Raw genomic sequence first — 57,127 nt, forward strand, 5'->3', positions numbered from 1 at the left:
AGCTGCCATTTATCAGCAAATTGACCGCGGGACCGTCGACGAAGCTGATGAGCGAATTTGAGGCCGAACTTCGCAGCCCATTCCGAGACGGTCTGGAACGAGACCTCAATGCCGCGCTCGGCCATCAGATCTTCGACGTCTCGAAAGCTGAGCGGAAACCGGTAATAGAGCCAGACCGCATAGGCGATGATCTCGGCGGGAAAACGGTGGCGTCTGAAGTGAGCAGGAGAGATTTCGGTCATTGCCACCAATACCAACCCGTTTACCACAGAGACGTTAACCCGACGCTACCGCTCATAGGCATATGCGGTTGGAGCGACCGTCTGCAGCTAAAGCAAGCCGTTGGAAAGCCATCACAGTTTCGACGACGTAGAAATCAAGAACTTTTGTTATTGACATCCTGCCTACTAGAAGGTAGGTGCTCGTTATGAGCAATCTTTCAACCACCTCCGACGATATCCTGGCTTCCGCCCGAAACCTGATCGTGAGTGGAGGCTACAATGGCTTCAGCTATGCCGACATCTCGGAAGTGGTCGGAATCCGGAAGGCCAGTATCCACCACCATTTCCCCAGTAAGGTCGATCTGGTGCGTGAGCTGGTCAAGCGCTATCGCGAAGACGGCCACGCGAGTGTGGCGGCCCTTGAGCAGAACGTCCCAGATGCACTGGACATTCTCAAGGTCTATGCAAACCACTGGGCCAAATGCATCGAGGATGCGAGCAGACCGTATTGCGTGTGCGCTCTGCTTGCCAGTGAACTGCCATCCCTTCCGCCGGAAGTCGCAACGGAGGTGACGAATTTCTTTCGCTTCATTTCATCGTGGCTGGCTTCGGTGATGGAACGTGGGTCCAGGCAAGGCTCGCTAAACCTCACGAGCGAGCCGCATGTTGAAGCGGAGGCATTTCTGGCGACGGTGTACGGGGCGATTCTCTCCGCGAGAGCCTATGGGAAACCGGAGGTGTTCGGGACGATAATGACACCAGCTCTTAACCGACTGACTCCAATCGTCGCTCACTAATCCTGCGGTGGCTAGTGCTACTCAGATAAATTCGCATCACGCGAAACTACCAACTAGTAGGAAGAGTGGTGACAATTCATGAGCAAACGCAAAGTTCAGAAAGTAATGCCGATTTCAGCGACCGCGTCTTCCCGACAGGTTGAGATCAGCCAAACCAATTCGATCCTTTCCGATCCTGATGGCCGATGGGTCGCTAAGCGGCAAGGGGCGATCAACGAGGCGTTCGAGAAACGCATGCGCTTGGAGAGCAATGAGGCCGGTGGGTTAGAGGTTCAGTCTCGCGACAGCTCAAAGGACATCGAGATTTCCGACGAGCCGGTCGGGAAGCTCTCCGGCGAAAGCGATCGGATCGGCCGAAATGAGTGGGACGAGAACACCCCATTCGGCAAGCATGTGGGCTTCTTGTGACAGAACCCGCGTGAACAATTTCATCAATCCAGAAAGTGGAAGAAACAATGTCGAACAATCAGACCTCCCGTGTTGCGAGCGGCAACGACCAATGGCTAAAGCAGTACTATTTTACCCGAGCGGTGTTCTCGGTGCTCTGGGTAGCGGCTGCATTCACTCTCGGACAGCATTCGTTTGCGGTGGCTGCCACTCTTTTGGTCATCTATCCGGCTTGGGATGCCGTCGCCAACGTCGTTGACGCTAGCAGGAGCGGTGGTTTTGCCGTCAACCGGAGCCAGGCGATCAACGTCATGGCGAGCTCGGTTATGACGATTGTCGTGATTTTGGCGCTGACAATGAGCATGAACTGGGTTCTCGGAGCCTTCGGTCTATGGGCGATTTTCTCAGGGCTGCTGCAGCTAGGGACTGCCGTCCGGCGTTGGAAAACGAGCGGCGGTCAATGGGTAATGGTTTTGAGCGGCGGCCAATCCGCCGTGGCGGGCGCGCTCTTTATCTTTCAAGCGCAAATGCCTCAGGAGCCTTCTATCTCCACGGTCGCCGGATACGCTGGCGTCGGGGCATTTTATTTTCTGGTTTCGGCAATATGGCTGACTGTGGCGCTCTCGCGTCGCAGCCTGCGCGGAGCAGAGCTTTGAGGTGCCGGCGCCCCGTAAAGCATGAGTATGAAGCTGCCCTTTTTTGAAAGTCGGTGCCATTGAGAGCGCAGCTTTGCCCTTGTCCCGTTTCTTCACGCCCACATGGTGCGTGTGAAAGCAGTTTGGAAGATAATTAGATGAATACCCAGAATACGTCAGAGCAACTTGCGTCCTATCGAAAGACCATCGACAACCTGGACTCGGCTCTCCTCCATATATTGGCCGAACGCTTTCGTTGTACCGAGCAAGTCGGCAACTTAAAAGCGGAGCAGGCTATGCCAGCAACCGATAGTGAGCGGGAGCGACGCCAAATGGATCGGCTGAGGAATATTGCCAATGAGCTCGGCCTTGATCAACAATTCGTCGACAGCCTTATGAAGCTCATCGTCGGTACCGTGGTGAAGCGGCACAAGGAGATTGCGGCCCAAAGATAGACATCTCGGAGATTTTCCGCAGGCATGATGAGCTCGGTCCGCTCATCATGCGGCCGCGTTCACGAGATGGTCCGATACGGTCGCAATAAACGCGCGAAGCCGCTGAAGACGTCGTAGATCCCGGTGATATCCCATCCAGATGTCTCGGGCCGGCGGCGGCGTCGGCAGTTGCAGTCGGCGGATACCCGCGATCTGACTGCCGACCACGCGGGGAAGGACGGCGATCCCGACGCCTTGCCGACACATGCGCCCCTGGACGTTGCGGTTGTTCGATCGCAGGACGGGCCTCGCGTTGGGGAAACTCTCGATGAGCCAGGCGATATCGGGGAACTGCCCTGTCGACGTATCGTGGGTGATCAAGCGGAAACCAGTCCCGTCGCCATATTTGGGATCAGGCGACTCCTCGGCGATGTAGGCACCGTATTCGAGCTTGAAAAGCCGCCGCTGAACCACATCGGCGGTGTTGAACGGAACGATACGAAAAGCGATGTCGGCCTCGCGCTGAGCGAGGTTGAACAGGCGCGTGCCGGTCAGGATCTCGACGTCGACATTGGGGTAGGCGTTGGAAAAATCCGCCAGGATGGGAGGCAGTACGTAGGCCCCGAACCAGTCCGCTGATGAAATGCGCAGACTGCCTTTGAGATTCTGCTCCTGCCCCGCAAGCCGGCGCTCCATGGCCAGCGCGCCTTCTTCCATCTGCTCCGCCAGCGCGATGATCCCGTGGCCCTCTTCCGTCAGAACAAGACCGTCCGCAGTCCGCTGGAAGAGCGTGTGGCCGATCGCCTGCTCAAGTGCGCGCAGGCGCCTGCCGACGGTCGGATGGCTTGTCTGAAGAGAACGCGCGGCGCCGCCGAGCGTGCCGGATCGCGCGACAGCAAGAAAGATTCTGACATCACTCCATTCCATCGTCATGCCCCTACAAAACTGAACGCCGAGAATACAGTTCTGTCACTTAAAGAACAAATCTAAGCACTTAGATTTTTATCATCGTCTAGGCGTCCCTCCTGCAGATTCGACGATTTTCATGAGGTCGCTCGTGTGAGGGAAACGCGTCATTGGCGTCGTCTACAAGCAATCGGAGAAAGCTAATGAAAACTTGGCTCATCACAGGCTGCTCGAGCGGCTTTGGCCAGCGGCTCGCGCTTGCTGCAGCACAGCGCGGCGATCGGGTCATCGCGACGGCCCGCAATGTCAAAGCGATCGAGGAAATGGCTGAGCCTTTCGGCGGCCGCATGATCACCTTGCCGCTCGACGTGACCGATCCGGCGGCAGCTCAGGCAGCGGTCGCAAAGGCGGTCGAGACATTCGGCGGGTTTGACGTACTCGTGAACAATGCCGGCTACGGACTGTTCGGCGCGATCGAGGAAGGCACGCCCGAAGAATATCGGCCGATGTTCGAGGTGAACGTGTTCGGTCTGATCGAAACCACCAGAGCCGCCCTTCCCGTCCTGCGACGTTCGGGCGGAACGATCGTCAACATGTCGTCCGGCGCAGGCATCGCGGGCGGCGGCGGGGGAGGTTATTACAACGCCGCCAAATTCGCTGTGGAAGGGATTTCCGAAGCACTCGCCGGCGAGCTGAAGCCGTTCGGCATCCGCGTGCTGATCGTCGAGCCTGGGCCGTTTCGCACCGATTTCCTTGGACGTTCGATTACGGTTGCGGCCAACGAGATGCCGGAATACGCCGCGACCTCACGCAAGCACTATCGCGAAACCAACAACGGCAGTCAGGCAGGCGATCCCGACAAGGCGATCGCGGTGATCCTGCAGGCAGTCGATGCCGATGCCGCCCCGCTTCATCTGCCGCTCGGCCCGATCGCGCATTCGATCGCCGAGCGAAAGCTTTCTTCCTTCCGCAGCGATATCGACGCCTGGCGCGACATCACGATCGCCACCGATTTCGACCAGCCCTGAGCGCTGGCCGCAAGCTCTGTTTGAATGTCAACATCGACTGGAAAGTAATCATGATCGCAACTTTGAAGGGGTTTACCCAGCAGCTGGTGCCGGTGAATGGCATCAAGATCAACGCTGTCACGGGGGGCTCAGGTCCGCCGATCCTTCTGCTTCACGGCTGGCCGGAAATATGGTGGGAATGGCACCATGTGATGCCGCTGCTCGCCGCGCATTTCAGCGTGGTGGCCATGGATCTGCGCGGCGCGGGTTTTTCCGACTGCCCGCTTGACGGCTATGACAAGGCCACGATGGCGCACGACGCGCACGAGGTCATGGTTGCCCTTGGGCATGAACGCTACGCCGTGTGCGGCCATGACATCGGCGGAATGGTGGCGTTGCCGCAGGCCGCCATCTATCGGGAGGCTGTTACTCACCTGGCCGTGCTCGACGTTCCGCTTCCCGGCTGGACGCAATGGGAGGCGACGACTGCAAGGATCTGGCACTTCAGCTTCCATATGAACCGGGATCTACCGGAGCGCCTGATTCATGGCCGTGAATATGATTATGTTTCGGCCTTCATGGCGGAGCGGTTCTACGATCACAGCACCTTCGATCCGACGGACATCGAGATCTACGCGAAGGCGATGGCCCTTCCTGGCCGCACGCGCGGCGGCCTGGAATGGTATCGCACCCTCACTGCCGACCATGCGGCTGCACTCGAGTACAAAAGGCAACCGCTCGAGATACCGGTGCTAGGTCTCGGCGGGGATCAGCGGTTCGGTGCGCATATGGTCCCGATGCTCAAGGAGTTCGCCAGCAAGGTGACGGGTGGGTCGATTGAGCGGTGCAGCCATTATGTTGCCGACGAGCGGCCGGACGAAGTCGCGGCCGCTCTGATCGATTTTCTCAAGCCCAATTGAAATTCTGCGACCGCCCCGTCGTGGGCCTGATCGCGACATTGCGGGCGAGTTGCGCCCGCACCCATCGCATTCGATCGATTCAATATGAAAGGAAAAGTGTCATGACCGCACCTCAAATTCGCGGCGTCAATCACATCGGCATCACGGTGCCCGACATCGAAGCCGCAAAATCGTTTCTGGTGGACGCTTTCGGCGGCCAGGTAATCTATCAATCGTTCGGACCACAGGATCCGCCGCGGCAGGGACCCGAATTCGAGCGGGCCACGGGTGCTTTCCCCGGAACGGTCGTGCGCGCGCAGGCGATGGTCAAAATCGGCAACGGGCCTGACATCGAGCTCTTTGAAATGCACGGCTCCGAACAAGCCCAGCCGGTTCGAGCGAGCGACTTCGGCATTACCCACTTCGGGGTCTACACCGACGACATCGACGCATCGGTAGAGCGCTTCGAAAGGGCCGGAGGAACGTCTCTCACTGCGCCGCGCGCTATTCCCTATGCAACCGAGAAAGGTCCTGGAAACAAGGTTTGCTACTGCCGCATGCCATGGGGCACGACGATTGAGTTTATCACAACGCCCGACCGCATGGCCTATCACGACCAGACGGATCTGCGCAGGTGGCAGGACGAGGAATAAGTGTGAGCTTTGAGAGCATAACCTCTCGCCGCAGCTTTCTGTCGGGATGGCTGCGGCCTCGGTGCTGGCAGGTTGCGCGTCCATCTCCGACACCGGATCAAGACCGATTTCGCAACACGAATATGAAGGAATCACCGACCATGTCGATTTTCAACAAAGCAGCCGTTGGCCTTACGGCCGTACTTTTGTCTTCTGCTGCGGCGACAGCGCCCGCCTTATCCGGCCCGCGAAATATCGTGCTCGTCCACGGAGCGCTCGTGGATGGCTCCGGTTGGCGCGGCGTTTATGACATCCTGACCCGGGACGGCTATAATGTCAGCATTGTCCAGCAGCCGCTGACAAGCTTGGACCAGGACGTTGCTGCCACGAAAAGTGTGCTTGATCAGCAGGACGGAGACGTCGTTCTCGTCGGTCACAGCTACGGGGGTACGATCATCACGGCGGCAGGAGATGATCCTAAGGTGAAGGCCCTTGTCTATGTCGCGGCGCTGCAGCCCGAAAAAGGCGAAAGCACTGCACAGTTGCTCCAATCGATGCCTGCGCCGACGAATGATATCAGACCAACCAAGGATGGCTTCCTGCTTATCGACCGAGAGAAGTTCGCCGCAGATTTCGGGGCAGATCTACCCAAGGATCAGGCGGAGTTCATGGCCCGGTCTCAGATGCCTGTCGCCGTCGCGGCCACCAATTCGCAGGTTCCAGTTGCGGCTTGGCACGACAAGCCTAGCTATGGAATTGTCGCCAGGAATGACAAGACCATCAACCCAGACTTGGAGCGTTGGATGTACAAACGTGCCGGCTCAACGGTGACAGAGGTGGAGGGCAGCCACGCTATCTACATCTCACAGGCGGCTGCAGTGGCAAAGATTATCGAGGAAGCAGTCAAGGCTACCAAATAGCTGCGGTATGCCGTCTGCATAAGGCGCTTATGTCGATCAACTTGCTCACTGTGTCAGATCTCGGAACGTGACGCAGCGATTTTGAGACAAGTGCCTTAACTCGGTAAAAAGCCTTCCTAAACACAGCTGTCTATGGCTCAACGATAAAGAGCGTCATCGGCTGAGTTACCCTGACACCTTGTGAGGTCCGTCACCGTTTGTGCCACATGATGAACCTCTTCGACTTCAACTGAAAACACACAGATGCATTCCGGCGGTCGACGTGAAAAGATAACTGTACCGTTGGTCATTCGTACTGGCTGACCCAGCGGCTCCTAAGATTTTCGCGACACATGTTCCAGCGCCGCTGGCAACCACACCAGAGATTGCGAGGACCACTATGGATCGAGAGATCATCATACCCGATGAGATGCGGGAGATCGTCAGCCGCGCAGGCTATGCTCCTGCGGTTAAAGTCGGAGACACAATTTACGTCGTTGGCCAAGTAGGACGGACAAAGGATCTAAAGATTATTCACGATCCGTCAGAACAATTCAGAGCTATGTGGGACAACTTAGGGATTGTTCTGGAAGCCGCGCATTGCACGTTCGATGACATCGTGGAAATGACAAGCTATCACGTCGAAATGTCCAAGCACATGGACGTGTTCCGGACTGTTAAAAACGAGGTATTTCCGAAGGGAACCTATGCGTGGACCCGAATAGGTGTCTCCGAACTCGCCCACCCGGGACTCCTCGCTGAGGTGAAATGTGTTGCCGTTAAGCGATAATGGAAACTATTTTGTCGCGAGCGATCCCTTTACGCTGAAGCATAAAGTTTACAACCGCTTAGAGAATCTGAGGCGACTGACTATGGCTCGACCGGAGCGCAAGGGAAGCGGCGGATCGCAAAGGCCTATCAGGAGGCATGCGCACTCGTGGTGACGATCGATCGCGATTGTGGGTCAGCGCGCCCACGCATCGAAGCATGTCTAGCCCGTTTCAACATTCACAAGAACGCCGACGATGAAGCTGCCGCCGGCTGGATGCTGGCCGCGATCCAGGAACGGGTGAGCGAACGGAACCTCTGCGGTTGGCGTCGGCTCAAGGGGATCGTCGATACAGCAGTGCACGAACTCCTTTTGTCCGAACAGCTATCCGTTCATTGAACGGCCACAACGAGGCTCGCTATGGTAAGCCTGATCGACTGACCAGCTCGCCTTCCTTGGTGACGATGGCCGAGCCATAGGGCTCACGTCCCGCGACGATCAACGCATCATCCGGCAATGGCCGCGCGAGGTCCTTCGCCTCCTCCCATGGCGCTCTCATCCAGACATCTGTCTCTTCCTTAGTCAGCAGGAGCACCGGCATAGCCTTGTCGTGGATCGGCTTGACGAGATCGTTCGCGTCGGTCGTCAGGAACCCGTAGAGATCGTCGGTCGTGAAGCCGTCCTTGACCTTGCGCACGGATATCCATTGCGGAACATGGATACCGGCAAAGAACATCAGCGGCTTGCTTTCATCGCGGGCGAACCAAGCATTCGGCACATTGCCGCCATCCTGCTGGCTTGCCGGATCCGGCTCGGCGAAGCTGGTGACAGGGACCAGACAGCGGTTCTCGACACCGAACCAGCGCCTCCAATGCGGTAACTTCAGATTGCGGACGTTGGTGACGCCACGGTCGACCTGCTCGCGCACCAGCTGCTCGAAGTGGAACTCCTTGCCCTTGGCCCGCAGTTTCTCGGCCTTGGCCTGGGCTAGCTTCTCAAGGGCGAAGCGCGGGGAGGGAAGCCCCCAGCGCGCATGGATGAGCTGTTTCTTGCCGTCGATGGTGTTGCGGACGATCGGCCCCATCTGGTCGGGGTTCATCTGATAGGCCGGCATCAGGTTGATCAGGCTCTCGGCGTCCTGAGCCCACTTGTTTACCCAGTCCTTATCTTCCATGCGGTACAGGTTGCACATAGACGCTCCATCTCCCCTTGAAGCTGGGCACATGGTAGCCGACGAGGCGCCGGAATGCCAACTGGCAGCTGTTGGCGGATTGGCGCCGAAAATTTCTCCTCAAGCTTCATCACCGCCCGTTCGAAGTCATGTCCATGATTCCCAACGCGAATCTTAAAGTCGACTAAAATAGGGGGATAATATTCCTATTTCGGGTTGCTTGACACGTAAAACGACTTGGAACATTTAGTGAACAAATACACTTGACCGACATTAGGTCGATACCAACACGACCTTGCAGGGGCCCGTGAATGATGACCGCTGCCCGTAACAGGGTGATATCCGATCTGAAGGATCGCATTGCGTTACTGGAAGGAAACGCAGACAGGAGGAGCGGCTGTCTCGCTTTCGGCGTGCCTGAGATCGATGCCGTATTGCCGGACGGTGGCCTCGCCTATGGCGCGGTGCACGAGTTCGCGGGCGGCGGGGCAGGGGTGGTCGATGGCGCGGCCGCGGCCCTGTTTGCCGCCGGTATTGCCGCCCGGACCAAAGGAAAGATCGTCTGGTGCCTGACGCGGCCGGACCTGTTCTTTCCAGCATTGGCGCAGGCTGGTCTTCATCCCGATCGGGTCATCTTCGTCGAGGCCGACGCGCAAGAGGACGTTCTCGCCTCGATGGAAGAGGCCCTGGCCTTTGGCGGGCTTGGCGCCGTCGTCGGCGAGATCGTCCGGCTGCCGATGGTGGCGTCGCGCCGCCTGCAGCTGGCGGCGGAAAAGACCGGAACTATGGGCTTGGTGGTCCGGCGTTGGCGCCGGCAGGGGGAGGCCTCGGATTTCGGGCAGCCGACGGCGTCGACGACGCGGTGGCGGGTGAGCGTGCTGCCATCGGAGGAATTGCCGGTTCCGGGCGTCGGGCGGCCGCGATGGCTGCTTGAATTAATGAGAGTGAAGGCGGGTGAGTGCGCTGAGTTTGTCGTGGGAGCGTGCGATGCCACGGGTCGTATCCATCTATCTGCCGGACCTGCCAATCGAGCGGATCAGGCGCATGGATCAAAAAGCAGAATTATCGCCTGACAGGCCGCTGGTGCTGATCGCGAGCAGCGGCTCCAAGCGTTGGATATCGGCGGCCGATGCAAAGGCCAGGGAAGCGGGCATCCGCTTGGGCATGCCGGCCGCCAAGGCACAGGCGATGGTGCAGGGTCTGCAGTTCGTCGATGCGGATCCGGCAGCCGATGCGCAAGCGCTCGAGCGGATCGCGCTCTGGTCCCTCACGCAATATTCTCCGATCGTCTCCGTCGACGGCACGGATGGCATCGTCATGGATACGGAAGGCGCCGATCACCTGCAGGGCGGCGAGCTGCCTATGCTGACTGGGATCGTCAACCGCTTCCGGGCGAGGGGGCTCACTGTCCATGCGGCGATCGCCGACACCTGGGGTACGGCGCATGCCTGTGCCCGGGCCACCCATCGCGAGACCGTCATCATCCCACCGGGAGAGACCGCCCGCGCCGTCGAACACCTGCCGATCTCGCATCTGCGGCTATCTCCAGAGATCGTCGCCAGTCTTCGCACACTCGGCTTCAAAACCATCGGCGAACTGTCGGCGACGCCGCGCGCGCCATTGGCGCTGCGCTTCGGACCGGAGATCGGAAGGCGTCTCGACCAGATGTTCGGCCGCATAGCCGAGCCGATCGATCCCATCCGGGCGCCGGAATGGATCGAAGTTGGCCGTGCTTTTGCCGAACCGATCGGTGCCGCCGAGACGATCGACAAATATGTCGGCCGTCTCATCATCAGGCTGGTGGCCGAACTGCAGCGTAGAGGTCTCGGTGTCCGCCGCACCGACCTGATTGTCGAAAAGGTCGATGGCAGCAGGCAGGCAATCCGCGCCGGCACGGCCAAACCAGCGCGCGACGTCGCCTGGCTGAGCAAACTGTTTCGCGATCGAACGGAAAAAATCGAGCCCGGCTTTGGCATCGAGAAACTGACGCTCATCGCCGTCATGACCGAACCGCTCGGCGAGGAGCAGCGGTCGTCGCTCGTCGACGAAGGAGATCAGGACATCACGCCGCTGATCGACACCTTCGGCAATCGCGGACAGCGCGTCTATCGCATCGCGCCCGTCGCATCCGACGTGCCCGAACGCAGCATCCGGCGGATCGCGGCGGCAGCCGAAGACGTCGCGGAAACCTGGGTGCATCATTGGCCGCGGCCGGTGCGGCTGTTGGCACGGCCGGAACTGATCGACGTCATCGCGCTGCTGCCGGATCATCCGCCCGTCTCCGTCACCTGGCGCGGCAAGCGTCGGCGGGTCAGGCGCGCCGATGGGCCGGAGCGCATCTTCGGGGAGTGGTGGACCAGGAGTTCCGAATTCGATGCGGTCCGGGATTATTTCGTGATCGAGGACGAGAGTGGCGAGCGGCTCTGGATCTTCCGATCCGGCGATGGCGTCGATGCCGCTACGGGCTCGCATCGCTGGTTTTGCCACGGGATCTTCGCATGAGCTACGCCGAGCTGCAGGTCACCACCCATTTCTCCTTCCTGCGCGGCGCGTCGTCGGTCGACGAGCTGTTCCGGACGGCCAAGGATTTGGGCATCAGCGCACTTGGGATCGTCGACCGCAATTCGCTCGCCGGTATCGTCCGGGCATTGGAGGCGTCGCGGGCGACCGGCCTGCGCCTCGTCGTCGGCTGCCGTCTCGATCTTGCCGACGGCATGTCGATCCTCGTCTATCCAACGGATCGCGCCGCCTATTCCCGCCTGACCCGGCTGCTGACGCTGGGCAAGGGCAGGGGCGGCAAGGCGAACTGTATCCTGCATCTCGAGGACGTCGCTCTTTATGCCGAGGGCCTGATCGGCATTCTCGTGCCCGATCTTGCCGACGAGACCTGTGCCCTTCAGCTCCGGAAGCTTTCCGAGATCTTCGGCGATCGTGCCTATCTGTTGCTCTGCCTGCGCCGGCGGCCCAATGATCAGCTGCGACTGCATGAGCTCTCCAATCTCGCGGCGCGCTTCAAGGTGAAGACGGTCGTCACCAATGACGTCCTTTTCCATGAACCGTCGCGCCGGCAGCTGCAGGATATCGTCACCTGCATTCGCAACACCTCCACCATCGACGATATCGGCTTCGAGCGCGAAAGACATGCCGACCGCTATCTCAAACCTCCGGAAGAAATGGAGCGGCTCTTTCCGCGTTATCCCGAAGCGCTCGCCCGGACGCTCGAGATCGTCGAGCGCTGCACGTTCTCGCTGGACGAGCTCACCTATCAATATCCGGAGGAGGCGATCGTTCCCGGCAAAAACGCCCAGGAATCCCTCGAGCATTATGTCTGGGAGTGCATTCCGAACCGCTATCCCGAGGGTCTGCCGCCATCGGTGTTAAAAGTGATCCGGCATGAGCTCGATCTCATCCGCACCATGAGCTACGCCCCCTATTTCCTGACGGTGTTTTCCATCGTCCGCTATGCCCGCAGCCAGGGCATCTTATGCCAGGGGCGGGGATCGGCGGCCAATTCCGCCGTCTGCTATATCCTCGGCATCACTTCCATCGATCCCGAGACCAACAATCTGCTGTTCGAGCGCTTCGTCAGCCAGGAGCGCGACGAGCCACCTGACATCGATGTCGACTTCGAGCATGAGCGGCGCGAGGAGGTGATCCAGTGGATCTACAGGACCTATGGTCATGACAAGGCGGCACTCTGTGCGACCGTCACGCGCTACCGTGCCAAGGGCGCGATCCGTGATGTCGGCAAGGCGCTGGGCTTGCCGGAGGACGTGATCAAGTCGCTGTCATCGGGCATGTGGTCGTGGTCCGAAGAGTTGGTGACCGAACGTAGCCTGCGCGAGCTCAACCTCAATCCGGATGATCGCAGGCTGGCTCTAACCCTAAAACTGGCACAGCAGCTGATGGGTGCGCCGCGCCATCTTGGCCAGCATCCCGGCGGCTTCGTGCTGACCCATGACCGGCTCGACGATCTCGTGCCGATCGAGCCCGCGACGATGGCTGACCGGCAGGTGATCGAATGGGACAAGGACGACGTCGAAGCGCTAAAATTCATGAAGGTCGATGTGCTGGCGCTCGGCATGCTCACCTGCATGAGCAAGGCCTTTGCCTTGATCCAGAACCACAAGCATCTGGATCTCGATTTGGCTCAAATCCCCCAGGAGGATCCGGCGACCTATGCGATGATCCGCAAGGCCGATACGCTCGGCACCTTCCAGATCGAAAGCCGGGCGCAGATGTCGATGCTGCCGCGCATGAAGCCGCGGACCTTCTATGATCTCGTCATCCAGGTGGCGATCGTCCGGCCCGGCCCGATCCAGGGCGACATGGTCCATCCCTATCTGCGCCGCCGCGAGGGCAAGGAAAAGGTCGAGTATCCCACACCGGAATTGGAGGCCGTTCTCGGTAAGACACTCGGGGTGCCGCTCTTTCAGGAGAGCGCCATGAAGGTGGCGATGGTCTGCGCCGGCTTTACCGGCGGCGAGGCCGATCAGCTGCGCAAGTCGATGGCGACCTTCAAGTTCACCGGCGGTGTGTCGAAGTTCAAGGACAAGCTCGTCTCCGGCATGGTCCGGAACGGCTATACGCCCGAATTCGCCGAAAAGACCTTCTCGCAGCTCGAAGGCTTCGGCTCCTATGGCTTTCCCGAGAGCCATGCCGCAAGTTTCGCGCTCATCGCCTATGCCTCAGCTTATGTGAAACGCCACTATCCCGACGCCTTCTGCGCGAGCCTTCTGAACTCGCAGCCGATGGGCTTTTACGCCCCGGCCCAGATCGTCGGCGATGCCCGCAAGCATGGTGTCGAGGTCCGGCCGGTCTGCGTCAATCGCTCACGCTGGGACTGCACGCTGGAACCGGTCGAGGGCAGCGATCGCCATGCCGTTCGTCTCGGCATGCGCATGGTCCATGGTTTGGCTGAGATCGATGCGGCCCGCATCATTGCCGCCCGCGCTGACCAGACGTTCGACAGCGTCGATGATCTCTGGCGGCGATCCGGCGTGCCGGCCGCATCCCTGGTCGAGCTTGCCGAGGCGGACGCCTTTCTGCCGTCGCTCAATCTGCAGCGCCGCGATGCGCTCTGGGCCATCAAGGCACTGAGGGATGAACCCTTGCCGCTGTTTGCCGCGGCGGCCGAGCGCGAGCAGAAGACGATCGCCGAGCAGCGGGAGCCAGAGGTCAGCCTTCGCCAGATGACGGAAGGCCATAACGTCATCCAGGACTATAGCCATACCGGTCTCACCCTACGCCAGCATCCGCTCGCCTTCTTGCGCAGGGATCTCACCGCCCGCGACATCGTCACCTGCGAGGAGGCGATGTCGGCCCGTGACGGGCGCTGGCTGATGACGGCTGGCCTCGTGCTCGTGCGGCAGAAGCCGGGCTCGGCCAAGGGCGTCATGTTCCTCACCGTCGAGGATGAGACCGGGCCGGCCAATGTCGTTGTCTGGCCCAGCCTCTTCGAGCGGCGCCGGCGCATCGTGCTCGGATCCTCGATGATGGCGATCAATGGCCGCATCCAGCGGGAAGGCGAGGTCGTGCATCTCGTTGCCCAGCAGCTCTTTGATCTCACATCCGATCTGTCCGGCCTTGCCGATCGCGATGAGGCCTTCAGGCTACCGACCGGGCGCGGCGATGAGTTCGCTCATGGGACGCCTGGCAGTCCGGATCCGCGGGAGCGGTCGGTAATGAAGGCGCGGGAGATTTATGAGCCGGATCGGCTTATTGAGAGGTTGAAGGTGAGGAGCCGGAATTTTCAGTAGGAGGGGCTGCTCTTGGCCCAAGACGACATTCAACAGTAATCCCACTTAAATGCGCTCTTGTCCCGCGGCGCTAAAATAGACCCGTTCCGCTTCGACGTGTCGATCAGACACAAGCATCGTGATGGCAAGCGACCGCCGCGGCTCACAGGTAAAACTGATCTTTGCGACACATTCCTTGTCGATCAATACAAGCCAATGAGTCCGAGATGCCTGCACGCAAGGCAGATAGTCGATGATTGGCCCGGTTTCGTGCAAGATTTCAGTTATGCGAGGCCTTGCTGGAAAGGTCACAGCTCTAGCATTTGGCGCCAGAACATCATCACCAGCACATACGCTATCACGCTCAAACGTGATCTGCATCTGTCTCTCCCTTAGAGCAAATGAGCGAAGTGCAAGCCGGGCAGGCCATCGCACTCATCCGTCACAACCCGGTGCTGAGCGTGATCGATAATCTGCGAGCATCTTCCTCAGCAGATATGACGACATCCCCGGAATCCCGGCAAGTTTCCATGCTTCGAAGTAGTCAGGGTAGGTGCTATGTATGATTTTTCCGATGGTAATGTGGCGCGTCTCCGAACCGGTATAGTTGAAGGTAACGGCGAACTGCAGATGCAAGAGCGCCATCGACCGCAATCGCCTGGAGTGATGATCCAGGTCCTCGAAGAAACGAGCATCAAAATACTGGGAGCTCCCATCGAGCATCCCTAGCAGTTCGGCCTGAAGCCCCAAACTCATCGCTTCGTCGATTAGTACCCCTTCGGACATTTGCTCGCTCTTGTCTTGAGATCGATTGATTTCATGCCAGATTGCCCCTCCCGTGGGAATACCTTTAAGATGATACTGGCTTAAAGGCTCCCGTCGGGCCAAAGCGGTCATCGGTAATGATGCCTCCCTGAGCAATCTGAGCTTTGGCTAAAAAGCGAGAGTGCACACTGGTAGCGCGTCGTAAACGGCAGGTCGGTAGTGTGGCCATTCCGGCATTGGTTGAGACCTATTTAACCGAATTATTGCAAGACATTGTGAGAACAAAACAATCCGTGGGAGAGGTCGTTTGAAAAGCGCAATTTTGGTTTTCGCTGGATTGTCGATCAGTTGTTCGATGGCAGGGGCCCAAGAACCGCAGCCCCATCCAATATTGAATAGGGAACGGTTTCTGTCCTACTCCGCTGGCGCGGTCGTTGCAGGCATGTACTGCGGGAAACTCGAGTTAAACGCCGATTTCTTGTTGGGATACGAATACGCTACCGGAGTTTATCCGCCCCTCGATCCCAATTTCCAGCCTGAGATGGCGCGGGCTGAGAAGGACGCCAAAAGCGATCTTGATAGCTACTGCAAGTTGGCGCGACTGATGTTCTACAAGGGCAACAAACCCAAACCATTGGCAGCCCCTCTTCTCGTCGACAAGCAGTGACAACACCTTTCCTTGACTAGCTCTGATGGCCGCAATTAGCGTGAAGCACGCCGTGCGTTCATGACGTCAATCTTTCAAATGCCTAAAGCATCTTCGTCGAGGTGCGACCGGATCACTGTTTACCCAGAAGCGCAGGGGGGAAGGAGTTCGCCTTTCGGGGAATGAGGCCTCAGCCGGGCGATATGCTGACGGCCTTGCCGCAGTCTTGAGCACCTTAAGTCATGTCAGCATAGGCACTGTATTCACCCGATTGCCTGTCCCTGAAAAGATAAACGGCCGGCTGGCCTCCTCGGGTGATTTCGGCGAAGTTGAAATCTTTAGGAAAGTGCCATTCGTCGAGCGCCCTCCGACAGGCGGCTATTTTCGCGTCGTCCGCCTCAGCCAATAGAGTGGCTCCCTCAATTTCGCCAACGAACACCATGGCGTCCGTCTTGGAAAAAAGCCAATGATTGCCCTGCCAGCTTTCAAAGCCCGGTGTCCTGGTGCAGACCGTGTCAATTATCTGCTTCGGGACGCCCTTCGGTATGGAAAAGACGTCGTTGAAAGAGGCATCCCATCTCCGTTGGGCTTCGCCGCCTTGGATGCACCACGGGCATACGTGCGGAATGTTCTCTTTGCAGTATATTGGGCCGCGGTACATAAAGCCGCGGTCTTTCCCGCAGCATGGGCATGTCGCATGCATGGCCACAACGCAGCCGTTTGCGATTGGGTCGGGAAAATACTCGAAGTGAGGAAGATCCTCTTCAGCTATTGCCATTGGTGAGTCCGAGGTCCTATTTCAAAGAAGACGGGTCGAGCGCGAGCTCTCTTGTCAGGGCAACTTCTATTCGATCAATGGCAAGGCCCTGGTCTTGTTGCAAGACTCAGAATTGCAAGACCATCCGCAATATCTGGCGGCGGTGGGATACTTCTATAATCCGTGAGGGCTCGCGCAGAGGATGATTTGCCGCCTGCCACATCGTTTACCGCAGGCCGACCGGACATGCACCTTGGCCGATGCAGCATCGCTGCCGGATCACGCGACTTTCGCCGCGAGCATTTCGTTGATGCAATCTTCGTTGCGCACATCCAGCTGCTGCATCGGAAAGGCTCTGATGAACATGCGAATTGTCTCGTCGAGATCGGCACCGGACTGGACCCAGCCGGGACCGCAATTGACCTGTTGGCCGGCGACATCCTCGACTTGGAACAGACCGCAGGTTTCGCCGGTCTCGTCATCGACCGCAAGGCCGAGCGTACCAAAACTTCGGTGTTCGTCGTTCCAGTAAACCGAAATCTTCAAAAACCGGATGCCCGACCGATTTCCGACCTCCGTCAGTAGCAAGCCATGAACCTCGTCCGTCGCGAGCGGCTTCGGCTCATCCCAGCAAAGTTCCTCGTCCAGCGTCGGATAGTCCATGACGTTTTCCAGCAGGTCACGCATCCTGCCGAGATGGTGCAGCATGTCTGGCGACTTGCCACGGAAGCCGGGTCGGTCGTCTCTGAACGTATCGAAGGCGTGCCGGCCCAAGTAGCCGACGAAATCATAGAGCGCCTGCGCTTCGTCCTGGCTTATGGTGAGGGCACCATCTCTGGGCCGCGGATCTCTCGAATATTCAAACATTGCTACCTCCTCCGCTGTCGAAACTCGGAACCCACCCGCGCGTAAAGCCGACGCTCATTCCGGCTTCACTAAGTGCCAGCTGTCCTCGAACGAACTGCAGCTCGGCGAGCAGAGCGCCGATTGCCGCATGAGCATTGCCTTCGAAGAGCTCGAGCACGGAAGCGACCTGATCGAATTGCGATTCATCTGTTTGAGCGGCTGCGGCTGTCATGAGGCAATACGTCTCCCGCCCCCTAAAATCATAGGGGGTCAAACTGCTGATTTATCGATATGGAAATTGCGCGGCCGGTTTTCGCTCCGGCAATTTGTTCTTATTATGTTCTCATTTTAGAGAGAGTCAAGAGCACCTCCTGTTTGATCGAAATCTAACCGCCGGGCGGCCCGAGGTCGAAAGTCTTGAATCGAAATATGACCGAAATTATTTTATTCGCGTCCGAGATTGTCGATACGCGAAAGGAGGAAAACGACGATGACCGAGCGGTTTGTCAGCAGGCATGATGAGCCATTGACCTCGAATGATCTCGAAATCTGCCAACGGGCCTTGGACGGAATTTTGGCAAGGCTAAAGGTTGGCAAGGATACAGAGGAAGCGCAACGTGCGGCAGCCATCATCATAGAGCTCTACCGACAAGGCGTGCATCAAGATAAGCAATTGGTTGAACTGGCGGCAGTAGCGCGAGGAGTAGGCAATCCGGATTGATTGCCGGGAGGAAAGACTCGACTCCTTAAGCTTTCTCTGTTGCAGTGTTTTTCATGACGAAGTCCCCGCGTAAGTCATCAAAACCACTTCTCTCCTCTTCGGAAATACCGCTGCGAAGCCAGCCGCGCAAAGCCCCCGACCCGGACCAGCCGCGGTTGCCGCTCGATCCAATGCCGGAGCGGATCGAGCCGGCGCTAGCGCTTTTGAAATCCGAAGTCCCCAAAGGATCGCAATGGCTCTATGAGATAAAATGGGACGGCTATCGCCTCGCCGTCCATGTTGAACCGGGCCGTGTCCGGATACTCACACGTGGAGGGCACGATTGGACCCATCGCTTTCCGACGATCGCCAAGGAAGCAGCCGAATTCGGCACGACGATGATCCTCGACGGCGAGGCTGTCGTTCTGGACGAGAAGGGGAAATCGAACTTTGGCGCTCTCCAGCGTGCCCTTGGCGGAAGAGGAGGGCACCGCCAGGCAAATGAGGCGATCTTCTATGCTTTCGATCTCCTGTATTTCGATGGACACGACCTTACGAAGCTGGATCTCACTGAACGTTGGCAGATCCTGGATGGCCTTCTTGCCGATCATGCAGGCATCATAAAGCTATCGGAGGAAGTCGAAGCCGACGGCGACGAGCTGCTGACTGCCGCATGCGCCCACGGGCTCGAGGGTATCATCGCGAAGAACCGGGAGCAGCCTTATCGCTCCGGCCGCACCGGCGATTGGATCAAGGTGAAATGCGTCCGGAGCGACAGCTTTTTCATCGTCGGCTATGAACCGTCCGCCGTCGCGCGCGGTGGCATCGGCAATTTGTTTCTCGCCGCTTATCGAGGTCACGATCTCATTTACGTCGGCAACGTCGGAACGGGCTTCAACGTGCGCGATGCGGCTAGGCTTCGCAGGGATCTGGATAAGCTCAAGACCTCGCGGGCGCCGATTGCCTTGAAACAGCGCGGCGTCGTTTGGGTTCAGCCAACGCTCATCGCCGAAATCGAATATCGTGCCTGGACCGACGACGGCAAGCTACGGCATGCTTCCTATAAAGGTCTCCGGGAGCGGCAGGACAACGCCGAAGTCTACCATCTAACGCAATGAGGCTTAGAACTATCCTCTGAGCGCGGCCGGTTTCGAGGCGATCGCGTTTCGGACATCGCGTGGTTGACCGCGGGTCGGTGAACGCGTCGATCCCCTCCTTGGCCGGCGCGAAATCAGTCCTCATACTCGCAGAGGGCAAAAGCTCCTGTTGAGCGCGCAACCCGAAACGGCGCCGGGTGTGGTCCGGAGACAACATTTCAACAGGTTGGCAATGAATCCAGGATCGGATCAGGTTTGAAAATCTCCGGTCCAAAACGGAGGCGGCCGTCAAAAGGCTGGATGTCCCGTAGATCCAGACCGTCGAGCGCAAATGAAACGTGGGGTGTGTAGTCTCGATAAAACCACGTCATCCCCGCCCGGCGAAACTCAGCATGACGGCGTACAAGCTTGGCGGAACTAAAGGCCAGTACGACGATGCCTCCAAAGTTCAGGACAGCTCTTCGTTGGCTCGCGCGGACCGTCAAATCGCTCGCGGCGGGAACCAACTGCCGCCCGACGTTCGGGTCGTGGAATTTTCCGATCGTGACATGTAACGCGGTCGCCGGTATGATCTCCCGGAAGCCTTCGGTGATCGCCCATTCAATTAAGTCGTTTCGATTAAGAAGTTCCCTGATGACGAACACTCGTTTGTTTCTCAGGAGTTTCAGGGGGGGGGGCGCTTATCTCTCGGTCTCTAAATGATTACAAAAATTCATGGAATCGGGGACAGGATCTTTGGTTCTATTCAAGAGCATTAAAGGTATCCCCTCCAGCGGGCATTGAGCTAATGGTACTCGATAATGGCGACCGAGTTTCAAAGTTTACGAGGAAAACGAGCAGCACTTTTGGCAAATGCTTCCTCATCGCTGATCAGTTGATCGATTATGATATATACAATCCATGATTGATTTCACGTTTCTCGTAGGGGTCAGAACAAGATTAGTGCGAAATCGTACGCCAAGCGAATTTGTCCATATTTTCAGCAGTCGCCGTCTGTGCTGAATAGGAAGTTTTAGGGTGGAATACTGTTTAGGAACCCATTTTTAGAACGAAAACCGATCTCAAGCATCACTTTCTCGGCTAAACGTATGATTTCGCACTAATATCGCGGTAGGGATGCCCATTACTGAGCACCCCCCGCACAGATCCGGACGAGCGGAATTCCCGCATCCGGCTCCTACCTCGGGTGCTTGACGGCAAAGCGTACTCGCGGCCAAGGGTGAAGAATGCGCGGTCTCGGGAGCCAGTCATTGGCCAGCCGTATCATTCGTTCCCAGATCAAGCGATGCCTCTGACTCCGACGCCGAAGCGTCTGGGCCCAGAGACGGATGATGTGGTCGCGAAAGGCACCGAGCGACCGGAAGTTGGTCGGTACGGCGTGATACGCATAATAGCCGGTAAGCACCTGCTTTAGCCATCGTCCCTGCTCGGGAATGGGCCAATGCATGCGCCGTCGCAACTCGTTCTTGATTTCCTTCAGTTTCGCCACCCTGCGGTCCCTCCGGCTTTTCCGAAGGATTTGGAACCGGCCCTGCCGGGTCCTCCCGCAAATGTGGGTGAAAACAAGGAAGTTGAACGTTTCCGGCTTGCCAAGTCCCTTCCTGCGGCGGGCTTGGGCCGCATAGCGGCCAAACTCGATCAGTCGGGTCTTGTCCGGATGGAGTTGCAACGCAAACTCCTGCAGCCGTTCCCGCATCATGTCCCAGAATCGCCGGGCATCGGCTTCGTATTGGAAGCCAACCACGATATCGTCCGCGTAACGCACGATGATCATGTCGCCGGTGGCCTCGCGTCGTCGCCAACGATCGGCCCAAAGATCGAATACGTAGTGCAGGTAAATATTGGCAAGCAGCGGCGAAATCACTGAACCCTGCCCGGTTCCCCTTTCACTAACCGTGACGATCCCCTCTTCCAGGATACCCGCCCTGAGCCATTTGCGGATCAGGCGGAGGATGCGCTTGTCGCCGATGCGATGCTCCACGAAACGGATGAGCCAATCCTGGCTGACCCCGTCGAAAAAGCTCGCAATGTCGGCGTCTAGAATGTAGCTCACCTTCCGCGTTTCGATCCCGACAAACAGGGCGTCCAGCGCATCATGCTGGCCGCGCTCCGGTCGAAACCCATAGCTGAACCCGAGGAAGTCCTCCTCGTAGATTTGGTTCAGCACCGCCGCCGTCGCCCTCTGGACGATCTTGTCTTCAAGAGCGGCAATCGCGAGCGGCCGCTGCCGTCCGTCTGGCTTCGGTATATACGTCCGCCGTGACGGTAGGGCACGATATGTTCCCCCTTGAACCCGACCGTGCAGGTCCGCGATCCGTTGATCGAGGTCTGCTTCATAGGTTCGCCGAGTCTGCCCATCTACGCCGGGGGCCGCGTCACGCTTGAGTGCGTAGAATGCCGTCCTCAGCATCTCTGGATTGATCTGGTGGAAGAGCGCGGTGAACTTCTCCTTCTTCCTTTGCCTTGCGGCCTGCCGTATGCGGTCCAGCGCATGTGACACACTTTCCCGGTCCTGTGCCCGGCGCGTGCTTTGCTGATCCGCATTTCCCTCGGTTCCTACCCTTCGCTCCCCCTGCTCCGCCACCGGTAAGCCGGCTTTGTTCGTAGGGTTCTTCGCTACTATGGCAGGATCTGACTCCTCAGGATCGTTCATCATCGGCTTCGGCTCCTCGCCTTCCCGATGCGGACCAGCCGTGGCACGCCACTCTGGCCAATCCCGAGGCCTCCCGGTTCCCGCGCAAGGAGCGTCCGTGCATGCCAGGGTCTCAGACCACGTCGGGTTGAGCCGGCACTCGCGCTGTCGGGCCGGTTCATGTTGCCTTCCGCACACAAGATGAGCGTCGGCACCCGAGAAGCGTCAATTTCGTGGCTCAATGGCTGGCCTACACGCTCCCCTGTCAACGCTTCACGGGCGGCCTCACGACCGACCGCGCATGACTCGGGGCCAATGTGGGTCGCTACTCCTTCATTGCAATGGACTTTCACCATCTACTCCTTGCCGGTCTCCCGGCGCACCTTGTTCTGACCCCAATGCCGTGGCAACTCGCCTAGCATTAAACGGCAGGCCTGGGACCGGAGGCGTGTCTGTAAACATCGAACCGGGCCGCTTCAAACGCACGGGTCGCGGCCCGTGCGCTTCCCGCGCTGACATACTGGCGCCTGCTTGAGGCCGTGCGGAATGGCGCTCGCAATGCGTCCGCCAAATCAAAACAGGACATGTAGATGACGACCAACCTATCCCGACGGACAATCATCCAGGCATTTACCGCCTCGATCGTGACGGGCGCGCTGGCCGGCCGCGCGCTAGCGCAGCAGGGCCACTTCCACAAGGCGCCGTTCTCCACGCTCCGCGGAACCACCGTCGAGGAATTGGCGCCGCATCAGATCGGACAGCGGCAATTGGAGAGCCCGGCGCCGAAGGGGCCTCAGGGAAGATGGGAGGCGCGGGCCGCGCTGCCGCTGCCCAGATCCGAAATGGCCTGGGCGACGGCGCTCAACGGGCGCATGCATGTGGTGGGCGGCTAGCGCCTACCATCATGTCTGCGACCCGCAAGAGGACCGGTGGAGCATGCTTGCGCCTTTGCCGCGCGGCGCCAATCACATCGCCGTCGTCGCCGACGGTGACCGTCTCTATGCGTTGGGTGGATTTCTGGAGCAGAACCGGACGCCCGACGACAACGCCTTCGTTTACGATCTCAAGGCCGATAGCTGGCGCTCGATCGCCCGCCTGTCGCGCGAGCATCGGCTGGCATGAGGTCTATGATCAGGCCACCGACCGTTGGGAGACGCGCAAGTCGCTTCCCGCCGCCCGTGATCACGCCGGCGTGGTCGCTCATGACGGGCGGATCCATGTGATCGGCGGTCGCTTCAACACCTTCGAATACAACACCGATCGTCACGACGTGTACTATCCAGACAGGGACAGTTGGGCGTCGGCCGCCCCGATCCCGACCGGGCGATCCGGACACGGCCTCGTCATCTATCGTGGACGTTTCTTTGCGATGGGCGGCGAGCAGCGTGACTTCGACCGGAACTGGCAGCCGCATGACAAAGTCTTCGGTCAGCTCGAGAGCTACGATCCGACGAGCGATACGTGGCAGAGCCACGCGCCGATGATGACGCCACGGCATGGCCTCGGCGCCGTTGCGCTGGGAGACTGGATACGTGTCGCCGGTGGCGAGCCGGCGGTCGGAGGCGGCATGCAGTCGTCGATCCACGAGGCGTTTACCCTGGGCTGAGCTCGGAGATGCGGCGCACCGTTCGAACCTGATTTGCGACGCCGATGGTCTTCATTTCCACCGGCTACCGTTCGCGCCCGTCCGCTCGCAGCAAGTCTAGGCCGGCGATCATCAGGTCCAGCCCGAACGCGAACTCCTCCTCGAGTGGCACCGGCAGTTCATTCGCTAAGGCCAAAGTGGCCGGGAAGGCGGTCCGGTCCAACTGATGGAAGGCGGCGGATTGTGCTGCGTCCTCGCCGGCAGCGGCGCTCTGCTCACCGATCTGGATTGCGAATCCGAGGACAAAGCGTGCGAGGGTCGCATAGGTGCGCGCTGCGAGCGGGGGCGCAAACCCGTTGTCCAGCATCATGGCGAGGGCGCGTTCACGCAGAGCCATCGCATGGGGTCCGTTTGGTGTCGCCTCGAGCAGAAGCTGAGCCACTCCGCGGTGCTGGCCTAAAACAGCGAACATACGTCGCGCCAGCGAGCGGCATGCCTGCCGCCAGTCCGTTTGCGGCAAGGGCGAATTAGAAAGCTCCGCTTCCTTGAACACGTAGTCAACGATCTGCAGGACCAGATCCGCCCGGCTCTCAAAGTGCCGGTAGAGCATGGCTGTACTGGAATTGAGTTCACTGGCGAGGCGCCGCATCGTGAGGGCTTGCGTACCCTCCTCGTCTGCGATCCTTAGCGCTGCGCTCAATATGCGATCGAGCGGAATGGCGGGGCGGCCTGAAGGCAATTTGATCCTTACTCCGGATATCAAGAAAGAGTCGGCACTAGATGCGACTATGCTTCTTGAGCATCCTGTGCACAACGCGCAAGATTACCTGTTCGCGTATCCGTCCCAGGATTCCGCTCGCCTCGATCTTGCCAAGCAGGCGTTGTCCGGACTCGGACAGTCTGTCCAGTACCGTTCCGAGATCAACGTCGACCAGCGCGTGATCACGCTTGCGCCATTGGCCCGCTATCATCACCGCTTCGATATTCGCTATGCTCGCCTGCAGCGCGGCAGCGGTCGGGTCGTGCGCAGGCCAAAGATTGAGAGCGCGGGTGTCGATGGCGATCAGATCTGCCAGCATGCCCGGCGCCAGCTGGCCGATGCGATCGGCGAGGCCGAGGGCGCGCGCGCCCTCGATCGTCGACCACGTCAATGCCTGCTTGCTGGTGATTGTTGGGGTGGGAGAAAACAGGCCGGTCGAGCGCCGCTGCTGCTCGTGATCGTAGCCGCGCTGCTGAGCGATCGCTATCCGCGCCGCGATCAATACCTCGCCGCACACGGCCGTATCGATGTCGGTGCCAAGCGAGGGAGCTGCGCCAAGGCGCATTAGCCGCCCGGTGACGGGAAAGCCGTGGCCCTGGCCGAGTTCGTTCTCGGGCGTGACCGTGAACGTCGCGCCAGCATCGACGAATGACTTGAGCCATTCATCAGGAATGTCATTGCCATGCACAATGTTGGTTAGAGGCCCGATCAGGCCCGCATCCCGCACCGCTTCCCAGGACGGGCCCGGCCGACCGCCGCTTTGGTGCATGGAGACGAGTAGGTCGCGATCCCGCGCGGTCAGGAAATCGGCGATCGCGATCTTTGCGCTCGACAGTTGCGGTCCCGGAATGGCCATGCCGAGGTCCAGCAGATCGTGACGCGCGATAGGGCCTGCCAGCAGGCGATCGATCTCTGCCGCGGGATGCGCCTGCTCGCGAAGCCTGTGCGACATTCCGTGAAAAAAGACGGCGCGAATGCCGGATTCGGCGAGGCCCTGGAGGGTTGCATCGGCATGCTCTGGGGTTCGCGCATTATGCGACCAGTCACCGAGCGTCGTGGTTCCGCAGTTGATCTGGTTGAGCGCGCACGCCAGAGCGGCGATATGCATGTCTTCGGGCTGGTAATGCGAGGCAAGGCCGCCATGCGTCTTGGCGAGGTACTCGAGCAGGGTCCAGTCGCTGCCGATACACCGCAAGGCGGCCTGCCAACTGTGCAGATGCGCGTTGACCAGGCCGGGCATGAGGATACGCCCGGAGAAATCGATGGTCTCCGCGTCCGTCTCTTCCAGATTCTCGGCCATGGCCGCGATGCGTCCATTCTCCACTAGAATGTCCAGCCGCTCGGCATCGGGCCGGTCCATGGCCATGGTGATGACTGTTCCGCCGTGGAGCAAAATGCGAGTCATGGCGCCCGCCCGGCATAGCCCGTGGGATCGGAGGCGAACGATCGGCTCGAAGGTGTCAGCAAGGCGACTGCCGCTTGCAGCCTGGTTCGCGCCGCTGGGGGAGCGATCTGGCTGACATAGCCGTCGGGTCGGATGAGGAACACGGTATCCTCGGCCACGCCATAAGCCAGGCGGAACGTCCTGGCGGGATCGGTGAAGCTCTCCTGCGCATACCGGGGATGGGAGACCTCGACGAGGATGCGCTGCAACCCCGCGCCCACTACGGGCCAAACAAGGTCTTCGAGCGCAATGGCGGCGTTATCGCCATAGGCGATCGCCGTGAAGTGCGGACCAACAAAGGCTTCGTGCAGACGGGAGGGGCGTCCATCTGGCGTGACCAGTTCGGCATCCGGCGCACGATCGCCCGCCTGGAGGCGCGCGGTCCTCGCCGCGGGATCCTGCGCGAGGGGACCATCGCGATAACTCAGCGCGAGCTGGCGCTCATCCTTGCCGCGCCGCACGCTCGACGGATCGAGTTTGGCGATACCCTCGTATTTCTTGGTCGATAGCGACAGCGCTGCCGCCGCGATCGGCCGGCGCTCCTGCTCGTAGCTGTCGAGCAGTCCTTCGTCGGCACCAGCCAGCACTTGGCCGAGCTTCCAGCCGAGATTGTAGGCATCCTGAATCCCGGTATTGAGCCCTTGAGCGCCGGCCGGCGGGTGCACATGGGCAGCATCTCCGGCAAGGAATACGCGGCCGCGGCGATAATGCTCGGCGAGGCGAATGTTGGGCCGGAACACCGATTTCCACTGGATGTCATGCAGCACGACGCGCGGCGTGCCAATCCGCGCCTGAACGCGCCGGTTGATCGCCGCAAGGTCGAGTTCCGGCTTTTCATCGGGTGGCAGCCGGATCATCCACTGGAAAAGTTCGCCATGCGGGAGCGGACAGGCACCGATGAACCGTCCCGCCCGGCCTGGCCAGATATGCCAGCGGTTGCGCGGCAGTCCGCTCGTCACCGCGTCGACGATGATCATCCGGTCGTCTTCGTGCGTCGATCCCTCGAACCCTAAACCCAGATTCTGGCGCACGGCGCTGCCGCCGCCATCAGCGCCGACGATATAGCGGGCGGCGATCTCGCGCGTTTCGCCGAGGGCCGAGACGCGCGCGGTCGCGCTCCGCGCGTCCTGGGCAAGGCCGGTGAGTTCGCTGCCGAATTCGACACTGTGGCCGAAGGCCGCCAGGCGCGCGTGCAGCGCGGCGTCGGTCCGGAACTGCGGTATCAACCAGGTGCTCGGAAACGGGATGTCTGGCTGGCGCGGCTTTCTGGCGATCATCCGCCATGGGATCGTCAGCGGTCCCAGATGAAACCCGAGCAAGGGATAATCACTACCGCCCGCCATGACCTCGTCAATCGCGCCCAAGTCCTGCAGCACTTCCAGCGTCCGGGGCTGCAGGCCCTTGGCGCGCGAACCCGGAAAGCTCGTGATTGCCTTGTCGATGATGCGGATGTCGAGCCCGCGGCGGGCGAGGTCGATCGCCAGCGTCGTGCCGGTGGGCCCCGCGCCGACGATGAGTACGTCGATGATTTTGGTGCTCATGAAGGCCCCCTGTGGGCGTTGACGAAGGAAGTGAAAAGCTCGGCAACCTCGCTTGGGCGCTCAAACGGCGTCATGTGCCCGCATGCGAGGACATGGCAGCGTTCCGGTCGCAGCAAGGCACGGGCGGCGTCGAGCTTGTCGATCGGCGTGACCTGATCGTCGCGCCCCCAGATCAACAATTTTGGCAAGGCGAGATCGCCGACACGCCGGTAGAGTTCAGCCCGGCCAAACAGGCCGAAATGCAACAGCGTGTCGAAGAGCGCATGAAGCGAACCCTCATAGCGATAGGCATCATTGATCATGGCCGAGAGATCCGCCGCGTGCGTGCGATCGCCGAGATTGTGCGCTTGATGATTGTCGAGCCACTGGCGCCCGAACCGGCGTGCGACGAAGCGCGCGAGTGGTTCGGCGGATTGCAGCAGGCGCAACGCGGCAGGCATGTTGCCGAGCCCGGCGGGGCCTGCCACCGTCAACGTGGCGACCGAAGCTGGGTGTTCGACGAGGTAGCCCATCGCCACCAATGCGCCCATGGATGAGCCGATGATGTGGTGACGGCCGCCAAGGGCGAGGGCGCGAACGAGTTCGGTGATCTGACGCACGAACAAGGCGTCGTCATAGGGTTTGCGCAGCCGCTCGGAATAGCCGCGCGCGTAGCCGCTGTAGGCTAGTGTCCGAAAGCCGGCGGCGTGCAACTCGGGGACGAAGTGGTCCCAATAGAACAGCGGGATGGTGAGGCCGCCGGCCAGGATCACGACGTCCCCGCTCAGTGGCCCGGAGAGTTCGTAGTGGGTGACGCCATCGGGCAATTCGATGAAGTTGCCGCGAAGGCCTGCGCGTGCCGTTGCATCGAGCTGTCGATCCTCGCCCCTTGCCACGAAATATTTCATAGGGTCGTCCTGGTCGGTCGCAAGCTGTCACGAAGCGCGTTCAGGAAATCTGCGATGGCGTTCGCGACCCAGACCGGGTCCTCCTCGGGAAGAAGGTGTCCGGCCACCGGGTGGATCCGCTCCTGCGCCGCCGAAATATCGCGCGCGAAATATTGGCCGTCGATGCCGGCGCTGCGCAGCACCAGAGTAGGCGCCACGATGCGCGGGATCTCCGCGCTGCGATCCGCCTGATTGGTATTGGCGAGATCCACGAAGGCCGAGCGGTTGCCAGGCAGCGACATCAGGCCGTGTACGCGATCGACCATCGCGTCATCGACGATCGTCGATCTTTGGCCGACAATGGATCGTAGATTGGCCAGGGTCGCCTTGCGTGGCAGCCAGTGTCGCAGCAAGGGCCGCAGCAGTGGATTGCGCGCCAGGCGCAATCCGGCGGGCAGGGATTTCTCGGGATAGCCGGTGGCGTTGATCAGGACAAGAGCGTCAAGCCGTTCTGGGTGCCTCAGGGCAAGGTTCCACGCGATGTTGCCGCCCAGCGAATTGCCGGCAACGCTGTACCTTTCGATATTGAGCGCTGCCATGAATGCAGCCATCGTCGCGACATAGGTCTCGATCCGGTAATCGCGATCCGACCGCGGGCCTGTCAGGCCGAACCCGGGAAAGTCGGGTCGGACCACCGTGTACGAGCGCGATAGCAGAGCGGCTACACGCTCGAAACCCTCCATAGATGAACCGCTACCATGGAGCAGCAGAATCGCCGGTCCGGAACCCGCGCGTTTGAAATGCACCCGGACTCCGCCGAGCTGGACGAAACATGAGTCTGCCGAGGCTTTGCTCCAATCGATCATATCGGTAACAATGTATCCGAAATTGTGTGATGTCAACCGACGGGGCAGCAGTCGAGTGAGCCGGTGGCCGATTTGTAGGAGTGGACATAATGAAAACTCTCGATTGTCGCCTCCTTAGGATCGCCGTCACCGCGGACGCGAGGCCCGATCGGACCATGGCGCCCATGATCGGCGTGGAGGTGACGATCGAATTCTGCGGTGCCGGCCCGTGCGGGCGACTGGTGTTCGGCCCCCGCATCGTCGCCGGTCCCGACGTGCTTGATATCCGAAACCGAGATCAGAGTATGCGTCAGTGAAAGCTGAAAGGCCTGCCGATCCTCACCGGACCTGCCGGAGATTCGAAGCGCTGGGCCGATGCACGAATCTACAATCCGAAGCATGGCCGGACCAATCAAGTAGCCTCACCCAGACCTGGAAGTGCGCGCTGACGCGCGTACGCGCAGCCCTTTGGCTTCGCGAGGTTCTGCGTAGGACCGCAGCTGAACGAGTTTCGCACAGCGCCGTCGACTAGGCTCGGGACCCATTGGTTGAGCTAGAGCGCGACGCTGGCTGCGATTCAGACAGTTGAGAAGAAGGTGTGGGCGCATCGATCCTGGTCGTCGCCACCAATGCCGCCGGCGCCGGCATTACTGTAACAGTTAACGGCGGCGGTCTCATCGCCTAAGACGCTACCTACCCACTCAAGCTCTGAGAACGTCACCACTTCATCAACACGTCCCGGCGGCTTCGTAAGTTCATTTCCCCATGAGATCGAGCTCGGTCGCGACAAGGTGATTTCGCATCGCCTCGGCCGCTCCGGCCCGGTCCCTGCTTTCTATCGCGGCAACAATCGCTTCATGCTCGTCAAAGGAATGATAGTCGGCCGGGGGGCCGTAGCTGCGCTTGTCCAGACCGCCCCAAACCACCCTTCGACGTACCTCGTTGACGATATCGAAGATCTCAGCGAGAAGATTGTTGCCCGCCGCCGCGGCGATTGAGGCATGAAACTCGCAGTCCAGCCGCTGATAGTCGGGCCAAGCCGGGGCCTTTCGCATCTCCGCGCATAGAGCCTTCATGCGTGCGATCTGTAGGCCGGTGGCCGTCCGTGCCGCAAGCGCGGCGATCTCGGGCTCAAGAACGCGCCTGACCTGCATAGCTTCCGGCGGGCTGACGCGCTCCGCCATTGCCGAGGCATCCGGGCGACGACGCTCGGCCGGCGCTGACACGAACGTGCCCTTGCCGACACGGCGCCATAGCAGTCCTTCGGCTTCCAGCAAGGCGAGACCCTTGCGCAATTCGGCTCGCGAAAGGCCAAGGGTCACGGCAAGCTCCCGTTCGGGCGGCAGGCGGCCGTCCGGCCGGATTTGGGCTGTTTCGAGCCATTGTCTCAGTTGGTCTGTCACGTCGATGCATCATCCTTTTGCATGCAGGGGGGCATATGACATGGCGCCTGATTGGTCAACCAATATGTAGGGTTGCGCGAATATTGGTTGACACACATCAGTAAGATTATGTATGGTTGACCAAGTACAACCAATAATCATAAATGTGCCGGATTGGTTGAAGCGGACAGCAAGGGAGCGCCTCGGATGCAAGACCTCGAAAAGCCCACCGGCCCCGTCAGCGACGACATTCCAGAGGTGATGCGGGCCTGGGTGCTAGGCGGCCCGGGCGAGCTTCGCCAGACCACGAAAGCCGTGCCAGCGCCGGGAAAGGCCGAAGTGCTGGTGCGGGTCGATGCCGTCGCGATCTGCGCAACCGATCTCGAAATTATTCAATACGGCACTCCGGCCAGGATCGGGGGCGGAGAGCCGTTCAACAAGAACTTCACGCCTGGTCATGAATACATGGGAACAGTGGCCGCGCTCGGCCCTGGTGTCGATGAGTTCAAAGTCGGCGAACGCGTCTCCGTGGAGATTCACGCGGGCTGCGGCCAATGCAAACGATGCCGCCAGGGCATGTACACCTCGTGTCTCAATTACGGGAACAACTTCGGCGACGTAAACAAGGGCCATCGAGCGAACGGTTTCACAACGGATGGCGGGTTCGCAGAATACGCGGTGAACAATGTCAATACGCTGGTGCGCGTTCCTGACGGCATGACGGACGCTGAGGCGACGCTGGTGGTCACGGCTGGGACGTCAATGTACGCGCTCACCGAGCTCGGCGGCCTCGTGGCTGGCGAGAGCGTCGTCGTCATCGGGCCCGGACCGATCGGTTTGCTAGGCGCGGCTGTCGCGAAGGCCCTCGGCGCCGAACCTGTGATCCTAGTCGGAACGCGAGACAACCGCTTGGAAAAAGGCCGGCGGCTCGGCGCGAACGTGACCGTCAACGCCAGGCACGAAGATGCAGTTGCGCGGGTGAGAGATCTCACCGCCGATGGTGGGGTAGACTACGTGCTCGATTGCGCCGGCAGTCAAGAGTCTGTCGATATGGCGGTCCGCATGGTCAATCGCGGCGGAAAAATCTGCTTCGCTGCATTCCCGCATGAACCGATCGCCGTCGATCTCGGCTATCTCGTAAAGAACAACGTCTACGTCTATGGGATACGGGGAGAGGGGCGATCCGCCACGCATCGCGCCATGGCACTGATGGCGGCAAAGCGGTTCGACGCCACGACAATCCATACGCATACTTTCGGCTTTTCTGAACTCCCGGAAGCCTTGCGACATGCGCGCGAGCGCGTCGACGACGCGATCAAGGTGGTCGTTCAAATTCATTCCGAATCCGAAAGTCGGCTAGCGGCCGAGTAAAAACCGCACGAAGAGGAGAACACTTATGGGCACAGCCACGAAACCCCAGTCCGTCGACTCAAACCCGCGCTCGCATTGGCCGCAAGACCTGCAGCGTGAATTTGACGACAATATTTTGAACGCCTGCGTCGGCAGTGTGCTGGTATCAGAAACGGATCGTGTGCGCGTCTGGCATCTGCATATCCCTGCGGGCAAGCGCTGCGCGTTCCACCGACATCAACTCGATTACTTCTGGACCGCGCACGTCGCCGGCCGTGCCCGCGGCTACTACGATGATGGCCGCGTCGTGGATGTGGAGCATTATAAAGGTGAAACCAAGCATTTCACCTTCGGCAAAGATGAACACTTCGTTCATAGCGTCGAAAATATCGGAACAAGCGACCTTCTCTTCACGACCGTAGAGTTCAAAGGCGGGGCGAATCCGCCTCTGCCGGTCCCAGATGACGTTCGGCTCGCACAATCGGCTTCAGTCGGGCCGCTTTCTCGCACCACAGGGGTCATCGCGTGACGTCACATTCAATCAGTTCGCTCAAGGGCATCATCGCCGCTATACCCACGCCGATTACGCAGGATCTGGAGCCGGATAGCGAAGCCTTTCTCGATCTCGCGGGTCATTTGCTGAATGAAGGCTGCGACGGTCTGAACATACTCGGCACAACGGGGGAAGCGACGTCATTCTCGGCTGCACAGCGCGCGCGCCTGATGCAAGCCGCGGCCTCTCGGCTTCCCCGTCATCGCCTCATGGTCGGAACCGGCGCCGCGGCGGTCGATGACGCTGTCGCACTTACACGGCAGGCAGCTGAACTGGGCTTTGCAGGCGCGCTTATCCTGCCGCCGTTTTACTACAAGGGGATCGACCAGGCAGGGATCGTCGCCTTCTTCAGTCGTATAGTCGAAGCAACGCGGGACAATCCGATCAGAATTTATCTCTATAACTTTCCCGCGCTCTCGGGCGTCAAATACGAGGCGGAGTGGATCGCTACTCTTATGGATAAGTACCCTGGTCGAATTGCTGGATTGAAGGATTCGTCGGGCGACCTCGACTACGCTCGAGGTCTCGCCGAACGGTTTCGAAACTTCGATGTGTTCCCGTCGAATGAAGCCACACTGATGGAGGCCCGATCCGGCCTGTGGGCCGGATGCATTTCCGCGACCGCCAATCTGACCTCGAGGCTGTGCGCGCAAGCCCTCAAGGAGGGAGACCAGACAGCGCTTGGCACCGCCGTTTCTATTCGAAAGCTTTTCGACGGGCTGCCGCTCGTGCCCGCTGTCAAGGCGCTGATGGCTCACGCGCGTGGCTTATCCGCATTGGCTGCGGTCATGCCGCCGTTGCACGCGACCAACCCGAGCGATGTCAGAAGCTTGGTTGCGCGATTCGATAGTTTATAAAACGAGGACCGGAATAAAGCTGTATTCGCTCGGGGTTGACGAAGGAGACGTCGCCTTGGCGAAGCTCGGGGAGGTTTAGGTCCGGCATTGCCGGCCAGGAGGTCTGAGCCTGCCGAAAGGCAGCCCGCGTCAGAGACAAGAGCAAACTAATCGAGGGAGGAAGATATGACAGAAGTGCTTGGAAAAGCTGATCTGCCGGCGCGACGGATGCCGTCGTCGCATGGTGAAAGAGCGTATACGGTTGCGATCATCGTCCTGATTCTGGGTCTGTCCTACTCGTTCAACGGGCTCGACCGATCTGCGTTTCCGGCCCTTCTGAGCCCCATAAGCTCGGAGCTGGGTATCACCCCAGCGCAGGGGGGCTTTCTGTCAAACATATTCACCCTCAACATAGCTTTGTTTGGGGCGCTGAGCGGCTGGTTCATCGGGCGCTTCGGCCGAAAGCATGTGTTGGTCGGCGGCCTGCTTGCGTATTCGGCATTCACGTTCGCCATACCGCTCGCGAGCAGCTACACTGAGCTGGCGTTCTACAGAGCGATGACGGGCGCGGGCGAGGCGCTGCACATCACAGCGATCTTTTCCATGATCGGAGCTTACTTCGGCAAGCGTCGCGGAACGTTTTTCGGGATCAACAATGCCTTCTTCGGCCTTGGGACTTTTCTCGCGCCGCTGATTGCGAGCCAAATGTTTCAACTGCTCGGCTCCTGGAGGTCCCCGTTCTACCTTTTCGGAATCGCGGGCATGGTATCGGCCATTTCCGTATATCTTTTCGTTCCGAGCTGGTTTGCCGCGGCGATCGATCAGGAAATCCGGCGGGATGACGAAGCGGGGGACCTGCGCTGCCCGACTACGCTTATCAATCTGAATTCGGCGGTATGTACCGTCGCGTTCTTTCTGACAGGATTTTCATTCCTGGCATATATGGCTTTGTATTCGCTTTATCTTAAATCGGCGCTTGCCTATAGCGTCGCCGACGCCGGGTTAGCTTTCAGCATGTTTGGGATCGGCGCTCTCACTGCGTTTTTTGGAGGGTGGCTCGGCGACAAGGTTAAGAGGTGGGGCCTTATAGTGGGTCTCGCGTTGATGTCCCTTAACAGCTACGTCATGTTCTTTCATGTAATATCGCTGTACGGACAGATGGCGACATCGTTCATATTCGGCGTGCTGCTTAGCGGCTTTCTGTATCCACGGTTTCTGGCGGTTATGCAGAAAAGTGTGCAATCCCACCATATCAGTGCGGCAACGTCGATCATCCTGCCCGTGTTCTATTTTGCGGGATTTCTCTCTGGTCCGGCATTCGGCGCTCTGGTCCCGCTTGTCGGGTGGCAGACGGCCGGCGGCATAACGGTCACGATGACCGCGGCCGGCGCGGCGGTGCTGGTTTGCTTCATTAACCCGAAACGGATGCGCGGCCCTTAATGCGTGAGTGTCTCCAGTGGGGGCGGCCCAAGCTGCGTCTGACGACGTTGGGCTCTACAGCCTGCGGCGCACGAGGGCCAGGACTTCGTCGTGACGAGGCGGCGCAACTGGCCGGAATCAGCGTCGAATGGTATGTAAAGCTTGAGCAAGGGCGGGCGGCATCACCTTCTGCCTCGACGATTTCGGTATTGGGCCAGGCACTTCGCCTCAGCAGGGGTGAGCTCTCTCATCTCCCTGCCCTTGCTGAAACCCGAAGAGATGGCTGTTGATGAAGCCGGGAAGATCGGCCGCCAACGTGTGGCGGCTTCTTCTCCAACGCAGGACAGGCTATCGATCCGATCGCCCGACCGGACTTTGGGGTGCGCCACAACAATGCCTTGCTGAGAGAAAGGGCGGTGATGTTCAGACAGGCAAGTTTGACAGCATCCCCGGCTTCAGGACGTCGGGATGGTTCGCGTTGTCTGCGGTGAGTTCGGCAATCTCGCGGCATTGGATGCCTTTGAGGCGCAGCCGCTCTACCAGGCTTCCGTCGTGATCGTTCGACCAATATGTCAAATGCGCATTGCGAGGAGACGCGATGGAAGCTATCTAATGACAGCCGGCGAAGGAGCGCCAATTTATGGCACCACAGACCCCCTCAAGCCCGCTGGAAATCAACCGAGACGATGAGGGCATTAGTTTTGGACGCTACCGGATTTTTCCTCGACTGCGAATTCTTGTCCGTGACGGCGTCAAGCTCGAAATCGGGCCTCGGGCAATCGATGTCTTATGGCTCCTGGTAAAAGCGGACGGCAACGTCGTCACGAAGGAACATTTGCTGGACGTCGTCTGGTCGGGCGTCGCTGTAGAAGAAAATAACCTGCAAGCGCAGATGTCGGCGATCCGGCGCGCGTTCGGAGCCGATCGCGACATGATCAGGACTGAACTGGGCCTCGGTTATCGCCTCGTGAAAAAAGAAAGCAGGCAGCCTGTCTCAGACGCGGTCACCGACAGGATTGGGATGCCGCTGCTACCGACCGCGCTGACACGGCTGCTTGGGAGAGACTCCGAACTCTCCGAGATCCGCAGCCTGTTCGACAAGGGTCGTCTTTTAACAATCGTGGGCACTGGCGGAGTGGGAAAGACCAGATCGGTTTTGGAATTTGCCCAGCGCTTGGCCGAGCAGCAGGTGCATGACGTGCGTTTCGCGGAAATGGCCAAGGTCGCGGAAGGTGACTTGGTTGAGCCGACACTCGCCAATGCATTGCAAGTTCCCTCTCTGGACGCGAGGTATATTCGGCAGGCTTTTGGCGGTTCCGCGACAAGACACAGCATCCTTGTCGTTGACAATTGCGAGCATTTGTCCGACCAGATCGCTGCAGCAATCGAGCTGCTGCTGCAAAATTCGCAAACCATCAAAGTTTTGGCGACAAGCCAGGAACCGTTGGGCATTGACGGCGAGCAAGTCTATCGGCTCGGTCCACTCGCGATACCGCCCACCAACGTAAAAGATCTAAGATCGGCATTGCAGTACCCAGCTTTTGAGCTCCTGGTCGAACGTGCCTCCGCAAACGTGCAGAATTTTGAAGTCGATGTGGAAATGGCAAACGCGATTTGTCACCGCTTAGACGGCCTGCCGCTGGCTCTCGAGCTCGCTGCGGCCCGTGTCGCCACGCTTGGTCTTAGTGGAGTTCTCGCCGTCTTGAACGACCGCTTCAATCTGTTGACGGCGGGACGCAAGACAGCCCTTGCCAAGCATCGAACGCTCAGAGCAACGGTGGACTGGAGTTATCACTTACTCGATGCCGAAGAGCAACTGATGCTCCGGCGCATCTCGGTATTCTCGTCCGCATTCGACGTTGACGCTGTCCATGCGGTGGTGGCGCCGGAAGCAAAGGATCAATGGTATGCAGTCGACATACTGGGTAGATTGGTAAGCAAATCCTTATTGATACTTGATCTGAGTCGGAACCGGCCACGTTATCGCTTTCTCGAGTCAATCCGGTTCTACGCATTGGAGAAGCTCGCGGATGATGCGGAACTTGCGGCGATCATGAAGCGATATGCGACCTACATCCTGACCGCTGCTCGCCGTGCGAACGAGGATTGGAAGACGCTTTCGACAGATGAATGGCATTTGACGCATGCTGGCGCCATCGACGATATCCGCGGCGCACTGGACTGGTCGTTTTCCAACAGCGAGGTGCAAGCTGGCACCAGCATTTTGGCATGTGCAACACCCTACTGGGTTCAGCTATCGCTTCATGACGAATGTCGCCGACGTATTTCCGAGGCTTTGGAACGGTTCGGCGAAAAATTGTCTCCGGGGGAGGAAATGGCGCTGCAGGCCGCATTGGGAACTGCCCTGAGTTGGGCCGTTGGCCCAGTCCCTGAGACGGAGAAAGCTTGGGAAAAGGCGCTTCGGCTTGCCCAGTCGCATGAAGCGGCCGAGATCGAACTGCAAGCGCAGTATGGACTTTGGCTATTCAACCTGAGAGCCGGTCGGTTTAAAGCATCGCTGGAACATTCACAGGAGATGCTGCGGCGCGCAACCGAAGTCGATGATTTCGAGGCCGCGGCCGTTGCACAGCGCATTGCGGGAGTGTCACACCACTTTTCGGGTAGCCATGATCGCGCGCGTGATTTCCTGGAGCGCAGCCTTCGATGGTTTCAGGTCAACCGACCGCCACAGGCGTTCAGGTTTGGGCTGGACCAAAGCGTTGCGGCAAAATCGTTCCTTGCGCGGACGTTATGGGTTTTGGGAGATGTCGATGACGCCAAACGTCTCGCGCAAGCAGCTGTTTCAGAGGCGACACAGTTAGATCATGCGAATACATTGTGCTGCGCGTTGGCTGAGGGCGAATGTACCGTCGAAGCGTTTGAGGGTGATACCGGCGCCGTTTGCCGCGCGACATCGATATTGAAGCAGGTCGCCCGTCAGCACGGACTGGGATTTTGGGACACTTACGCCAGCCTTTTCGACCTTTGGGCGGCTATAGAGAGCGGCCGGTTGGTCGCCGCCAGCGACATCGCTGCTGTCGTGGACGCAGTCACGAGCGCCGGGTTTCATCCGAAATACTCGAACCTCTTCAGCGACATTCTCCTCGCGGCCCGCAGAAAAGGGTGGGATCACTATGCGCTCCATCCGATATCGGAGGCTCTTATGGGAGGGTGTGACGCGGAGCCAAGTTGGGCAGATGTCGAGTTCCATCGGGTAGCATTGCAACTGGATCCGCCGCTTTCTGCGGTCGGTTTTGATCTTTGGAATGTGCTTGCAGATGCCCGCGCGCAAAATGCGTTGTCGTGGGCCCTCAAGATTGCCGTCGACCTTGTGTCGCGCGAAACCTCTGCCGAGACTTCCCGGAATGCCCAACGAGCGCTGATTGAACTGCTCCAGAGCTTTTCTGCTTCCTCGAGGGGCAGGCACGTTGATGCCGCTCGTTTGCTCGCCCAAGCAAGCACGTTGGGATGATCTTTGACCATAGCTCCGAGCCTGTAACGGCGCGAGCCCTTAGTCCCGAACTATAACGACCTGGATGGCGCGCTGCAGTTCTCGCGAAGTCGCCACTTCCTGGCCGCGTGGCGAGCAATCGATATTTGGAATTTTCAGACACCTGAAAATCGTCATCATAGTCGCTGATTGAGGCCCACGATAACGTCCCTCCATCAGCGAACGGCGTTCAGTTGCCGCTCGAGCACAAGACAGGGGGAAGATGGCAGTGGCTGAACTTGTCGCCGTATATGCTGTGCCACACACGCCAAGCTTCGTCGTTGATGCGCAAATCAACGGAGAACAATCGGAGGCAGCGCGATACTTTGCCGAAATCCGGCGGCATTTCGAAGCCGCGAACCCGGACGTCGTCGTGACCGTCAACAACGACCACTTCAACACGTTCTTCTTTGACAATTGGCCAACATTCGCCATCGGCACCGCTGAAGAGACGGCAGGACCGAACGACCAGACACCGGGAATGCCGTGGTACAAGGTCAAGGTGGAGACGGCAGCAGCAAAACATCTCTTCTCGTCACTGATCGGAGCCGGTTTCGATTTTGCATCTACGGTCGATTTCGAGATCGATCATGGCGCGCTTGTCCCTTTGCATTTTATGACACCCGATATGCTCCTGCCGATCGTCCCGATCTTCATAAACTGCGTCGTGCCGCCATTGCCCGCTGCCTCACGATGTTTCGCTTTGGGCCGTGCACTGGCATTGGCAATCCGAACGTGGGACAGCGGCGCACGTGTCGCAGTCGTAGCAAGCGGCTCCCTCAGCCTGGAAATTGGCGGGCCGAGGGCGGAGGTCGGCAAAACTTTCGGTGTCCCCGACCCTTCATGGGCGGCCTGGATCCTGCAAGAAATTAAAAATGCGCGCTTCGACGATGTTGTTTCCCAGGCAACGGAATCGCGGATGCTGAAAGCCGGCAATGTCGCGGGCGAACTTCTCAATTGGATCGTGGCGCTGGCCCTGGTCGGACCGGAGGCTCCAGCAATCCTGATTGATCAGCCACATCTCGGCAACGCGTTCGCGGCGTGGGACGTCAGGGGCAGGGCTCAATGAATATCTATCTCATTCACACCCTTTGCCGGCGTATGCTCCATGACAAGGACTTCCGCAAACTCGTGCAGAGATCGCCTGAGTCGGCAGTCATGTCGATGCCGTTTTCGGAAGATGAGCGAGCCGCATTACTGTCTGGGGATGTCGGGCGACTGAACCGCGAGGGCGCGTCCGGCTTTCTGCTGCTTATCCTGTCCCGTTTCGAGGTGTTCGGCCTGACCCTGCCGGTTTTTAACCGTCGAATGCGAACGGGATCGCCGGAATAGCAGTCCGGCTCCTGCAGCCGAAACAATGAGGAATAGACGGAACGAAGCAGTCCCCCGAGGACGTGCTCCGGAGGAATTCCGTTTTCGACAAGCTCATGATGGAGGATGGAAATGAGCGACGGACAAGTTCAAGCCATAGGGACTGTTCAGCGTCGAGCGCTCTTTAGCAGTTTTATCGGCTGGATGTTCGACGGTTTTGAAACAAGCACCCTGATTTTGGTTGGTGGCGTCGCGGCAATGCTGCTGCTGGGCAACCCGACACCGGACGAAATCAGAATGGCGGTGGGGATCGCCATCGGCGCCACCCTCATGGGTTGGGCCATTGGGGGGACGATCGGCAGCATATTGGCGGATCATATCGGACGGAAAAAGATGCTGATGATCTCAATTGCCGGCTATTGCGCGTTGACGGCGCTGACAGCATTCAGCCCGTCATGGACTGTCCTGATCGTCCTGCGCTTTCTCACGGGAATGTTTCTTGGCTCCGAATGGAGCACAGGAACTGCCCTGGTGGCAGAAACATGGCCCGACAAATCTCGAGCAAAGGCGCTTGGGGTAATGCAATCCGGGTATGGGTTCGGATTCTTTCTTGCTGCCGGACTGTGGCTGTGGCTGCAGCCACTTTGGGGACCAGAGGCCTGGCGCGTGATGTTCGTCATCGGTGTGCTGCCCGCGTTAGTCCTGATGTACATTCGCAGAGAGGTCCCGGAGTCAAAACTTTGGTTGGAAGCGGTCAAGCAATCGGGGTCGAACGACCGTACAGCGGCGAAGGGCAAATCCGGTCTGGCAAATCTGTTCAGTGATCGGGAAGCCCTTGGCAATGCCTTTGCCACCCTGGTGATGGCAGCGGTTACCGTGTCGGTATTTTATGGGACCTCTGCTCTCATTGGGCCCTACATCGGGTCGATAGCCGCCAAGCAAGGGCTAACGGTAAGCACATGGGCGTCGATGAGCGCTCTCATATACAATGGTGGTTCGATCGTCGGCTACGTGAGTGGCGGGTTTATTGCTGAACGCATCGGCCGCAAACCTTATATGCTTCTCATGTTCATGGGTGCGATCTGCTCCGGTGTGATGCAAGCATACACGCCCGAGACGCTGACATGGTCGCTGGTCTCTGTATTCATTCTTGGCGTCTTTACGCTAGGGACATTTTCCTGGATGCCGATCTACCTACCGGAACTCTTCAAAACACGAGTTCGCTCGACGGCTTCGGGCGTGGTCTTCAATCTTGCCCGAATTGTTTCGTTTCCGCTTCCGATCCTGACGGCTTTCCTGTTTTCGACGGTGGGCGGCTATCACATGACGGTTCTGTCGATGACCCTTCTCTACTTCGTCGCCATCCTCGCGCTGTGGTTCCTGCCCGAAACGCGCGGCAAGCCCCTTCCCAACTAACAAACAACTTCAGATAAGGAGATAGAAATGAACCTCGAAATCCAAGGCAAGGTCGCGGTTGTCACTGGCGCAAGTGCTGGGATCGGCTTTGCGGTGGCTGAAGAATTGCTGGCCAACGGAGCACGTGTGCTCATCGTGGCCAGAGACGAGGGACGTCTCAATCAGGCGGCAACCAGGTTGATTTCGGGTGCGCCTGGCCATGAGAAAAATGTGATTGCTCTGGCTGTGGACGTCTCCAGGCCGGAAGCGGCTCAGCTCATCATCGATCAGGCTGTTGGTGCATTCGGCGAACTCGACATCCTGGTCAACAACGCAGGCCGCGCCCATGCCGGCGGTCTTTTGACCTCTACCGAGCAGGATTGGGAGGAAATGACGGGTGTGAAGCTGACCTCGATGCGGCGACTCTGCAGGGCTGCCATCCCGCATATGCAGAAAACAAGATGGGGTCGTATCGTGAACATGTCCTCGATCGGTGGTATCTACCCGAACCCCAAACTGTTGGTCTCCCACGTTCTCAGCGCGGCAATCAACAACCTGACGAAGTCGCTTGCCCTTGAGGTGGCGAAGGATGGCATCCTGGTGAATGCGATCGGAATCGGAGCTGTCGCAACGGACAATTGGGCAAACAACATGGTGCCAGCGGTTCGGCGCGCTCGCGCGGAGTTCAAGGATCTGTCGGATGATGAAGTCGTCGCCCGCATCTCCGCCGAATGCACTCCGGTCGGCCGCGCCGGCTCGGCACGAGAAATCGCCGCCATCGCCGCCTTTCTGGCCTCAAACCGCAATGGTTTCGTGACGGGTGATACGATCGAAGCGTCCGGCGGCGCCGACCGCTTCATGTAATCGCACCGGATCGTCGGCTTTGTTCGGGCTCGAACGATCCATTCCATCGGATAACCCCACACTCGCTGTGCCCAGCCAACAGAGGCGAAGCACAGCGAGGTCTTTCGCAAACGAATATCAAATTGGAGTTCGCGATGACCAAAATCAATGTCACCGCTGAGGAGGCGCTTGCCTATCACAACGAGCCCAGACCCGGAAAATATCAGATCACCGCGTCAAAGCCACTGGACACACCGCGCGATCTGTCACTCGCCTATAGCCCCGGCGTGGCCCACCCGGTGTATGCTATCGCAAAGCGCCCTGAGGCCGTCTACGAGTACACAGTGAAGGGAAACATGGTCGCGGTGATATCGAATGGCACTGCAATTCTCGGGCTCGGCAATCTTGGCGCGCTCGCATCCAAACCGGTTATGGAGGGCAAGGCCGCACTGTTCAAGCTTTTTGCCGATATCGATGCGGTCGACATCGAGTTGGATTCGGAGGAGGTCGACGAGTTTGTCCAAGCCGTCCGATTGATGCAGCCGACCTTCGGCGGAATCAATCTTGAGGATATCAAGGCTCCTGAGTGCTTCCTTATCGAGGAACAGTTGAAGCGGCTGATGGATATCCCTGTCTTTCACGATGACCAGCATGGCACCGCCGTCATCTGCGCAGCCGGGTTGATCAACGCGCTGCATCTCGTTGGCAAACCTCTCGCTAGTGCCAAGATCGTAATGAATGGTGCCGGTGCCGCGGGAATAGCTTGCCTGAAGCTACTGCGGGCCATGGGTGCCCGCCCCGAAAACACTACCCTGTGCGATTCACAGGGAACAGTTTGGCTGGGCCGCGAAAACGGGATGAACCGCTGGAAATCCGAACTTGCAGTCGAGACCACTGCAAGGTCATTGGCGGACGCGATGGTCGGTGCCGACGTGTTCATCGGGGTATCGGTCAAAGGCACCCTAACAAAACAAATGGTTCGCAGCATGGCGGACGATCCCATCATCTTCGCCATGGCTAATCCTGACCCCGAAATAAGTCCGGAGGAAGCTCTTGAGGTCCGCAGCGATGTGATCATTGCAACCGGCCGATCCGACTATCCGAACCAAGTCAACAACGTTCTCTGCTTTCCGTATATCTTCCGGGGAGCGCTCGATGCAAAAGCAAAGCAAATCAACGACGAGATGAAGATTGCCTGTGCGACGGCTCTCGCTCATCTCGCCAGGACTGACGTACCAGACTGCGTCAAGCGAATCCACGGCAGGGATGACCTCGCTTTTGGCCGAGACTACATTATCCCATCCCCTTTCGATCCGCGCTTGCTTAGCGAAGTGGCCTCGGCCGTTATGCAGGCCGCTATTGATTCTGGCGCTTCAGAGGCAAAGATCAGCCCGACTCGATACGCGCCGGGTTACAGCGAGGCGTAGTCTAGGACAAGCTGTCGTGCCGAGCGCTCGAACTGTTAAAAGGCAGCGGCGCTGTACCTGGTCTGAACCGGCCAAGCTGACCATCTGGCCATGAGGTGATCGTGATATCAGCCGGACGATGCCGGCTGTCGATTTGCACTTAATTGTGAGAAAGTGGCAGTTTAGTTCGGGCGTGGCATTGTGAGAATTGTGGCTTCGGCATTCTCACAATTAGATGGAGCGTCACAGGAGAACCGAGTTGTTCGACCAGGCGCTACACGCAATCCGCCGCTCCTTGCGAGGCAGCGCGCTTGCTTTCCTTTCAGTGGCGCGGAGGGTTTGACGGAAGAATTGCGTTTTGTCCCACTCTTGCGGCTCTCCACGTCTTTTTTGGAGGCGTGGCCGGGCGGGGAAGATCAGCAAAGCCTTTCGCTCCAACTGCCGCTTAAGCGTCGACATGCCCTGCGTGATCCCCACTGAGGAGGCGGCGCAACTCGCTGAAACGACGGGGACCCCCGTAAGAAATGCCATCGACGCGGGCCATTTGTCGCCGGCCAACGACAAAGTGCCAGAGATTTCGCTGCAAGAGCGCGTATGAAGAAGATCAGCCGGATCCGGTCGCCTCGAACGCGGCCGACGAGGCCAAGCTGGAGCATCGTTTCACGCGTCAGGCATCGCAGGCGTTTATATCTGCGAAATGATACCCACCAAAGCCGATGCTGACTGATGCAATTGTGCTTGACCGTCCATGATAATGGACACAATGTATCCATTATTAAGCGAGGAAGGTTTACACGTGGGTTTTTGTTGTCTGCAGCAAAACGACATGAAGACATCGATCTCGATTCTCTGGGGATGCCATCCAGTATTCATCTGCTTCGCATCGATACAGGCCGCATGAAACAGGTTCCGCCGCCAAAAGGCGGGCTTTCCGCCAAAAGCGCTCGACGGGTAAGGGAATATCTTCGCGAACATTTTACCGAAAAAATACAGGTCGCGGAACTTGCAACGGTCGCCGGCGTTTCGCCGAACCATTTCATCCTCAGCTTCGCGAGGACATTCGGGATGCCTCCGCACCGCTACCTGATAAATCTGCGTCTGGACATGGCCGAACAGCTGCTCGTCGAAGGCGGAATCGCCATTGCGGAAATTGCTCTTATGACCGCCTTTTCGGATCAGAGCCACCTATCAACAACGATGAAGAGATATCGCGGAAGAACACCGATGGAGCTCCAATTGTCGCGATCCGCACGGTTTTGAAAGAACAGCCGCGTGGCTCTAGGCTGACGTACAGTTCGATAGACAACGCTAACGGGGCTGATCGTGACATCCCGTATATTTTTAGGGGCATTAATCCTGTTTCAATAAAGCTTGGCTAGCTTTGTTTTTGATTGGACAGGGCATGATGCGCCTGTGGTTGGGCGGTGTCTCGACGGCTCACGGACTGCTTTTCTCTTAGAAAATTTCACCTCAAGAGCTCCAGAAATATCGGTTTCGACGAAGCGGGTTCACGCGAGCAAGCGCCAGGAGATGGCTTCGCGCGGAGAGTGAGGGGCGACGGCCGCCGCACCAATCCGTCCCAGCATTTGGATACGTGCCGGAGAACTGACGCCGAGCAGATCGTGAAGCTGGGTCTTTAGTTCAGCAATTGCTGGATAATCGTGCAGAGCCTGGCTGTGTGGCTGAAGCTTGAGGCCGATCGATGTCGCTCCAAGATGAAGACGAGCCCATTCTCGACCGGCTTCAAACATGGACTCGCGTTTATTGTTGGCTGTAGCTATCCAAAAATAGGCTTGACCGGTGTCAACAGCCCCTAGATAGGACTCGACGCCGGCGCGATAACGCGCGCTGGTCACGTCATCGAGCGATGCTCTGGTCATCGAGCCGTCGGCGATAGCAGCCTCGACAGCCGGTCCCAGAAGCGCTGGACCCCATCGATAAGAACTGAGCTCGGCCTTACCAATACGTGTCAAGTTGACGAGCTCGCGACGTACGCCCGCAGTAGACATCTCCAGAAGAAACGCTTTGCGCGCAATGTCCCTTATACGTTTGGCGAAAGCTGGGTCAGCCGTTCCTTGTAGCAATCCGGAACGAATAGCTTGAGCGCGGAGCTTATCGATTTGCTCGGCTGTCACTCTGACAGTTGGGTCGAAAGGGAGCCGGTTTGTCGATCTCGTCAACACATGCTCGACGAGAGGATCGGGTTGCACCGTCGCGTCCCTGACAAATCGGATCGCAACGATGGGACGCGTGTCGAGCATGGCGGTACCCGCCCCATTGGGGAATGGCTTTATCTCGAGACGGTAGCCATCGACGCTGGCTCCGACGCACATCAACTCGGTAAACGTGCCAAATGAAACCGTGAGCTGCCGATCGGGCGGATCGCTGACGGGAAGGCGCCGCGAAAGGTCCGCAAAGACCAGAAGCGAATCGCCGCCAACCAGGCGCGCCATCCAAGGTTGAAGATTTTGGACATTGGGCGCAAGGATTGCATAGGCGAGGGCCCTTACGCGCGGATCGGGATAGTGAGCGGCGTTTGGCAGCCCCTGCCAACCAGCCAAAGGATCGCTATCGGTGTTGATACCCGGCGGGGCAGCCATGACCCGCGAGCAGGAAGCGCCAAGTAACGCTGCGCCGGCCAAGCCCTGCAGGATTGAGCGGCGCGCAAGGCCACCGCCGTCGCCTCCGCGTCCATCTTCCGGGAAATCACCTGTTGTATGCATCGGGAGCTCCATACACTGCCATGGGTACTGCGTGTGACGCGTGCCACTGAAGACTGTTTCGGCACGAAGACGCATGAGCCAACGCTTGTTCTTTCCATTGCCGGGGATAACATGACTCAGCGGAGCCCAAGATTGTCAGTGTCACTGATGCCGTTCTTTGCGAACGAATTTCAGACCTCTGAAGAATTGCAACAGCAATGAGGTCGCTACCTCATCGTCAGATGCCATCTTGGCTAGGAGCCGCCCTTAGGGAGGTCAGTCCCAAGCGCGCTGCAACAAGGTTTGCAGCCGCCAGGTCCCGCGCCGCGCTCGTGAGAGGCCGATCGTCAAGAACCGCCGCCAGCGCCGTTCTTGCTTCCTTTTGCTGCCCTCGATCGGCGAGAAGTTCGGCGAGTTCGGCCGCGATCCGCAACGTCCAGGCTTTCGCCTTTTGTTGGCGGCTGATGGCGAGGGCGCGCCTGAGGCATATCAGCGCGACGTCGTTTGATGCCTGCAAATGCGCACTAATGCGTTGGAATTCAGGCTCACCCCAGTTCATGGTCTCACGGTATGGAGAGCTGAAATGTGCGGTGACCGAAGAAAATGCACGGAGATCGAGCTTTTCCCGGTGAGCGGCGAGCACAATATCGCTAAGCAATACCGAGTATTCCGGATCGAAACCCAGGCGTTCGATCGTAGCCAGGGCTGCCGCCAGGCGCGAGGCAGGGACGCATCCTTCGCCGGAGATCTGAGCCCATAGCTCGAATAGATCACCATAGGTGTTCCAAAAACCAAGCCCGTGTTCGCGCGCAATGTACTGCAGACATTTGACTTCGCTCCCGACAGCACTAAAGTCGCCGTCAAGCGCACTGACGGTGCACCAGCCTTCCGCCAACGCGCAACAGAGTGTGTTGGCGTGGTCGAGCTGGTGCGCTTCGCTCACCGCCGTTCGGCTCATCGCCTTGGCTTCGTCAGCGAAGCCTTGGATCCACAGCACGCGCGACAGAAAAGCGAGAGCCGCTAGCCGCTGGTCGAGCCCAAACCGAAACGCCTGCTGAGGGCGGTTTGCGTCGAACCACCGGAGACTGCTGTCGATAAGTTCGCGCGCTCGATCATGGTTACCCAAGAAATGCTCAGCGACGCCTGAAATCCGCTGGCCAACGGCACGTGCTTCGAGATCTTGCAACAACGAGGACCGCAGCAGCAGTTCTTCTGCGTGTTCGAGCGCCGCCTCGTAATGCCCACATCTCAAGTTGTAAAGCCAAAGACCGTAACGTGCCTGCAGTGCGATCTCGCTGGCATTCAATTCCTGGGCGAATGTCAAAGCCTTGTGCCAAGCCGCGCCGGTTTCGGGGACTGGCCCAATGGCCCAACTGAGCGCCGTTCCGAGCGCTGCCAGCAGCAACATCTCGTGTTCCTTATCGAGTGTCTCGGAGCGATGGGCAAGGGCCAGGGTAATGCGCCGGCGGCATTCGTCGTGCAGGGACAGCTGGATCCAAAAAGGCGTTGCGTTCGCCAGCGTACTCATCCCGGTTGCCAGGTCTCCGTTCGGGGAAAAGGACCAGTCCAAGGCAGCCCGCAGATCGTCGATCACATCCGCATAGGTCGCTCGCCATTCCTGCGTGGGGAGGGTTTTCCAGTCGTTCGAAGCGCGCCGGGCCATCTCAAGAAAATAGCGCGCGTGCCGTTCGGCCGTGATATCAACATCGCCACTCTCCGCGAGCTTCTCCAGCGCGTAGAAGCGAATGTTTTCCAGAAAACGATAGCGTGGGACCGGCCGATTGAGATCCAGGAGAAGCAGCGACTTTTCAACCAGGCTTCCTAGCAGATCAAGACTGAGCCAGGGATCGTCATCCTCCGGCGTTGCAACCGCTCGTGCCGCCTGCGCATCAAAACTTGACGCGAAAAGCGCTAGGCGACGAAGCAGCCGCTGTTCGCCCTCGCTCAGCAAATGGTAGCTCCAATCCACCGTTGCCCGGAGTGTGCGATGCCTGGATAAGGCGGTCCGGCGCCCAGCCGTCAAAAGATTGAAACGGTCGTCGAGACCGGCCAGCACGCCGCTAACGCCGAGGGTCGCAACCCGAGCGGCCGCAAGTTCCAATGCAAGGGGCAGCCCATCAAGCCGTTGGCATATGCTGCTCGCAGCCTCGACATTGAGCTCGCGCGTTTGCGCAATTGCGGCGGAGCGCTCCGCGAATAGTTCGAAAGCTGGGTAGGATATTGCGGCATCGAGATCGTGCGTGCCTGCCGGCGGCACGGCGAGCGGCGCCAGGCGATAGACTTGCTCGCCCTCCAACCCAAGGGGCTCCTGACTTGTGATCAGAACCTTCACGAAGGGCCCATGTCTCAGAATCATTTCGACGTGGCGCGCGAGCAGCCCGGCCAGATGCTCACAATTGTCAACGATCAGCAGGAATTGTTGGGTGGAGAGATTTGTCTCGATCCGATCCGCACGCTCGATATCAGACGAAGACATCTGCAGAGCGCCTGCGAGGGTCGGGCTCACCAGCTCGTCTTCCGAGATTTTGGCCATCTCGGCAAGACAGACGCCGTCTTTGAACTGGAGTCCCATCCGCCGGCCGAGTTCCAGCGCAACGCGCGTTTTTCCGACACCGCCGGTGCCGGCAATCGTGACAATACGGCCTCTATCGAACATTTGCTCAATGTCGCGCAGATCCGCTGCACGTCCTAGTAGCGACGTCAGCGGAACAGGAAGACCGCGCACATGCGATCGCCGATCTTCCGGAAGTTCGGCTTTGGAGCTGGACAGGTCTTGACCGTTAGCGGCCAACCGATAGCCGAGACCGAACTCGGTCCGAATCATGCCACGATCCGAACCAAGCGCCCGCCGAATGGCAGACATCTGGGCCTGGAGGTTGTTCTCTTCTACGACAACGCCCGACCAAACGGTGTCGATGAGCTGATCTTTCGAAACGAGTTCACCGCCCGCTTGGACGAGAACCCAGAGAACATCGAACGCGCGCGTGCCGATGTCGACCTTAAGTCCGTCGCGCAGGATCAGGCGCAGGCGCGGAAAGATGCGATAGCGACCGAAATCGACGCCTTCGTCGTCGCGCGACAGGTCGTTCGAGGAGGATAAAGCGGTGGGTTTCATGCCGCTATAGTACACGATGTGCCGCTCGCGGCGCTCACAATTGTTTGATGTCACCGTCCTGAAAGCTTTCGACAGTCTCATTGTTTAGCAAAGGCAAGCGGTTTCGCGGGGTTAGATAATGGACGTGCGCATTCGAGAGGCCGCATTTCAGACTTCTGAAAATCCCGACCAAGGCGCAGGTGCAACCCGTCTGTCAGGGTCACGAATATCGGTCTCTTCGAACCAAGCAGTCTGTTGATTGCATGGGGACTTCGGAGGCCGATGAATTTGCGATGCAGCATCTATGACTTCCTGAAGGAGTTCGAATGACACCGCGTGCTTTTCTTTACGTCGCTTCGGCGCTTTGTGTCCTCGGTTTCGCTTTGCCTGAGCAGCAGGTATTCGCCCAAAGTAAGGGGACAGGTGGCATGGCCCTCGATGGTCGACCTCATCCTGGGTCGCCGATCACTGGCTGGACCGGTAACATCTCGCCCAGCGATCCGTACTCCGCAGGCCCGAATATGGGCGCTTGGATCACGAAGGCAGGCCTGATTCATTCGCGCAGCGAAGTTGCCGTGGGCGAGGTCGGCGGCAAAATGTATGTGCTTGGCGGTTATGCGGACGGTGACGTCGCCCAGACGTTGAACGAGGAATACGATCCCGCCAGTGATACTTGGCGAGAACGTGCCCAATTGCCACGTGGCGCCAATCACATCGCCGCTGTCGGCCTGAACGGCAAGCTCTACGCGATCGGCGGCTTCAGCCAACAAAACTTCAATGCAATTGCCGATGTTTCGGCATACGATCCAACAGCCAATAGTTGGACGTCCATCGCACCGCTCCCGCAGCCACTCGGTTCGATGGCCGCGGTCGCCGTTGACGGGGTGATCCATGCAATTGGCGGGGCGACCGGCACCACGAACGATAACCGCCACACCATCGCCGTGCACTACATCTACGATCCCAAGATAAACACGTGGACCGAATCAGCACCGCTGCCGTTTCCGCGCGAGCATTTCAGTTTGATCGCGTTACATGGCAAGCTCTATGCGATCGGCGGCCGCATGGAGAACTTCTCGCAGAACGCGCAGACCGTTTTTATGCTCGATCTTAAAGACAAGAACGCCCGTTGGGTTGCGCTTCCTCTTATGCCTGTCGCGCGGAGCGGCACCCAGGCCGCAGTTCTGCAGGACAAAATCTTCGTCTTCGGCGGCGAACGATTTGGTGGCGTGTTTAACAATACCGAGATGTTTGATCCCACCACGGAGCGCTGGAGCGAACTGACGCCCATGCCAGTCGGTCGCCACGGAACTGGCGCCGTGGCAATTGGCGATCTGATCTACGTTCCAGCCGGAGGCCCGCTTAACGGTGGTGCGGCGCAAACGAACGCCAACCAAGCCTTTTCCTATCCATGAAGTTGCAAATGACAGTCGCAAACGGAGCGCCGCAATCCATGTCACGCCAATTCTTTCGATGGTCTGATCTCGCATTCGCGAGCATCATACTGCTTACCTTGCCGATGGGCGTCTCGGCCGAGGAGCCCAAAATCGAGCACGTCACGGATTTTGTGAATGATCAGCCGGCGGGGATCGCGGTGACGGACGAAGGACGCGTCTTCGTGACCTTCCCCCGTCACACTGGAACTGTCGACTTCACCGTTGGTGAAGTCAAAAAAGGGAAAACGACGGCTTTTCCAACCACGGAGTCCAACACACCGAAGTCGAACGACCCGACCAGTACCCTGTTCTCCGTTCAGTCGCTGGTCGTCGACGGAGCCAATCGGCTCTGGATGCTCGATACTGGCGTCATGCAGGTGGGAGGAACGCCCGTAACCGGAGCTCCTAAGCTCGTGGTCGTCGATCTCACCACCAATAAGGTTATGCGAGCATACACTATTCCAGCAAACGTTCTCGTGACCAAAAGCGCATTGAAAGACTTTCGCCTGGATTTCAGCAGATCGGCCGCCGGCACGGCCTTTGTCACCGACAGCGCGCCTGGTGCCGAAGCCTTGATCGTCTTTGATCTCGGCTCCGGAACAGCCATGCGCCGTCTCAGCGGCAGTGGTGTGGTGGGGCCAGGCTCGGGTCAAGCGCCTATCGTCGAAGGCGCGCCACTTATGGTTCGCCCAAAAAACGGAGAGGCTCATCCCTTCGCGGTGGGGCTCAATGGCGTCGAGCTCAGTCTCGACAGTCAGACGCTGTATTTCAACGCCTTCACGGGACGTCGTCTTTATTCGTTGCCAACGCGTGCCGCAGCAGATCCATCGATCACCGAAGAGGACCTGGTAAAACAGGTACGCGAACTGTGTGACATGACCATTGCCGGACATCTCGCTATCGACGCACGTGGCCGCATCTACGCGATGGACATGGAGCACAACGCAATTTTGCGCAAAGATCCCGAAGGCGACTTCCAGCCTTTCGTCACCAGTAACATGTTCATCTGGCCTGACACGATGGCAATCGGACCGGACGACAAGCTCTACATAACATCGTCTCAACATGACCGCGGCCCGCTCTTTCACGGCGGGATCGATCAGCGGAAGCGGCCATTTGTGCTGTACCGGGTTTCGATCGGGGCCGGACCCGTACGGGCAGGGCGGCATAGTCTCTAACGGATGGCGCCGCCTTAATGGAAGTCAGGATCTGAAGGGTGGTACAATCGGCCTTTCAGGCGTCGGTCGAGAATGCAATTTCACGCCAGACGGTTACGGCCTGGGTGCGGAGTTGGCGATGAGATGTTTCCGATGGAGATGAAAAAGGTTGGTGACCTGGCCGTGAACCGAGACGAAACGTTGACATTACCGCGCCGATTTGAAGCGCATCATCCGCCTCTATCGTCGCAGCGGCAGATGAGAATTTTCTGCGCAGTTGTTCAGGCGCTTGTGCGAGCGATGCTCGACACCCGGCATCAATTCAGCTTTGGCGGCGGTGTAAGAGCGCAGCTTGTCGGTCACCATGACGCGCGGGGCGGTACCCTGATCTTTGAGGAGCTTAAGCATCAGCCGAAAAGCCGCACCCTTGTTCCTGTGGCTTTGCAGCAGAGCTTCGAGAACGTAGCCGCTGGCATCGACGGCGCGCCACAGCCATACTTCCCTGCCTTGATCGCCAGACCATCTCATCGATGGTGCCACTTATCGGCAAAGTGACAAGATCGCCGTCGGAGTTGATAGGCGAATTTCGGGCCAAATTTCGTTGTTCATTCTGCGACCGTCTGAAACGAGACGTCATGCCACGCTCGGCAAGCAGGTCCTCCACGTCATGCAGGCTCAGCGGAAATCGATAATAGAGCCACACCGCGTGCGCGATGATCTCGGCCGGAAAGCAGTGGCGTTTGTAGTGGGCGGACACCTCTCCAGTCATGCCGATAGACTATCCTTCCAATCCACACCAGTTCGTTAAGGCGACACCACCCGATGGCGGTTGCACCCATCTCGACCCGGGCCGTGTTGATGATGCCGCCGATACCGGTCGTCACACCGCAGCCGATGTAGTAGATCTTGTCGAAGGGCGCGTCAGGATTGACCTTGGCGACGACGATCTCCGGCAGGACCGTGAAGTTGGAGAAGGTCGAGCAGCCCATATAGTGGTGGATCTTGTCCTTGCCGATCGAGAAGCGCGAGGTACCATCCGGCATCACGCTCTGGCCCTGGGTCGCGCGGATCGATGTGCAGAGATTGGTCTTTCGCGAGGTGCAGTAATAGCACTCGCGGCATTCCGGCTTGTAGAGCGGAATGACATGGTCACCCTTCTTCACGGACGTTACACCAGGGCCGACATTGACGACGATGCCGGCACCTTCGTGGCCGAGAACGCCGGAAACAGGCCTTCCGGATCGGCGCCGGATAGCGCGAAATCATCGGTGCGGCAGATGCCGGTCGCCTTGACCTCGATCAGCACTTCGCCGGCCTTCGAGCTGAACAGTCATGACCTCGAGCGGTTTTCCTGCCTGAACGGCAACGGCGACGTGGACATCCATGTTCGATCCCTTACTTAAATACTTGCAACGTTCACAGCGCAACGGGCGGCAAGTCTGTGAGCATTAAACCATCTTTTCCAGCTGCGGCACGATTTCGAAGAGGTCGCCGACGATGCAGTAATCGGCGACTTGGAAGATCGGGGCTTCATCGTCCTTGTTGATCGCGCCGATGACCTTGGAATTCGTCATGCCAGCGAGATGCTGGATCGCTCCGGAAATGCCGGCCGCGATGTAAAGCTGCGGGGCGACAACCTTGCCGGTTTGGCCGACCTGCCAGTCGTTCGCGGCATAACCTGCATCGACCGCAGCGCGGGCGGCGCCGACGGCAGCACCGAGCTTGTCGCCGACCGGCAGGATGACTTCTTTGAACTTGTCGGCGGAGCCGAGTGCACGGCCGCCGGAAATGATGACCTTCTTGGCGTCGGTCGACCGAACGGTCTGGATGGCATCCACGGCATAGATCGTGCGCTTGAACGTGTCGGCGGAAACCACTTCAATGATTTCCGAGACCTGCGCGACGTCGAGCAGCGCTGCAACGCGCGGCATGACGTTCTTGGCCCAAGCGGTCGCCGGTGCGTTGATCATGTCATAGGAGCCGGCGAGCGAGACGATCAGTGCCGCCCGCGGTTCCGCCAGGTTGTTATGGCCACAAGGCGTTCCAATGCCACTGAAATTTCCTGGGTATTCACGATGTTAATATGAGAAATTAATATAAGCAATTTTGTGAACGCCTCGATTTCCTTTAGATCTCTGATCGGAAGGAGGTCAGTCGGCTTGCGAAAGCAGTGAGCTCGCTGACACGTGGAGGCATGATGTTCAAATATTTTCCCGCCAACTATGTCTGCAATCTCTCCGTCGACCTGTCGATCCCTTGCGATCAGAATGGCGGCGGCGCTCCCCTCGATCGGCCCTGCTGCCTACATGCAGCTCTGGCTGCCATATATTCGGTTCCGACCGCTTCTGGTATCTCAACATTCCGCTCGGCCGTCACTTCGAATACAACGCCGGCATAGACAAACACGACGACAACTGGGAGGCGCGCGAGGCGCCCATTGGGCCGGCAGCTTCGCAGGTCGTGCCGGTCGAAATGCGCGAGAATAGGCAACCGGCGGACCTCGTGGCGCCAAAGGCCGAAGCAGGGTCGGTCCAAGTTAGACTGGCATTAGCACAAATTCGGGAGGAGTAAGCATGAGAGGGCACGTCGGGAAGAGGGTTGCGATCGTCGGTGCCGGACCTGGAGGGGTTTCGGCCGCGATAGCCCTTAGAAAGGCAAACTACGAGGTCCGGCTTTATGAGCAGAATCCGGAGCCGAGACCGCTAGGCGGCGCTGTGCTGCTTTCAGTTCCCGTTCTTGCGGTGCTGCGTTACTACGGCATTGACGTGGTCAATAACTTTGGCCTTAAGACGCGCGTCCAGTTCCGCAATCCCAAGGGCGAGGTCCGCGTCGACCTGCCGTTCAACAAATCCGTCGAGCAAGCCATGGGTATCGAAGGCTGGCATTACGGCATCCTACGTTCCTCAGCCTACGCGAAGATGATCGAGGCCCTCCACATTCTGGATCAGGATGTCGTCACACCGGGCCACAAGTTCATCGCCTATGAGGAACGCGGCGACGAGATCATCGTCAAGTTCGAAAATGGTGAAGAGGTTACCGTCGATCTGCTGATCGGCGCTGATGGCATTCGCTCACGAGTGTCGCAACAGGCGCTTGGCGACCTCGGCTTGTTTCATGTAGGCCTGCGGGTCTGGCTCGCCTGGTGTGAGGACATTCTCGAATTGCCGAAGGACATCGGTGCCCTGCATCATGGCCGAAACGTGCAGGCGAGCTATTTCCCCATGAAGCATGAAGGTAAGCCAGGTTTCGAATGGTGGATCGTCGAGAAGTCCTCGGAAGCTGCGACACCGCCCGCCGACCCGGAACGTCATGTCCGCGCTCTGCTGGCACCGTTTGCCCACCCGATGAACCTTTTTGCAGACCGGACGGATTTTTCCAAGCAGATATTCCGATGGGAAGTCTACAACCGCCCGTCGCTCGCGAAATGGTCGAAGGGTCGCGTCGTCTGTCTCGGTGACGCGGTGCATCCCGTTTCACCCTATGCAGCCTACGGCATGGGCATGGCCATCGAAGACGGATACTTTCTCGCCCGGGCGATCGGCACAAGCGATCTGTCCGACAGAGCCGTCGTGGATCGGTCAATCGCGAAGTTTGAGGCGGAGCGCCTCGCCTATTGCAACCATCAGGTCGAATTCGCCCGCAAGCTAGGCAACCTTTTCCACAAGGCGCCGGGGCCATTCGCCTGGTTACGGGACCAGATCTTCGACCGCACGGGCCTGCTTCAATCCATGGTGGAGAAAGGTTATCTCGCCGATGCGGAGCGAATGTCTATGTCCTTGAGGGAGCTCCATGTATGATCAGGCAGCGTTGCTCAAGGGAGACGATTACGGATCCCACCGTTGCCACGCCGTCGCCGAAAACGTGGTCCGGGGGTAGGGTGGCTCGGAGGTCTCGGACGCGAGATCATCGTGTTTCGGCGCGCTGGGGAACTGGATGGGCCGCTCCATGCCTGCCAGCTTTAGCCGGCAAGCGAGAGTGCGTGCGATTGCATATCGCGGGGTTTCAGGACGCTCCTCGGGCAGGACCCGTCTTCCGGATATTCGTGATGACCTTGGAAGCATTAAGTTTCGAAGCTCGTTGCCATGTACCTGGCGGAGAAGCCGGCCCGAGATTGGACTAGCGAGACTTGAATAAGGCAATCGGTCGCGCATCAAAACTCTTCCCAGTCCGCCTTGCGTGCGGCCGATCCGTTGGTGGCGAATGTATCGGCAAGCTTGCGACCGAGTGCCCGTGCCGGCGATGCAACAGGCTTTGTGGTCGTGGCAACCAGACGTGGCGCTGCCACCGGTTCCAGCTTGAACCGAGAGATCAGTTCGCGAAGCGTCGTCACTTGATCGGCCAGACCACTTGTCGCCGCGGTCGATTCCTCCACCATGGCAGCGTTCTGCTGTGTCGCCTGATCCATTTGGTTCACGGCGGTGCTGACTTCCGAAAGGCCGGTTGACTGTTCCCTTGCCGCCGTCGAGATGGAGTGCACATGCTCGTTTACCTTGACGACATGACTTTCGATGTCCGCCAGAGCAGACCCGGTCGCCGTGACCAGCTTTACGCCGGCACTAACCTCGTCGCTGGAGCGATTGATCAGTGTCTTGATATCCTTGGCGGCATTTGCCGATCGCTGTGCCAGCTCGCGTACCTCTTGGGCGACCACGGCAAAACCCTTGCCGGCATCTCCCGCGCGGGCGGCTTCAACGCCCGCATTCAGCGCGAGCAAATTCGTTTGGAAGGCGATTTCATCGATCACATTGATGATTTGACCGATCTCACCGGAAGCTTGCTCGATCCTGCCCATGGCCGCGACGGCTTCCCTTACCACCGAACTTGACTGTTCGGTACTCTTGCGCGCTTCATCGACCATATGGCTGGCTTCAAGCGCCCGCGCCGTGGAGTTCTTCACAGCCACGGTGATTTCTTCGAGGGCTGAGGACGTTTCTTCGAGCGAGGCCGCCTGTTGTTCGGTGCGCTTCGACAGGCTGCCCGAGGCAATCCGCATCTCGCCAGCATTGCTGTTGATGGTATCGACCGCGGCAGATACTTCGCCCAGGACGGAGCTCAAGTTCGCCATCGTCGCATTGACGTTGTCCTTTAACTCGCCAAAGGCGCCCTGGAACTCTCCCTGCATTGCTTCGGTCAGATCACCATCGGCAAGGGCAGCAACAACGCGGCGGGTTTCTGCAATACTGCTGTCAACGGAGGCCACCAATTCGTTGACGCTGGCCGCGAAGCGATCGAGATCGGGGTTGTCGTAAGCCTTCGTGATGCGCTGCGTGAAGTTTCCGGCAACCGCCGCGGAAACGACGGTAGCTATATTCGTCTGGAGGTCCGCACTTTTGGCCTGCAAGGCGGCTTCCTGAGCGTTCAGATCGCGAACTTTGATGCCATTTTGTTTGAAGACCTCGACCGCGCGCGCCATTGCGCCGATCTCGTCGTGACGACTGATGTGGGGTACCAGGGCATCCAGATTTCCATGCGCAAGTTTATCCATGCTGTTGGTCAAACCGGTGATCGGGCGGACAATCGCTTTGGATCCGTAGATGGCCGAGACGATCAATGTCATAATCGCCAGGAGGCCGGTGCCAAGATTGAGCAGCAGGACCAGACTTGCAGCCGAATTTGCGTCTTCCTCCGCTTGGTCGGCTGCTTTCTTCGCAGCGCTGACCCCGTCGTCGAACAGCTTTGCGGCCTGGTCGGATATCATCAGAAGCTTTGCCTGAAGCTCCGCTGATTTTGCTTGGGCAGCGGCGGAGCTATCTTTACTCGGCAGCGTCGCCTTC

The 57,127-nt window shown here is 59.0% G+C and carries 53 protein-coding genes and 6 pseudogenes (1 of these 59 cut by a window edge); 37 read left to right on the top strand and 22 right to left on the bottom strand.

Going from position 1 to position 57,127, the window contains the following annotated elements; all coding sequences use genetic code 11:
• Window positions 1-242, bottom strand: a pseudogene (locus FHT28_RS29770) (IS6 family transposase); the annotation flags it as partial.
• Window positions 243-427: 185 nt separating this feature from the next.
• Here FHT28_RS29770 and FHT28_RS29775 point away from each other — a divergent pair.
• The 4 genes from FHT28_RS29775 (at window position 428) to FHT28_RS29790 (ending at window position 2,495) form a co-directional block, all read left to right on the top strand.
• Window positions 428-1,018 (top strand): TetR/AcrR family transcriptional regulator, encoded by a 591-nt coding sequence (locus FHT28_RS29775; protein ID WP_168598179.1) that lies wholly within the window; start codon window positions 428-430, stop codon window positions 1,016-1,018.
• 78 nt (window positions 1,019-1,096) lie between these two features.
• Entirely contained in the window at window positions 1,097-1,426 is a 330-nt protein-coding gene (locus tag FHT28_RS29780; protein ID WP_168598180.1) for a hypothetical protein, read from the top strand.
• A gap of 47 nt (window positions 1,427-1,473) precedes the next feature.
• Window positions 1,474-2,061, top strand: coding sequence for a DUF308 domain-containing protein (locus tag FHT28_RS29785; protein ID WP_168598194.1), 588 nt, complete (start codon window positions 1,474-1,476; stop codon window positions 2,059-2,061).
• 137 nt (window positions 2,062-2,198) lie between these two features.
• A complete protein-coding gene (locus FHT28_RS29790; RefSeq protein WP_015341837.1) occupies window positions 2,199-2,495 on the top strand; it encodes a chorismate mutase in 297 nt (98 codons plus the stop codon).
• A gap of 45 nt (window positions 2,496-2,540) precedes the next feature.
• On the opposite strand, the gene FHT28_RS29795 is transcribed toward FHT28_RS29790, so the two are convergent.
• The gene (locus FHT28_RS29795) at window positions 2,541-3,401 is read right to left on the bottom strand and encodes a LysR family transcriptional regulator (RefSeq protein ID WP_168598181.1); all 861 of its coding nucleotides are present in this window, start codon (window positions 3,399-3,401) and stop codon (window positions 2,541-2,543) included.
• A gap of 182 nt (window positions 3,402-3,583) precedes the next feature.
• On the opposite strand from FHT28_RS29795, the gene FHT28_RS29800 reads away from it, so the two are divergent.
• The 6 genes from FHT28_RS29800 to FHT28_RS29825 all read left to right on the top strand — a co-directional run bounded on the left by FHT28_RS29800 (window position 3,584) and on the right by FHT28_RS29825 (window position 7,985).
• Window positions 3,584-4,408 carry an oxidoreductase gene (locus FHT28_RS29800; RefSeq protein WP_145646248.1) on the top strand — a complete coding sequence of 275 codons (825 nt, stop codon included), beginning with the start codon at window positions 3,584-3,586 and terminating at the stop codon, window positions 4,406-4,408.
• 50 nt (window positions 4,409-4,458) lie between these two features.
• On the top strand, window positions 4,459-5,307 hold the full coding sequence (locus FHT28_RS29805) for an alpha/beta hydrolase (RefSeq protein WP_145646249.1): 849 nt from the start codon (window positions 4,459-4,461) through the stop codon (window positions 5,305-5,307).
• A gap of 101 nt (window positions 5,308-5,408) precedes the next feature.
• Window positions 5,409-5,939 (top strand): VOC family protein, encoded by a 531-nt coding sequence (locus FHT28_RS29810; RefSeq protein WP_145646250.1) that lies wholly within the window; start codon window positions 5,409-5,411, stop codon window positions 5,937-5,939.
• A 140-nt stretch (window positions 5,940-6,079) separates the two neighbouring features.
• Window positions 6,080-6,838: an alpha/beta hydrolase gene (locus tag FHT28_RS29815; protein ID WP_145646251.1), complete on the top strand. Its 759-nt coding sequence runs from the start codon at window positions 6,080-6,082 to the stop codon at window positions 6,836-6,838.
• A gap of 379 nt (window positions 6,839-7,217) precedes the next feature.
• Complete coding sequence (locus tag FHT28_RS29820; protein WP_145646252.1) at window positions 7,218-7,607, top strand: RidA family protein; 390 nt, start codon at window positions 7,218-7,220, stop codon at window positions 7,605-7,607.
• Between the two features lie 147 nt (window positions 7,608-7,754).
• Window positions 7,755-7,985, top strand: coding sequence for a hypothetical protein (locus FHT28_RS29825; RefSeq protein ID WP_186450800.1), 231 nt, complete (start codon window positions 7,755-7,757; stop codon window positions 7,983-7,985).
• 19 nt (window positions 7,986-8,004) lie between these two features.
• Here the strand turns inward: FHT28_RS29825 and FHT28_RS29830 are convergent, their stop codons facing one another.
• A complete protein-coding gene (locus FHT28_RS29830) occupies window positions 8,005-8,778 on the bottom strand; it encodes an SOS response-associated peptidase (protein ID WP_145646253.1) in 774 nt (257 codons plus the stop codon).
• A 293-nt stretch (window positions 8,779-9,071) separates the two neighbouring features.
• Here FHT28_RS29830 and FHT28_RS29835 point away from each other — a divergent pair, with 293 nt between their 5' ends.
• The 3 genes from FHT28_RS29835 to FHT28_RS29845 are packed head-to-tail and all read left to right on the top strand — an operon-like array spanning window position 9,072 to window position 14,516.
• Window positions 9,072-9,830, top strand: coding sequence for an ImuA family protein (locus tag FHT28_RS29835; protein WP_145646313.1), 759 nt, complete (start codon window positions 9,072-9,074; stop codon window positions 9,828-9,830).
• Complete coding sequence (locus FHT28_RS29840) at window positions 9,745-11,259, top strand: DNA polymerase Y family protein (protein WP_145646254.1); 1,515 nt, start codon at window positions 9,745-9,747, stop codon at window positions 11,257-11,259. Before FHT28_RS29835 ends, FHT28_RS29840 begins: the two co-directional genes overlap by 86 nt.
• Entirely contained in the window at window positions 11,256-14,516 is a 3,261-nt protein-coding gene (locus tag FHT28_RS29845; RefSeq protein ID WP_145646255.1) for an error-prone DNA polymerase, read from the top strand. Before FHT28_RS29840 ends, FHT28_RS29845 begins: the two co-directional genes overlap by 4 nt.
• 45 nt (window positions 14,517-14,561) lie before the next feature.
• On the opposite strand, the gene FHT28_RS29850 is transcribed toward FHT28_RS29845, so the two are convergent.
• Both FHT28_RS29850 and FHT28_RS29855 read right to left on the bottom strand, forming a co-directional pair.
• Window positions 14,562-14,876, bottom strand: coding sequence for a hypothetical protein (locus FHT28_RS29850; protein WP_145646256.1), 315 nt, complete (start codon window positions 14,874-14,876; stop codon window positions 14,562-14,564).
• Window positions 14,877-14,930: 54 nt separating this feature from the next.
• Window positions 14,931-15,392, bottom strand: a complete 462-nt coding sequence (locus tag FHT28_RS29855) for a hypothetical protein (protein ID WP_145646257.1) — start codon at window positions 15,390-15,392, stop codon at window positions 14,931-14,933.
• Between the two features lie 175 nt (window positions 15,393-15,567).
• Between FHT28_RS29855 and FHT28_RS29860 the strand changes: the two genes are divergently transcribed.
• Window positions 15,568-15,927, top strand: coding sequence for a hypothetical protein (locus tag FHT28_RS29860; RefSeq protein ID WP_246704979.1), 360 nt, complete (start codon window positions 15,568-15,570; stop codon window positions 15,925-15,927).
• 214 nt (window positions 15,928-16,141) lie between these two features.
• Here FHT28_RS29860 and FHT28_RS29865 read toward each other — a convergent pair whose 3' ends face one another.
• The 3 genes from FHT28_RS29865 to FHT28_RS29875 all read right to left on the bottom strand — a co-directional run bounded on the left by FHT28_RS29865 (window position 16,142) and on the right by FHT28_RS29875 (window position 17,741).
• Window positions 16,142-16,684, bottom strand: a complete 543-nt coding sequence (locus FHT28_RS29865; RefSeq protein WP_145646258.1) for a CbrC family protein — start codon at window positions 16,682-16,684, stop codon at window positions 16,142-16,144.
• 258 nt (window positions 16,685-16,942) lie between these two features.
• Window positions 16,943-17,530 carry a hypothetical protein gene (locus FHT28_RS29870; protein ID WP_145646259.1) on the bottom strand — a complete coding sequence of 196 codons (588 nt, stop codon included), beginning with the start codon at window positions 17,528-17,530 and terminating at the stop codon, window positions 16,943-16,945.
• Window positions 17,523-17,741, bottom strand: coding sequence for a hypothetical protein (locus tag FHT28_RS29875; RefSeq protein ID WP_145646260.1), 219 nt, complete (start codon window positions 17,739-17,741; stop codon window positions 17,523-17,525). The genes FHT28_RS29870 and FHT28_RS29875 overlap by 8 nt, the downstream gene beginning before the upstream one ends.
• Before the next feature lie 258 nt (window positions 17,742-17,999).
• On the opposite strand from FHT28_RS29875, the gene FHT28_RS29880 reads away from it, so the two are divergent.
• Window positions 18,000-18,230, top strand: a complete 231-nt coding sequence (locus tag FHT28_RS29880; RefSeq protein WP_145646261.1) for a hypothetical protein — start codon at window positions 18,000-18,002, stop codon at window positions 18,228-18,230.
• Between the two features lie 53 nt (window positions 18,231-18,283).
• Window positions 18,284-19,327, top strand: coding sequence for a non-homologous end-joining DNA ligase (gene ligD / locus FHT28_RS29885; RefSeq protein WP_145646262.1), 1,044 nt, complete (start codon window positions 18,284-18,286; stop codon window positions 19,325-19,327).
• Between the two features lie 197 nt (window positions 19,328-19,524).
• On the opposite strand, the gene FHT28_RS29890 is transcribed toward ligD, so the two are convergent.
• Together FHT28_RS29890 and ltrA are read right to left on the bottom strand one after the other, a co-directional pair.
• Window positions 19,525-19,950: a phage prohead protein gene (locus tag FHT28_RS29890; RefSeq protein ID WP_145646263.1), complete on the bottom strand. Its 426-nt coding sequence runs from the start codon at window positions 19,948-19,950 to the stop codon at window positions 19,525-19,527.
• Between the two features lie 533 nt (window positions 19,951-20,483).
• On the bottom strand, window positions 20,484-21,962 hold the full coding sequence (gene ltrA / locus FHT28_RS29895) for a group II intron reverse transcriptase/maturase (RefSeq protein ID WP_168598182.1): 1,479 nt from the start codon (window positions 21,960-21,962) through the stop codon (window positions 20,484-20,486).
• 566 nt (window positions 21,963-22,528) lie between these two features.
• Between ltrA and FHT28_RS35925 the strand changes: the two genes are divergently transcribed.
• From FHT28_RS35925 to FHT28_RS36920, 3 genes are all read left to right on the top strand, one after another.
• Window positions 22,529-22,831, top strand: coding sequence for a hypothetical protein (locus tag FHT28_RS35925; protein WP_210249871.1), 303 nt, complete (start codon window positions 22,529-22,531; stop codon window positions 22,829-22,831).
• A 43-nt stretch (window positions 22,832-22,874) separates the two neighbouring features.
• Window positions 22,875-23,060, top strand: coding sequence for a kelch repeat-containing protein (locus tag FHT28_RS35930; RefSeq protein ID WP_210249872.1), 186 nt, complete (start codon window positions 22,875-22,877; stop codon window positions 23,058-23,060).
• Between the two features lie 70 nt (window positions 23,061-23,130).
• The gene (locus tag FHT28_RS36920) at window positions 23,131-23,544 is read left to right on the top strand and encodes a hypothetical protein (RefSeq protein ID WP_210249873.1); all 414 of its coding nucleotides are present in this window, start codon (window positions 23,131-23,133) and stop codon (window positions 23,542-23,544) included.
• 64 nt (window positions 23,545-23,608) lie between these two features.
• Here the strand turns inward: FHT28_RS36920 and FHT28_RS29905 are convergent, their stop codons facing one another.
• The 5 genes from FHT28_RS29905 to FHT28_RS29925 are packed head-to-tail and all read right to left on the bottom strand — an operon-like array spanning window position 23,609 to window position 28,940.
• On the bottom strand, window positions 23,609-24,262 hold the full coding sequence (locus FHT28_RS29905) for a TetR/AcrR family transcriptional regulator (RefSeq protein ID WP_210249874.1): 654 nt from the start codon (window positions 24,260-24,262) through the stop codon (window positions 23,609-23,611).
• 37 nt (window positions 24,263-24,299) lie between these two features.
• Window positions 24,300-25,649, bottom strand: coding sequence for an amidohydrolase family protein (locus FHT28_RS29910; RefSeq protein WP_246704980.1), 1,350 nt, complete (start codon window positions 25,647-25,649; stop codon window positions 24,300-24,302).
• 35 nt (window positions 25,650-25,684) lie between these two features.
• Complete coding sequence (locus FHT28_RS29915) at window positions 25,685-27,268, bottom strand: FAD-dependent oxidoreductase (protein ID WP_168598183.1); 1,584 nt, start codon at window positions 27,266-27,268, stop codon at window positions 25,685-25,687.
• A complete protein-coding gene (locus tag FHT28_RS29920) occupies window positions 27,265-28,155 on the bottom strand; it encodes an alpha/beta hydrolase (protein WP_112342151.1) in 891 nt (296 codons plus the stop codon). Before FHT28_RS29920 ends, FHT28_RS29915 begins: the two co-directional genes overlap by 4 nt.
• Window positions 28,152-28,940, bottom strand: coding sequence for an alpha/beta hydrolase (locus FHT28_RS29925; protein WP_210255910.1), 789 nt, complete (start codon window positions 28,938-28,940; stop codon window positions 28,152-28,154). Before FHT28_RS29925 ends, FHT28_RS29920 begins: the two co-directional genes overlap by 4 nt.
• A gap of 149 nt (window positions 28,941-29,089) precedes the next feature.
• On the opposite strand from FHT28_RS29925, the gene FHT28_RS29930 reads away from it, so the two are divergent.
• Window positions 29,090-29,296 (top strand): hypothetical protein, encoded by a 207-nt coding sequence (locus FHT28_RS29930; protein WP_145646267.1) that lies wholly within the window; start codon window positions 29,090-29,092, stop codon window positions 29,294-29,296.
• 438 nt (window positions 29,297-29,734) lie between these two features.
• Here FHT28_RS29930 and FHT28_RS29935 read toward each other — a convergent pair whose 3' ends face one another.
• Window positions 29,735-30,382 carry an FCD domain-containing protein gene (locus FHT28_RS29935; protein ID WP_245430336.1) on the bottom strand — a complete coding sequence of 216 codons (648 nt, stop codon included), beginning with the start codon at window positions 30,380-30,382 and terminating at the stop codon, window positions 29,735-29,737.
• A gap of 186 nt (window positions 30,383-30,568) precedes the next feature.
• On the opposite strand from FHT28_RS29935, the gene FHT28_RS29940 reads away from it, so the two are divergent.
• From FHT28_RS29940 to FHT28_RS29995, 12 genes and pseudogenes are all read left to right on the top strand, one after another.
• A complete protein-coding gene (locus FHT28_RS29940; protein WP_145646268.1) occupies window positions 30,569-31,732 on the top strand; it encodes a zinc-binding dehydrogenase in 1,164 nt (387 codons plus the stop codon).
• Window positions 31,733-31,757: 25 nt separating this feature from the next.
• Window positions 31,758-32,240, top strand: a complete 483-nt coding sequence (locus tag FHT28_RS29945; protein ID WP_145646269.1) for a hypothetical protein — start codon at window positions 31,758-31,760, stop codon at window positions 32,238-32,240.
• Window positions 32,237-33,121: a dihydrodipicolinate synthase family protein gene (locus FHT28_RS29950; RefSeq protein WP_348645038.1), complete on the top strand. Its 885-nt coding sequence runs from the start codon at window positions 32,237-32,239 to the stop codon at window positions 33,119-33,121. Before FHT28_RS29945 ends, FHT28_RS29950 begins: the two co-directional genes overlap by 4 nt.
• A 165-nt stretch (window positions 33,122-33,286) precedes the next feature.
• Window positions 33,287-34,540 (top strand): MFS transporter, encoded by a 1,254-nt coding sequence (locus FHT28_RS29955; RefSeq protein ID WP_145646270.1) that lies wholly within the window; start codon window positions 33,287-33,289, stop codon window positions 34,538-34,540.
• 80 nt (window positions 34,541-34,620) lie between these two features.
• A pseudogene (locus tag FHT28_RS29960) lies at window positions 34,621-34,803 on the top strand (helix-turn-helix transcriptional regulator); the annotation flags it as partial.
• A 356-nt stretch (window positions 34,804-35,159) separates the two neighbouring features.
• Complete coding sequence (locus tag FHT28_RS29965) at window positions 35,160-37,991, top strand: winged helix-turn-helix domain-containing protein (protein ID WP_145646271.1); 2,832 nt, start codon at window positions 35,160-35,162, stop codon at window positions 37,989-37,991.
• Between the two features lie 241 nt (window positions 37,992-38,232).
• A complete protein-coding gene (locus FHT28_RS29970) occupies window positions 38,233-39,078 on the top strand; it encodes an extradiol ring-cleavage dioxygenase (protein WP_145646272.1) in 846 nt (281 codons plus the stop codon).
• A complete protein-coding gene (locus tag FHT28_RS29975; RefSeq protein WP_145646273.1) occupies window positions 39,075-39,341 on the top strand; it encodes a hypothetical protein in 267 nt (88 codons plus the stop codon). The genes FHT28_RS29970 and FHT28_RS29975 overlap by 4 nt, the downstream gene beginning before the upstream one ends.
• Window positions 39,342-39,452: 111 nt before the next feature.
• Window positions 39,453-40,736, top strand: a complete 1,284-nt coding sequence (locus FHT28_RS29980; RefSeq protein ID WP_168598185.1) for an MFS transporter — start codon at window positions 39,453-39,455, stop codon at window positions 40,734-40,736.
• Window positions 40,737-40,763: 27 nt separating this feature from the next.
• Window positions 40,764-41,579 (top strand): SDR family oxidoreductase, encoded by an 816-nt coding sequence (locus FHT28_RS29985; protein ID WP_145646275.1) that lies wholly within the window; start codon window positions 40,764-40,766, stop codon window positions 41,577-41,579.
• A 134-nt stretch (window positions 41,580-41,713) separates the two neighbouring features.
• Window positions 41,714-42,934: pseudogene (locus tag FHT28_RS29990) on the top strand (malic enzyme-like NAD(P)-binding protein); the annotation flags it as partial.
• An 837-nt stretch (window positions 42,935-43,771) separates the two neighbouring features.
• Window positions 43,772-44,224, top strand: a complete 453-nt coding sequence (locus FHT28_RS29995) for an AraC family transcriptional regulator (RefSeq protein WP_246704981.1) — start codon at window positions 43,772-43,774, stop codon at window positions 44,222-44,224.
• A gap of 248 nt (window positions 44,225-44,472) precedes the next feature.
• Here FHT28_RS29995 and FHT28_RS30000 read toward each other — a convergent pair whose 3' ends face one another.
• A complete protein-coding gene (locus tag FHT28_RS30000) occupies window positions 44,473-45,687 on the bottom strand; it encodes a hypothetical protein (protein WP_145646278.1) in 1,215 nt (404 codons plus the stop codon).
• Window positions 45,688-45,904: 217 nt separating this feature from the next.
• Complete coding sequence (locus FHT28_RS36455) at window positions 45,905-47,617, bottom strand: hypothetical protein (RefSeq protein WP_246704982.1); 1,713 nt, start codon at window positions 47,615-47,617, stop codon at window positions 45,905-45,907.
• Window positions 47,618-48,007: 390 nt separating this feature from the next.
• On the opposite strand from FHT28_RS36455, the gene FHT28_RS36460 reads away from it, so the two are divergent.
• From FHT28_RS36460 to FHT28_RS30015, 4 genes are all read left to right on the top strand, one after another.
• The gene (locus FHT28_RS36460; RefSeq protein ID WP_246704983.1) at window positions 48,008-48,358 is read left to right on the top strand and encodes a hypothetical protein; all 351 of its coding nucleotides are present in this window, start codon (window positions 48,008-48,010) and stop codon (window positions 48,356-48,358) included.
• Between the two features lie 33 nt (window positions 48,359-48,391).
• Window positions 48,392-48,766 carry a hypothetical protein gene (locus FHT28_RS36465; RefSeq protein ID WP_246704984.1) on the top strand — a complete coding sequence of 125 codons (375 nt, stop codon included), beginning with the start codon at window positions 48,392-48,394 and terminating at the stop codon, window positions 48,764-48,766.
• A gap of 320 nt (window positions 48,767-49,086) precedes the next feature.
• Window positions 49,087-50,175, top strand: coding sequence for a kelch repeat-containing protein (locus FHT28_RS30010; protein WP_145646280.1), 1,089 nt, complete (start codon window positions 49,087-49,089; stop codon window positions 50,173-50,175).
• Window positions 50,176-50,183: 8 nt separating this feature from the next.
• The gene (locus FHT28_RS30015) at window positions 50,184-51,374 is read left to right on the top strand and encodes an L-dopachrome tautomerase-related protein (RefSeq protein WP_168598188.1); all 1,191 of its coding nucleotides are present in this window, start codon (window positions 50,184-50,186) and stop codon (window positions 51,372-51,374) included.
• A gap of 55 nt (window positions 51,375-51,429) precedes the next feature.
• Here FHT28_RS30015 and FHT28_RS30020 read toward each other — a convergent pair.
• From FHT28_RS30020 to FHT28_RS30030, 3 pseudogenes are all read right to left on the bottom strand, one after another.
• Window positions 51,430-52,122, bottom strand: a pseudogene (locus tag FHT28_RS30020) (IS6 family transposase).
• Between the two features lie 52 nt (window positions 52,123-52,174).
• Window positions 52,175-52,738 (bottom strand): annotated as a pseudogene (locus tag FHT28_RS30025) (alcohol dehydrogenase catalytic domain-containing protein); the annotation flags it as partial.
• A gap of 63 nt (window positions 52,739-52,801) precedes the next feature.
• Window positions 52,802-53,380 (bottom strand): annotated as a pseudogene (locus tag FHT28_RS30030) (FAD-binding protein); the annotation flags it as partial.
• 546 nt (window positions 53,381-53,926) lie between these two features.
• On the opposite strand from FHT28_RS30030, the gene FHT28_RS30035 reads away from it, so the two are divergent.
• Window positions 53,927-55,150: an NAD(P)/FAD-dependent oxidoreductase gene (locus tag FHT28_RS30035; protein WP_112342193.1), complete on the top strand. Its 1,224-nt coding sequence runs from the start codon at window positions 53,927-53,929 to the stop codon at window positions 55,148-55,150.
• Window positions 55,151-55,503: 353 nt separating this feature from the next.
• Here the strand turns inward: FHT28_RS30035 and FHT28_RS30040 are convergent, their stop codons facing one another.
• Window positions 55,504-57,127, bottom strand: the 3' portion of a protein-coding gene (locus FHT28_RS30040) for a methyl-accepting chemotaxis protein (RefSeq protein ID WP_145646282.1). Its footprint extends 407 nt past the window's final position; only the last 1,624 of its 2,031 coding nucleotides appear in the window; its start codon lies off the right edge, out of view; its stop codon occupies window positions 55,504-55,506.

Source organism: Rhizobium sp. SG570 (assembly GCF_012275345.1).
Lineage (GTDB): Bacteria > Pseudomonadota > Alphaproteobacteria > Rhizobiales > Rhizobiaceae > Rhizobium > Rhizobium lusitanum.

Bases quoted from the DNA above. Each gene is read 5' to 3' on its own strand.
- FHT28_RS29775 (WP_168598179.1), top strand. From the start codon at position 428: ATGAGCAATCTTTCAACCACCTCCGACGATATCCTGGCTTCCGCCCGA.
- FHT28_RS29780 (WP_168598180.1), top strand. From the start codon at position 1,097: ATGAGCAAACGCAAAGTTCAGAAAGTAATGCCGATTTCAGCGACCGCG.
- FHT28_RS29785 (WP_168598194.1), top strand. From the start codon at position 1,474: ATGTCGAACAATCAGACCTCCCGTGTTGCGAGCGGCAACGACCAATGG.
- FHT28_RS29790 (WP_015341837.1), top strand. From the start codon at position 2,199: ATGAATACCCAGAATACGTCAGAGCAACTTGCGTCCTATCGAAAGACC.
- FHT28_RS29795 (WP_168598181.1), bottom strand. From the start codon at position 3,401: ATGGAATGGAGTGATGTCAGAATCTTTCTTGCTGTCGCGCGATCCGGC.
- FHT28_RS29800 (WP_145646248.1), top strand. From the start codon at position 3,584: ATGAAAACTTGGCTCATCACAGGCTGCTCGAGCGGCTTTGGCCAGCGG.
- FHT28_RS29805 (WP_145646249.1), top strand. From the start codon at position 4,459: ATGATCGCAACTTTGAAGGGGTTTACCCAGCAGCTGGTGCCGGTGAAT.
- FHT28_RS29810 (WP_145646250.1), top strand. From the start codon at position 5,409: ATGACCGCACCTCAAATTCGCGGCGTCAATCACATCGGCATCACGGTG.
- FHT28_RS29815 (WP_145646251.1), top strand. From the start codon at position 6,080: ATGTCGATTTTCAACAAAGCAGCCGTTGGCCTTACGGCCGTACTTTTG.
- FHT28_RS29820 (WP_145646252.1), top strand. From the start codon at position 7,218: ATGGATCGAGAGATCATCATACCCGATGAGATGCGGGAGATCGTCAGC.
- FHT28_RS29830 (WP_145646253.1), bottom strand. From the start codon at position 8,778: ATGTGCAACCTGTACCGCATGGAAGATAAGGACTGGGTAAACAAGTGG.
- FHT28_RS29835 (WP_145646313.1), top strand. From the start codon at position 9,072: ATGACCGCTGCCCGTAACAGGGTGATATCCGATCTGAAGGATCGCATT.
- FHT28_RS29840 (WP_145646254.1), top strand. From the start codon at position 9,745: ATGCCACGGGTCGTATCCATCTATCTGCCGGACCTGCCAATCGAGCGG.
- FHT28_RS29845 (WP_145646255.1), top strand. From the start codon at position 11,256: ATGAGCTACGCCGAGCTGCAGGTCACCACCCATTTCTCCTTCCTGCGC.
- FHT28_RS29850 (WP_145646256.1), bottom strand. From the start codon at position 14,876: ATGCAGATCACGTTTGAGCGTGATAGCGTATGTGCTGGTGATGATGTT.
- FHT28_RS29855 (WP_145646257.1), bottom strand. From the start codon at position 15,392: ATGACCGCTTTGGCCCGACGGGAGCCTTTAAGCCAGTATCATCTTAAA.
- FHT28_RS29865 (WP_145646258.1), bottom strand. From the start codon at position 16,684: ATGGCAATAGCTGAAGAGGATCTTCCTCACTTCGAGTATTTTCCCGAC.
- FHT28_RS29870 (WP_145646259.1), bottom strand. From the start codon at position 17,530: ATGTTTGAATATTCGAGAGATCCGCGGCCCAGAGATGGTGCCCTCACC.
- FHT28_RS29875 (WP_145646260.1), bottom strand. From the start codon at position 17,741: ATGACAGCCGCAGCCGCTCAAACAGATGAATCGCAATTCGATCAGGTC.
- FHT28_RS29880 (WP_145646261.1), top strand. From the start codon at position 18,000: ATGACCGAGCGGTTTGTCAGCAGGCATGATGAGCCATTGACCTCGAAT.
- ligD (WP_145646262.1), top strand. From the start codon at position 18,284: ATGACGAAGTCCCCGCGTAAGTCATCAAAACCACTTCTCTCCTCTTCG.
- ltrA (WP_168598182.1), bottom strand. From the start codon at position 21,962: ATGATGAACGATCCTGAGGAGTCAGATCCTGCCATAGTAGCGAAGAAC.
- FHT28_RS35925 (WP_210249871.1), top strand. From the start codon at position 22,529: ATGACGACCAACCTATCCCGACGGACAATCATCCAGGCATTTACCGCC.
- FHT28_RS35930 (WP_210249872.1), top strand. From the start codon at position 22,875: ATGCTTGCGCCTTTGCCGCGCGGCGCCAATCACATCGCCGTCGTCGCC.
- FHT28_RS29910 (WP_246704980.1), bottom strand. From the start codon at position 25,649: ATGGCCATGGACCGGCCCGATGCCGAGCGGCTGGACATTCTAGTGGAG.
- FHT28_RS29915 (WP_168598183.1), bottom strand. From the start codon at position 27,268: ATGAGCACCAAAATCATCGACGTACTCATCGTCGGCGCGGGGCCCACC.
- FHT28_RS29920 (WP_112342151.1), bottom strand. From the start codon at position 28,155: ATGAAATATTTCGTGGCAAGGGGCGAGGATCGACAGCTCGATGCAACG.
- FHT28_RS29930 (WP_145646267.1), top strand. From the start codon at position 29,090: ATGAAAACTCTCGATTGTCGCCTCCTTAGGATCGCCGTCACCGCGGAC.
- FHT28_RS29940 (WP_145646268.1), top strand. From the start codon at position 30,569: ATGCAAGACCTCGAAAAGCCCACCGGCCCCGTCAGCGACGACATTCCA.
- FHT28_RS29945 (WP_145646269.1), top strand. From the start codon at position 31,758: ATGGGCACAGCCACGAAACCCCAGTCCGTCGACTCAAACCCGCGCTCG.
- FHT28_RS29955 (WP_145646270.1), top strand. From the start codon at position 33,287: ATGACAGAAGTGCTTGGAAAAGCTGATCTGCCGGCGCGACGGATGCCG.
- FHT28_RS29965 (WP_145646271.1), top strand. From the start codon at position 35,160: ATGGCACCACAGACCCCCTCAAGCCCGCTGGAAATCAACCGAGACGAT.
- FHT28_RS29970 (WP_145646272.1), top strand. From the start codon at position 38,233: ATGGCAGTGGCTGAACTTGTCGCCGTATATGCTGTGCCACACACGCCA.
- FHT28_RS29975 (WP_145646273.1), top strand. From the start codon at position 39,075: ATGAATATCTATCTCATTCACACCCTTTGCCGGCGTATGCTCCATGAC.
- FHT28_RS29980 (WP_168598185.1), top strand. From the start codon at position 39,453: ATGAGCGACGGACAAGTTCAAGCCATAGGGACTGTTCAGCGTCGAGCG.
- FHT28_RS29985 (WP_145646275.1), top strand. From the start codon at position 40,764: ATGAACCTCGAAATCCAAGGCAAGGTCGCGGTTGTCACTGGCGCAAGT.
- FHT28_RS30000 (WP_145646278.1), bottom strand. From the start codon at position 45,687: ATGCATACAACAGGTGATTTCCCGGAAGATGGACGCGGAGGCGACGGC.
- FHT28_RS36460 (WP_246704983.1), top strand. From the start codon at position 48,008: ATGTCTCAGAATCATTTCGACGTGGCGCGCGAGCAGCCCGGCCAGATG.
- FHT28_RS36465 (WP_246704984.1), top strand. From the start codon at position 48,392: ATGCGATCGCCGATCTTCCGGAAGTTCGGCTTTGGAGCTGGACAGGTC.
- FHT28_RS30010 (WP_145646280.1), top strand. From the start codon at position 49,087: ATGACACCGCGTGCTTTTCTTTACGTCGCTTCGGCGCTTTGTGTCCTC.
- FHT28_RS30015 (WP_168598188.1), top strand. From the start codon at position 50,184: ATGACAGTCGCAAACGGAGCGCCGCAATCCATGTCACGCCAATTCTTT.
- FHT28_RS30035 (WP_112342193.1), top strand. From the start codon at position 53,927: ATGAGAGGGCACGTCGGGAAGAGGGTTGCGATCGTCGGTGCCGGACCT.